This window comes from Pseudomonas sp. GW823-FHT02F05 (assembly GCF_058797315.1).
This window is the reverse complement of the sequence record NZ_JBXAJM010000021.1, coordinates 1-55,934: the sequence shown is the minus strand read 5'-3', so window position 1 is coordinate 55,934 and position 55,934 is coordinate 1. Positions and strand designations below refer to the sequence as shown.

General features: G+C 60.1%; 55 protein-coding genes and 3 tRNA genes (1 of these 58 running past the window's edge). 28 read left to right on the top strand and 30 right to left on the bottom strand.

The features are described 5' to 3' along the window. The 9 genes from AC1RAC_RS22805 to AC1RAC_RS22765 all read right to left on the bottom strand — a co-directional run. Positions 1-193, bottom strand: the start of a protein-coding gene (locus AC1RAC_RS22805) for a sigma 54-interacting transcriptional regulator (protein WP_054897133.1). The gene continues 725 nt to the left of window position 1, outside the view; the window shows 193 of its 918 coding nt (coding positions 1-193); the start codon lies at positions 191-193; the stop codon falls past the left edge of the window. Between the two features lie 370 nt (positions 194-563). Continuing rightward, positions 564-1,664, bottom strand: coding sequence for a redox-regulated ATPase YchF (gene ychF / locus AC1RAC_RS22800; RefSeq protein ID WP_014716830.1), 1,101 nt, complete (start codon positions 1,662-1,664; stop codon positions 564-566). 22 nt (positions 1,665-1,686) lie between these two features. Continuing rightward, entirely contained in the window at positions 1,687-2,271 is a 585-nt protein-coding gene (gene pth / locus AC1RAC_RS22795) for an aminoacyl-tRNA hydrolase (protein ID WP_054921813.1), read from the bottom strand. Positions 2,272-2,438: 167 nt separating this feature from the next. After that, positions 2,439-3,038, bottom strand: a complete 600-nt coding sequence (locus tag AC1RAC_RS22790) for a 50S ribosomal protein L25/general stress protein Ctc (protein WP_492617009.1) — start codon at positions 3,036-3,038, stop codon at positions 2,439-2,441. 137 nt (positions 3,039-3,175) lie between these two features. After that, positions 3,176-4,117, bottom strand: a complete 942-nt coding sequence (locus AC1RAC_RS22785) for a ribose-phosphate pyrophosphokinase (protein ID WP_003171603.1) — start codon at positions 4,115-4,117, stop codon at positions 3,176-3,178. Positions 4,118-4,163: 46 nt separating this feature from the next. Continuing rightward, positions 4,164-4,238: transfer RNA gene (locus AC1RAC_RS22780), tRNA-Gln, on the bottom strand. Positions 4,239-4,275: 37 nt separating this feature from the next. After that, positions 4,276-5,079, bottom strand: a complete 804-nt coding sequence (ispE, locus tag AC1RAC_RS22775) for a 4-(cytidine 5'-diphospho)-2-C-methyl-D-erythritol kinase (RefSeq protein WP_492617018.1) — start codon at positions 5,077-5,079, stop codon at positions 4,276-4,278. Between the two features lie 49 nt (positions 5,080-5,128). Next, a complete protein-coding gene (gene lolB / locus AC1RAC_RS22770; RefSeq protein WP_492617008.1) occupies positions 5,129-5,746 on the bottom strand; it encodes a lipoprotein insertase outer membrane protein LolB in 618 nt (205 codons plus the stop codon). A gap of 4 nt (positions 5,747-5,750) precedes the next feature. Continuing rightward, entirely contained in the window at positions 5,751-7,475 is a 1,725-nt protein-coding gene (locus AC1RAC_RS22765) for a tetratricopeptide repeat protein (RefSeq protein ID WP_003188355.1), read from the bottom strand. Between the two features lie 316 nt (positions 7,476-7,791). Here AC1RAC_RS22765 and hemA point away from each other — a divergent pair, with 316 nt between their 5' ends. The 6 genes from hemA to AC1RAC_RS22735 all read left to right on the top strand — a co-directional run bounded on the left by hemA (position 7,792) and on the right by AC1RAC_RS22735 (position 13,157). Then, positions 7,792-9,081: a glutamyl-tRNA reductase gene (gene hemA, locus AC1RAC_RS22760; protein ID WP_003188356.1), complete on the top strand. Its 1,290-nt coding sequence runs from the start codon at positions 7,792-7,794 to the stop codon at positions 9,079-9,081. Further along, positions 9,078-10,160, top strand: coding sequence for a peptide chain release factor 1 (gene prfA / locus AC1RAC_RS22755; protein WP_054896862.1), 1,083 nt, complete (start codon positions 9,078-9,080; stop codon positions 10,158-10,160). Before hemA ends, prfA begins: the two co-directional genes overlap by 4 nt. Next, the gene (prmC, locus tag AC1RAC_RS22750) at positions 10,161-10,991 is read left to right on the top strand and encodes a peptide chain release factor N(5)-glutamine methyltransferase (RefSeq protein ID WP_096144155.1); all 831 of its coding nucleotides are present in this window, start codon (positions 10,161-10,163) and stop codon (positions 10,989-10,991) included. It abuts the gene before it with no gap. Further along, positions 10,985-11,740, top strand: coding sequence for a molybdopterin-synthase adenylyltransferase MoeB (locus AC1RAC_RS22745; protein ID WP_034128079.1), 756 nt, complete (start codon positions 10,985-10,987; stop codon positions 11,738-11,740). Before prmC ends, AC1RAC_RS22745 begins: the two co-directional genes overlap by 7 nt. Continuing rightward, positions 11,733-12,527 carry a glutamate racemase gene (gene murI / locus AC1RAC_RS22740; protein ID WP_034128078.1) on the top strand — a complete coding sequence of 265 codons (795 nt, stop codon included), beginning with the start codon at positions 11,733-11,735 and terminating at the stop codon, positions 12,525-12,527. The genes AC1RAC_RS22745 and murI overlap by 8 nt, the downstream gene beginning before the upstream one ends. Before the next feature lie 111 nt (positions 12,528-12,638). Beyond that, positions 12,639-13,157, top strand: a complete 519-nt coding sequence (locus AC1RAC_RS22735) for an acyloxyacyl hydrolase (protein WP_014716838.1) — start codon at positions 12,639-12,641, stop codon at positions 13,155-13,157. Positions 13,158-13,271: 114 nt separating this feature from the next. Here AC1RAC_RS22735 and AC1RAC_RS22730 read toward each other — a convergent pair whose 3' ends face one another. The 12 genes from AC1RAC_RS22730 to AC1RAC_RS22675 all read right to left on the bottom strand — a co-directional run bounded on the left by AC1RAC_RS22730 (position 13,272) and on the right by AC1RAC_RS22675 (position 23,261). Further along, positions 13,272-13,574, bottom strand: coding sequence for a YkgJ family cysteine cluster protein (locus AC1RAC_RS22730; protein ID WP_054922553.1), 303 nt, complete (start codon positions 13,572-13,574; stop codon positions 13,272-13,274). Between the two features lie 54 nt (positions 13,575-13,628). After that, a complete protein-coding gene (locus AC1RAC_RS22725; RefSeq protein ID WP_057977391.1) occupies positions 13,629-14,120 on the bottom strand; it encodes a DUF2878 domain-containing protein in 492 nt (163 codons plus the stop codon). Continuing rightward, on the bottom strand, positions 14,113-15,384 hold the full coding sequence (locus tag AC1RAC_RS22720) for an SAM-dependent methyltransferase (protein WP_054896866.1): 1,272 nt from the start codon (positions 15,382-15,384) through the stop codon (positions 14,113-14,115). Before AC1RAC_RS22720 ends, AC1RAC_RS22725 begins: the two co-directional genes overlap by 8 nt. Further along, complete coding sequence (locus tag AC1RAC_RS22715; RefSeq protein ID WP_072446988.1) at positions 15,371-16,180, bottom strand: DUF1365 domain-containing protein; 810 nt, start codon at positions 16,178-16,180, stop codon at positions 15,371-15,373. Before AC1RAC_RS22715 ends, AC1RAC_RS22720 begins: the two co-directional genes overlap by 14 nt. Then, positions 16,177-17,424 (bottom strand): NAD(P)/FAD-dependent oxidoreductase, encoded by a 1,248-nt coding sequence (locus AC1RAC_RS22710; RefSeq protein WP_492617007.1) that lies wholly within the window; start codon positions 17,422-17,424, stop codon positions 16,177-16,179. Before AC1RAC_RS22710 ends, AC1RAC_RS22715 begins: the two co-directional genes overlap by 4 nt. Continuing rightward, complete coding sequence (locus AC1RAC_RS22705; RefSeq protein WP_054922540.1) at positions 17,421-18,203, bottom strand: SDR family NAD(P)-dependent oxidoreductase; 783 nt, start codon at positions 18,201-18,203, stop codon at positions 17,421-17,423. Before AC1RAC_RS22705 ends, AC1RAC_RS22710 begins: the two co-directional genes overlap by 4 nt. Further along, on the bottom strand, positions 18,200-18,622 hold the full coding sequence (locus tag AC1RAC_RS22700) for a nuclear transport factor 2 family protein (RefSeq protein ID WP_054896870.1): 423 nt from the start codon (positions 18,620-18,622) through the stop codon (positions 18,200-18,202). The genes AC1RAC_RS22705 and AC1RAC_RS22700 overlap by 4 nt, the downstream gene beginning before the upstream one ends. Beyond that, a complete protein-coding gene (gene phrB, locus AC1RAC_RS22695; protein WP_057977386.1) occupies positions 18,615-20,057 on the bottom strand; it encodes a deoxyribodipyrimidine photo-lyase in 1,443 nt (480 codons plus the stop codon). The genes AC1RAC_RS22700 and phrB overlap by 8 nt, the downstream gene beginning before the upstream one ends. Then, the gene (locus tag AC1RAC_RS22690) at positions 20,058-20,987 is read right to left on the bottom strand and encodes a MerR family transcriptional regulator (RefSeq protein WP_034128070.1); all 930 of its coding nucleotides are present in this window, start codon (positions 20,985-20,987) and stop codon (positions 20,058-20,060) included. Between the two features lie 3 nt (positions 20,988-20,990). Beyond that, positions 20,991-21,950 (bottom strand): YbgA family protein, encoded by a 960-nt coding sequence (locus AC1RAC_RS22685; protein ID WP_054896872.1) that lies wholly within the window; start codon positions 21,948-21,950, stop codon positions 20,991-20,993. 112 nt (positions 21,951-22,062) lie between these two features. Next, the gene (locus AC1RAC_RS22680; RefSeq protein ID WP_054896873.1) at positions 22,063-22,278 is read right to left on the bottom strand and encodes a TIGR02450 family Trp-rich protein; all 216 of its coding nucleotides are present in this window, start codon (positions 22,276-22,278) and stop codon (positions 22,063-22,065) included. After that, the gene (locus AC1RAC_RS22675) at positions 22,275-23,261 is read right to left on the bottom strand and encodes an NAD(P)/FAD-dependent oxidoreductase (RefSeq protein WP_034128068.1); all 987 of its coding nucleotides are present in this window, start codon (positions 23,259-23,261) and stop codon (positions 22,275-22,277) included. Before AC1RAC_RS22675 ends, AC1RAC_RS22680 begins: the two co-directional genes overlap by 4 nt. 212 nt (positions 23,262-23,473) lie before the next feature. On the opposite strand from AC1RAC_RS22675, the gene AC1RAC_RS22670 reads away from it, so the two are divergent. Next, a complete protein-coding gene (locus AC1RAC_RS22670) occupies positions 23,474-24,373 on the top strand; it encodes a TIGR01777 family oxidoreductase (RefSeq protein ID WP_492617006.1) in 900 nt (299 codons plus the stop codon). Positions 24,374-24,387: 14 nt separating this feature from the next. Then, positions 24,388-25,413 (top strand): ferrochelatase, encoded by a 1,026-nt coding sequence (hemH, locus tag AC1RAC_RS22665; protein ID WP_034128066.1) that lies wholly within the window; start codon positions 24,388-24,390, stop codon positions 25,411-25,413. A gap of 452 nt (positions 25,414-25,865) precedes the next feature. Here the strand turns inward: hemH and AC1RAC_RS22660 are convergent, their stop codons facing one another. Both AC1RAC_RS22660 and algW read right to left on the bottom strand, forming a co-directional pair. Continuing rightward, positions 25,866-27,959 carry a TonB-dependent siderophore receptor gene (locus AC1RAC_RS22660; protein WP_127881494.1) on the bottom strand — a complete coding sequence of 698 codons (2,094 nt, stop codon included), beginning with the start codon at positions 27,957-27,959 and terminating at the stop codon, positions 25,866-25,868. Positions 27,960-28,071: 112 nt separating this feature from the next. Then, a complete protein-coding gene (algW, locus tag AC1RAC_RS22655; RefSeq protein ID WP_057977380.1) occupies positions 28,072-29,232 on the bottom strand; it encodes a Do family serine endopeptidase AlgW in 1,161 nt (386 codons plus the stop codon). Positions 29,233-29,333: 101 nt separating this feature from the next. Here algW and AC1RAC_RS22650 point away from each other — a divergent pair, with 101 nt between their 5' ends. The 3 genes from AC1RAC_RS22650 (at position 29,334) to cysN (ending at position 33,171) form a co-directional block, all read left to right on the top strand. Further along, complete coding sequence (locus AC1RAC_RS22650) at positions 29,334-30,092, top strand: Nif3-like dinuclear metal center hexameric protein (RefSeq protein ID WP_492617005.1); 759 nt, start codon at positions 29,334-29,336, stop codon at positions 30,090-30,092. Between the two features lie 253 nt (positions 30,093-30,345). Continuing rightward, positions 30,346-31,263, top strand: a complete 918-nt coding sequence (cysD, locus tag AC1RAC_RS22645) for a sulfate adenylyltransferase subunit CysD (RefSeq protein ID WP_003171640.1) — start codon at positions 30,346-30,348, stop codon at positions 31,261-31,263. Between the two features lie 9 nt (positions 31,264-31,272). Further along, positions 31,273-33,171 (top strand): sulfate adenylyltransferase subunit CysN, encoded by a 1,899-nt coding sequence (gene cysN / locus AC1RAC_RS22640; RefSeq protein ID WP_003188392.1) that lies wholly within the window; start codon positions 31,273-31,275, stop codon positions 33,169-33,171. 193 nt (positions 33,172-33,364) lie between these two features. Here the strand turns inward: cysN and yihG are convergent, their stop codons facing one another. From yihG to AC1RAC_RS22625, 3 genes are all read right to left on the bottom strand, one after another. After that, positions 33,365-34,264 carry a 1-acylglycerol-3-phosphate O-acyltransferase, YihG family gene (gene yihG / locus AC1RAC_RS22635; RefSeq protein ID WP_492617004.1) on the bottom strand — a complete coding sequence of 300 codons (900 nt, stop codon included), beginning with the start codon at positions 34,262-34,264 and terminating at the stop codon, positions 33,365-33,367. Further along, positions 34,265-36,364: a phosphate acetyltransferase gene (gene pta, locus AC1RAC_RS22630; RefSeq protein WP_003188396.1), complete on the bottom strand. Its 2,100-nt coding sequence runs from the start codon at positions 36,362-36,364 to the stop codon at positions 34,265-34,267. Positions 36,365-36,443: 79 nt separating this feature from the next. Continuing rightward, entirely contained in the window at positions 36,444-36,731 is a 288-nt protein-coding gene (locus tag AC1RAC_RS22625; RefSeq protein ID WP_102666761.1) for a DUF3565 domain-containing protein, read from the bottom strand. Between AC1RAC_RS22625 and AC1RAC_RS22620 the strand changes: the two genes are divergently transcribed. Beyond that, positions 36,730-37,215, top strand: coding sequence for an FKBP-type peptidyl-prolyl cis-trans isomerase (locus tag AC1RAC_RS22620; protein WP_003188398.1), 486 nt, complete (start codon positions 36,730-36,732; stop codon positions 37,213-37,215). The two genes, AC1RAC_RS22625 and AC1RAC_RS22620, sit on opposite strands and share 2 nt — an antisense overlap. Before the next feature lie 263 nt (positions 37,216-37,478). Here AC1RAC_RS22620 and rpsT read toward each other — a convergent pair whose 3' ends face one another. Beyond that, positions 37,479-37,757 carry a 30S ribosomal protein S20 gene (gene rpsT, locus AC1RAC_RS22615; protein WP_003188401.1) on the bottom strand — a complete coding sequence of 93 codons (279 nt, stop codon included), beginning with the start codon at positions 37,755-37,757 and terminating at the stop codon, positions 37,479-37,481. 253 nt (positions 37,758-38,010) lie between these two features. On the opposite strand from rpsT, the gene murJ reads away from it, so the two are divergent. The 6 genes from murJ (at position 38,011) to ispH (ending at position 45,532) form a co-directional block, all read left to right on the top strand. Next, positions 38,011-39,549: a murein biosynthesis integral membrane protein MurJ gene (gene murJ / locus AC1RAC_RS22610; protein ID WP_054919406.1), complete on the top strand. Its 1,539-nt coding sequence runs from the start codon at positions 38,011-38,013 to the stop codon at positions 39,547-39,549. 119 nt (positions 39,550-39,668) lie between these two features. Then, positions 39,669-40,607 (top strand): bifunctional riboflavin kinase/FAD synthetase, encoded by a 939-nt coding sequence (gene ribF / locus AC1RAC_RS22605; RefSeq protein ID WP_003188404.1) that lies wholly within the window; start codon positions 39,669-39,671, stop codon positions 40,605-40,607. A 14-nt stretch (positions 40,608-40,621) separates the two neighbouring features. Continuing rightward, positions 40,622-43,453 carry an isoleucine--tRNA ligase gene (ileS, locus tag AC1RAC_RS22600; RefSeq protein WP_034128059.1) on the top strand — a complete coding sequence of 944 codons (2,832 nt, stop codon included), beginning with the start codon at positions 40,622-40,624 and terminating at the stop codon, positions 43,451-43,453. Next, on the top strand, positions 43,446-43,958 hold the full coding sequence (gene lspA, locus AC1RAC_RS22595; RefSeq protein ID WP_003188406.1) for a signal peptidase II: 513 nt from the start codon (positions 43,446-43,448) through the stop codon (positions 43,956-43,958). The genes ileS and lspA overlap by 8 nt, the downstream gene beginning before the upstream one ends. Before the next feature lie 7 nt (positions 43,959-43,965). Further along, on the top strand, positions 43,966-44,403 hold the full coding sequence (locus tag AC1RAC_RS22590) for an FKBP-type peptidyl-prolyl cis-trans isomerase (RefSeq protein ID WP_169918885.1): 438 nt from the start codon (positions 43,966-43,968) through the stop codon (positions 44,401-44,403). Between the two features lie 181 nt (positions 44,404-44,584). Continuing rightward, a complete protein-coding gene (gene ispH, locus AC1RAC_RS22585) occupies positions 44,585-45,532 on the top strand; it encodes a 4-hydroxy-3-methylbut-2-enyl diphosphate reductase (protein ID WP_492617003.1) in 948 nt (315 codons plus the stop codon). Here the strand turns inward: ispH and AC1RAC_RS22580 are convergent. Then, positions 45,486-46,067 (bottom strand): GspH/FimT family pseudopilin, encoded by a 582-nt coding sequence (locus AC1RAC_RS22580; RefSeq protein ID WP_054896883.1) that lies wholly within the window; start codon positions 46,065-46,067, stop codon positions 45,486-45,488. The genes ispH and AC1RAC_RS22580 overlap by 47 nt on opposite strands. 197 nt (positions 46,068-46,264) lie before the next feature. On the opposite strand from AC1RAC_RS22580, the gene pilV reads away from it, so the two are divergent. Genes pilV through thiO form a run of 5 tightly spaced genes read left to right on the top strand, consistent with a single transcriptional unit; the run spans position 46,265 to position 49,572 of the window. After that, the gene (gene pilV / locus AC1RAC_RS22575) at positions 46,265-46,747 is read left to right on the top strand and encodes a type IV pilus modification protein PilV (protein WP_034128056.1); all 483 of its coding nucleotides are present in this window, start codon (positions 46,265-46,267) and stop codon (positions 46,745-46,747) included. Then, on the top strand, positions 46,744-47,451 hold the full coding sequence (locus AC1RAC_RS22570) for a PilW family protein (protein WP_072447008.1): 708 nt from the start codon (positions 46,744-46,746) through the stop codon (positions 47,449-47,451). Before pilV ends, AC1RAC_RS22570 begins: the two co-directional genes overlap by 4 nt. A gap of 5 nt (positions 47,452-47,456) precedes the next feature. After that, on the top strand, positions 47,457-47,987 hold the full coding sequence (locus AC1RAC_RS22565) for a pilus assembly PilX family protein (RefSeq protein WP_034128054.1): 531 nt from the start codon (positions 47,457-47,459) through the stop codon (positions 47,985-47,987). 11 nt (positions 47,988-47,998) lie between these two features. Further along, positions 47,999-48,403 carry a type IV pilin protein gene (locus AC1RAC_RS22560; protein ID WP_034128053.1) on the top strand — a complete coding sequence of 135 codons (405 nt, stop codon included), beginning with the start codon at positions 47,999-48,001 and terminating at the stop codon, positions 48,401-48,403. Between the two features lie 59 nt (positions 48,404-48,462). After that, complete coding sequence (thiO, locus tag AC1RAC_RS22555; RefSeq protein ID WP_054896886.1) at positions 48,463-49,572, top strand: glycine oxidase ThiO; 1,110 nt, start codon at positions 48,463-48,465, stop codon at positions 49,570-49,572. Here the strand turns inward: thiO and AC1RAC_RS22550 are convergent. Beyond that, positions 49,559-49,792 carry a PP0621 family protein gene (locus tag AC1RAC_RS22550; RefSeq protein WP_034128051.1) on the bottom strand — a complete coding sequence of 78 codons (234 nt, stop codon included), beginning with the start codon at positions 49,790-49,792 and terminating at the stop codon, positions 49,559-49,561. The two genes, thiO and AC1RAC_RS22550, sit on opposite strands and share 14 nt — an antisense overlap. A 127-nt stretch (positions 49,793-49,919) precedes the next feature. After that, entirely contained in the window at positions 49,920-50,945 is a 1,026-nt protein-coding gene (locus AC1RAC_RS22545; protein ID WP_034128050.1) for an outer membrane protein assembly factor BamD, read from the bottom strand. Positions 50,946-51,094: 149 nt separating this feature from the next. Here AC1RAC_RS22545 and rluD point away from each other — a divergent pair, with 149 nt between their 5' ends. The 5 genes from rluD to AC1RAC_RS22520 all read left to right on the top strand — a co-directional run bounded on the left by rluD (position 51,095) and on the right by AC1RAC_RS22520 (position 55,933). Then, positions 51,095-52,057: a 23S rRNA pseudouridine(1911/1915/1917) synthase RluD gene (gene rluD, locus AC1RAC_RS22540; RefSeq protein ID WP_003188422.1), complete on the top strand. Its 963-nt coding sequence runs from the start codon at positions 51,095-51,097 to the stop codon at positions 52,055-52,057. After that, on the top strand, positions 52,054-52,779 hold the full coding sequence (gene pgeF / locus AC1RAC_RS22535) for a peptidoglycan editing factor PgeF (protein ID WP_034128049.1): 726 nt from the start codon (positions 52,054-52,056) through the stop codon (positions 52,777-52,779). Before rluD ends, pgeF begins: the two co-directional genes overlap by 4 nt. Before the next feature lie 135 nt (positions 52,780-52,914). Next, the gene (gene clpB, locus AC1RAC_RS22530) at positions 52,915-55,479 is read left to right on the top strand and encodes an ATP-dependent chaperone ClpB (protein ID WP_003188426.1); all 2,565 of its coding nucleotides are present in this window, start codon (positions 52,915-52,917) and stop codon (positions 55,477-55,479) included. Between the two features lie 295 nt (positions 55,480-55,774). After that, a tRNA-Asn gene (locus AC1RAC_RS22525) sits at positions 55,775-55,850 on the top strand. 9 nt (positions 55,851-55,859) lie between these two features. Beyond that, positions 55,860-55,933 (top strand) — tRNA-Pro (locus AC1RAC_RS22520). Position 55,934: the final 1 nt, after the last annotated feature.

The following is a 55,934-nucleotide window of genomic DNA, read 5'->3' as shown; positions in this document are numbered from 1 at the left end:
CTGCGACAAAATGACCTCGTCGCCCCGACAAACGATGGATTCGTTGGGCCAGGGTATCCTTGCCAGTACCCGTCTCCCCCAACAACAAAATATCGATATCGAGCGCTGCGGTACTCTTGAGCGTACGTTCGATATCCAAGGTTTCAACAGAAGGGAAGTATGTCTCATTTGTTGTCTTGTAAGAGGCTGACATAGTCAGGGTGCTCCACTATCGCTATCACTTCACTGTTGATAGAACGCTGTTGGCGTGCGGTCAGTAGAGCGCAAATAATCAAAAATGTCATCGTGCTTATTAGTATGAAAATACTGCGCGAGAGCGTGTCAAATATTAACTATGTCAGGGCGCTGTATTGTTCAAGTGCATTCTTGATGGTTGTTGAATCTTTAGTGTAGGAGAAGACTTAAGGCTTGAAGGATTCATCGTTTAAATCGATCAAGGGTTATGAGTGATTAAGTTTTCTAGGTGTGGGGCTTTTAGTTGGGTGGCAGGTAGAAACAGGAGGCAATAAAAAACCGACGCAATGCGTCGGTTTTTTTGTATCGGGCAGAGGTTCAGCTAACGCTTACACGTTGAAACGGAAGTGCATCACATCGCCATCTTTGACAATGTAATCCTTACCTTCCAGGCGCCACTTACCGGCTTCCTTGGCACCGGCTTCACCCTTGAACTGGATGAAGTCGTTGTAAGCGATCACCTCAGCGCGGATAAAGCCTTTCTCAAAGTCGGTGTGGATCACGCCAGCCGCCTGTGGCGCGGTAGCACCGACCTTGACGGTCCAGGCGCGGACTTCTTCGACACCGGCGGTGAAGTAGGTCTGCAGGTTGAGCATTTCGTAGCCGGCGCGGATTACGCGGTTCAGGCCAGGCTCTTCCAGGCCCAGGGCCTCGAGGAACATGTCCTTTTCTTCGCCGTCATCGAGCTCGGCGATTTCCGCTTCGATCTTGTTGCATACCGGAACAACGATGGCGCCTTCTTCGTCGGCAATGGCCTTGACCACGTCGAGCAGCGGGTTGTTCTCAAAGCCGTCTTCGGCAACGTTGGCGATGTACATCACAGGCTTGGTGGTCAGCAGGTGGAAGCCCTTGATCACGGCCTTCTCATCGGCCCCCATATTCTTCATCAGGCTGCGCGCCGGTTTGCCTTCGGTAAAGTGCGCGATCAACTGCTCCAGCAGGCCCTTCTGGACCACTGCATCCTTGTCGCCGCCCTTGGCGTTACGCGCGACTTTCTGCAGTTGCTTTTCGCAGCTGTCGAGGTCGGCGAAGATCAGTTCCAGGTCGATGATCTCGATGTCGCGCTTGGGGTCTACGCTGTTGGAGACGTGAATCACATTCTCGTCTTCAAAGCAGCGGACCACGTGGGCGATAGCATCGGTTTCGCGGATGTTGGCCAGGAACTTGTTGCCCAGGCCTTCACCTTTCGAGGCGCCGGCGACGAGGCCCGCGATGTCGACGAACTCCATGGTGGTCGGTAGGATGCGCTTGGGATTGACGATGGCCGCCAGTGCGTCAAGACGCGGGTCCGGCATTGGTACGATGCCGCTGTTGGGTTCGATGGTGCAGAAGGGGAAGTTCTCCGCCGCAATACCGGACTTGGTCAGGGCGTTGAACAGGGTGGACTTGCCGACGTTGGGCAGGCCGACGATGCCGCAATTGAATCCCATGGTGTTTCCCCTCGGATAAGAGTCAAGCCTTCTGGCTGTGCAGGTTTTTCATCGCACGGTTCCATTCACCGGCGAAGATATCCGGCAGCACGCCGAGGGCAAAATCGATGCTGGCATCGAGTTTTTCCTGTTCGGCGCGTGGCGCACGACCCAGGACGAAATTTGAAACCATACTGGCAACGCCTGGGTGGCCAATGCCGAGCCGCAGACGGTAAAAATTATTCTGATTGCCCAACTGCGCGATGATGTCACGCAGGCCATTGTGCCCACCATGCCCGCCGCCGAGCTTGAGCTTGGCTACGCCGGGTGGCAGGTCCAGTTCGTCATGGGCCACCAGGATTTCTTCGGGTTTGATCCGGAAGAAGCCCGCAAGCGCCGCGACAGCCTGGCCGCTGCGGTTCATGTAGGTGGTGGGAATCAACAGACGAACATCCTGACCCTGATGCGAGAAGCGCCCGGTCAGGCCAAAATATTTGCGATCGACCACCAGATTGATGCCTTGGGCGTGGGCGATACGCTCAACAAAAAGGGCCCCCGCGTTATGCCGGGTCTGTTCGTATTCGGCGCCTGGATTTCCCAGGCCAACGATCAGTTTAATGGCAGTCACGACAGGGGCCCTTCCTTTGGAGTTGTGGATAACATCGCCGTACCCAGATGCGGCGAAAGTGGACGACACTACATCATTTACTCAAGAGTAAACGCCGCGTTATCGCCCGCTTTCTCGCTACGTTTCGGTCCGCGATGTTTCCTCAAGCTCCGGCAATACAGAGTGAATTACTCTGCAGCGCCTTCTTCAGCTTCTTCTGGAGCAACGCGTGGAGCGTGAACGTTGGCAACAGCTTTGTCATCACCGTGAGCCAGTGCAACAAACTCAACGCCTTTAGGGGCCTTGAGGTCGGACAGGTGAACGATGGCGCCGATTTCCAGAGCCGACAGGTCGACTTCGATGAACTCAGGCAGGTCTTTCGGCAGGCAGGTCACTTCGATTTCGTTCAGGACGTGAGAGATCTCGCCGCCTTTCTTGACCGGAGCTTCTTCACCCACAAAGTGCACAGGCACGATGGCGGTCAGTTTCTGGCCAGCTACAACGCGAACGAAGTCAGCGTGCATGATGAACTGCTTGGAAGGGTGACGCTGCATTGCTTTAACGATGACGTGCTGCTTGGCGCCGTCGACGTTCAGCTCGATAACGTGGCTGTAGGCAGCTTCGTTTTCGAACAGCTTGGCGATTTCCTTGGCCAGGATGGTCACGGATTCAGCAGGCTTGTTACCACCGTAGACAACGGCTGGGATGTTGGCGGCGTGACGCAGGCGGCGGCTCGCACCTTTCCCCAGGTCAGTACGCGCTTGGGCGTTCAGAGTAAATTCGTTCATGTTGTATCTCCAAAATAGCCATCATCGAGGGGCGTTTGCGACCAGCGCCGAACTCGATATGGGCAAAAAAGCCCCGCCCCAGCGGAATGCTGGGGCGGGGCGCTTTTCGTCAGTGAGGTGATCCGTTGGTTTGACCCTTAACGGAACATCGCGCTGATCGATTCTTCATTGCTGATGCGGCGAACCGCTTCGGCAACGACCGGTGCAATATCCAGTTGGCGGATACGTGCACAGGCTTGAGCTGCGGCGGACAACGGGATGGTGTTGGTCACCACCAGTTCGTCCAGCACGGAGTTCTCGATGTTCTCGATCGCTCGGCCCGACAGCACAGGGTGTGTGCAGTAGGCGAAGACTTTTGCTGCACCGTGCTCTTTCAAGGCTTTCGCCGCGTGGCACAGGGTGCCGGCGGTGTCGACCATGTCATCAACCAGAATACAGGTGCGCCCTTCGACATCACCGATGATATGCATCACTTCAGAGTGATTGGCTTTCTCACGGCGTTTGTCGATGATCCCGAGGTCCACGCCCAGGGATTTGGCAACAGCCCGTGCACGCACGACGCCACCAATGTCCGGGGACACGATCATCAGGTTTTCAAAGCGCTGGTCTTCGATGTCATCCACCAGGACGGGGGAGCCGTAGATGTTATCTACTGGAATATCGAAGAACCCCTGGATTTGGTCAGCGTGCAGGTCAACCGTGAGCACACGGTCGATACCTACCACGGTCAGCATGTCAGCAACGACTTTCGCGCTGATAGCTACACGTGCGGAGCGCGGACGGCGATCCTGACGGGCATAACCAAAGTAAGGGATTACAGCTGTGATTCGAGTCGCTGAGGAGCGGCGGAAGGCATCAGCCATCACGACGAGTTCCATCAGGTTATCGTTGGTCGGAGCGCAGGTCGGCTGAATAATGAAGACGTCTTTACCGCGGACATTTTCATTGATCTCGGCTGTAATTTCGCCGTCGGAGAATTTACCGACAGAGATGTCACCGAGAGGGATATGCAGCTGACGTACGACACGTCGAGCCAGATCGGGGTTGGCATTCCCCGTAAAGACCATCATCTTGGACACGCGCAGTACCTAGAGGCTGAGGGTAACCTGGATGAGTATTAGAAAATGGCAGGGGCGGCTGGATTCGAACCAACGCATGGCAGGATCAAAACCTGCTGCCTTACCGCTTGGCGACGCCCCTGTATCTGTTGCAACGAGTGCCTAACACTCGGTTCCTTTTAGAGCAGACTTTGCAGCTTGCGATGCAACATCGAAACGTTGCTTCCTTTTGCTACAAACCCTGTAAGGGTCTCTGTAAGAAGGGCCGAGACTTTATCAGCTTCAGCTTTGCTTGGGAAGCCCCCAAACACACAACTTCCAGTTCCGGTTAATTTTGCTTTGGTAAATTTACCTAACAAATTCAAAGCGTTACGTACCTCTGGATAACGCCTTGCTACAACCGGTAAGCAGTCATTTCGACTGTTTCCCTTGGGAACGGGGCGCACTTTAATGGGAGAAGAGTTACGTGTCAACAACGGATCTGAAAAAATTTCTGCTGTACTTACAGATACTTGCGGCACCAGCACGACATACCAAGGTTCTTCGGGCTCTACAGGGGTGAGTTTTTCCCCGACGCCTTCAGCAAATGCGGCGTGCCCCCGCACGAAAACCGGGACGTCGGCGCCCAGCGTGAGGCCCAGCGCAGCAAGGCGATCGTGGTCCCAGCCCAGTTGCCATAAGTGATTGAGGCCCAACAAAGTGGTCGCGGCATTTGAGCTGCCGCCACCGATACCACCGCCCATGGGCAGGATTTTGTCGATCCAGATATCAATGCCAAGTGGGCAGCCGGATTGTTCCTGAAGTTTTTTGGCCGCCCGCACAATCAGATTGCTGTCGTGGGGCACACCGTCGAATTCGGTGTGCAACTGAACCACGCCATCGTCACGCACGGCAAAGGTGAGCTCATCGCCGTAGTCGAGAAACTGAAACAGCGTCTGCAACTCGTGGTAGCCATCTTCACGGCGACCGAGGATGTGCAGCATCAGGTTGAGCTTGGCCGGGGAGGGCAGGGTCAATTTTTGTGCGGACACGTTATTGCCCCAGTTTGCGCGGTTGCCAGTCCTTGATCACCAGCGTGACATCAAGGTCGGTGCCATGCAGCTTGATACGTTCGGGAAGCCAATGACCGCTTTGCTCCACGTAGCTCAAATATTCGACCTGCCAGCCATCCTGCTCCAGGGTGGCGAGGCGGCTGTCGCCATTGAGGCTCAGACGGCTCTTGCTGTCCGGCGCCGGCAGACCGCGCACCCACCAGACCAGATGCGAGACGGGCAACTTCCAGCCAATTTGCTGCTCCAGCAATTCTTCCGGGGAGGTTGCCTCGTAGCGGCCCTGGTTGGCCACTTCCAGGCTCACTTGCCCTGGCCGGCCAGTCAGGCGGGCCGCGCCACGGCCCAGGGGGCCCGAGAGGCGAATGTCGTAATAGTCCTGGCGCTGCAGCCAGAACAGCGTGCCGCTGCCAGAGTCTTTCGGCGCACGTACTCCGACCTTGCCCTCGATCTGCCAGCCATCGATGCTGCTGAGCTGATCCTTGTGTTGTTTCCATTGGGCCGGGTTGCCCTGGCCTTCAACGGATTCACGGCTGCCGATGCCCGCGCAACCGGCGAGCAGGGCGATGAAGCTGAAAACGATAACGTGGCGCAAGAACATAAATTTAAAGGGTCTCGGATCCGGTCAGGCGCTTGATGGTGCTGCGCAGGATAGGGCTGTCGGGTTGTTCCTTGAGGAATTTTTCCCAGATTTGTCGGGCTTCGCGCTGCTTGCCATTGGCCCAGAGCACTTCGCCCAAGTGTGCGGCAACTTCCTGGTCCGGAAAACGCTCCAGTGCCTGGCGCAGCAAGCGTTCGGCCTCGTCGAGGTTGCCCAGGCGGTAATTCACCCAGCCCAGGCTGTCGAGTACGGCCGGGTCTTCCGGGTTGAGCGCATGAGCCTGTTCGATCAGCACCTTGGCTTCGGCGTAGCGCGTGGTGCGGTCGGACAAGGTGTAGCCCAGGGCGTTAAGGGCCATGGCGTTGTCCGGGTCACGCTTGATGATCAGGCGCAGGTCTTTTTCCAGCTGTGCCAGGTCATTGCGTTTTTCCGCCTGCATGGCGCGGGTGTACAGCAGGTTCAAGTCGTCGGGGTATTGCAGCAACGCTTGTTGCAATAGTTTCCAGGCGCGTTCGCCCTGTTTGTTGGCCGATAAGGTCTCGGCCTGGATCAGGTACAGCTGGATGGCGTAGTCCGGTTCGGCATCGCGGGCCGCGGCCAGGCGTTTTTCCGCTTCGTCGGTGCGGCCGTTGCTCATCAGGATATCGGCCTGGCGCAACTGCGCTGGCAGATAATCATTGCCGGGGCCGACCTGGGCGTATTCAAGCAGGGCCGCTTGAGGGTCGTTGCGCTCTTCAGCGATGCGGCCCAGGTTCAGGTGCGCCGAGTCCACGTGGCTGTCACGTTCGATCAGCTCTTGCAGGTAGCCCTTGGCCTCGTCCCAGGCTTTGGCTTCCAGGCACACCAATGCCAGGGAATAACGCAGTTCGTCGTCGTCCGGGTATTGCTGGACCAGGTTGGCGAACTGCACTTTGGCGTCTTCCATACGGTCCTGCTCAACCAGCATACGTGCATAGGTCAGGAGCAGGCGCTTGTCGCCGGGGTATTTCTTGATGCTTTTTTCCAGCAGCGGAATCGCTTCCTTGCCGCGGTTAAGGCTTTGCAGCAGGCGTGCACGCAACAGGATGGGCGCGATTTCACCTTCTTCCGGCGGGTTCTGCTCCAGCAGCTTGAGCGCGGCGTCGGCTTCATCGTCCTGTTGCAGCAGCAGGGCCTTGCCGAAAATCAACTGGCTGTTCTTCGGGTGCTTTTGCAGCAGGCGATCGAAACTCTTCATCAGGCCGTTGCGCGTGTCCTGGTCGGTGTCGGCGGCCGACAGCGCAAGAAAGTCAAAATGTGTGTCGCCTTTGCCCTGCAGGACCTTCTCCATATAAACCATGGAGTCGTCATAGCGCCCGGCACGCGCCAGTTGCACGGCTGCGGCGCGCTGGGCTTCCAGATCATCCGGGGCATTTTTGGCCCAGATCAGCGAGGTGTCCAGCGCTGCCTGGTCGGCGCCCAGGTATTCGGCGATGCGAAACGCTCGCTCGGAAATCCCCGGGTCCTGGGTGTTGATGGCCTGGGTCACGTAATTATCCAGCGCAATATCAAAGCGATTGCGTTGGCCGGCCAGCTCAGCTGTCAGCAGGCTGTAGATCGTTTCTTCACTGAACGAGGAATAAACCTTGGGTTTTTCAGGGGCGGGAGTGCTGTCTTCCACCGGCGACGTAGCGTCCGGCGACACGGGTGCCATGGCCTGGCAGCCGCTGAGGAAGACAAAAGCGAGGAGCAACGCGGAAGATCTATTCATATAGGAAGAGGACGACTAACCTGCGGTCGGATCATCATGACACAAGCCTTCGGCCAAACATAACCGGGGCACTCGGAATACGACTATTGCTGCCTTTTGCCTTTCCTTTGTAGGAGCGAGCTTGCTGGCGAAAAACCTGAGAGCGCCGCTGGGCGCCCGGCTTGCCGCGTTATCGTTGACGATTTTCGCGAGCAAGCTCGCTCCTGCAAAAGTGCATTGATAGGCATAAGGTATAGGGACAATAGACGACGGTGGTTGTTCTGAATCTTTCGAAGTAGGACAATTGTCGGCTTCCCGACATCATCAGCGATATTGAATGGCCTTCCTCGCACTCGGTATTAACCACAAGACTGCCTCCGTAGACGTGCGCGAGCGCGTGGCGTTTACGCCAGAGCAGTTGGTTGAGGCCTTGCAGCAGCTCTGCCGGCTTACCGACAGCCGCGAAGCTGCGATCCTTTCGACCTGCAATCGCAGCGAGCTCTATATAGAGCAGGAACATCTCTCGGCGGATGTGGTGCTGCGCTGGCTGGCCGATTATCACCATTTGAGCCTCGATGACCTGCGTGCCAGCGCTTATGTGCATGAAGAGGATGCGGCAGTTCGTCACATGATGCGCGTGGCGGCCGGTCTCGACTCGCTGGTGTTGGGTGAACCGCAGATTCTCGGCCAGATGAAGTCTGCCTACGCCGTGGCGCGTGAGGCCGGCACCGTCGGCCCATTGCTGGGCCGCCTGTTCCAGGCCACCTTTAATTCCGCCAAGCAAGTGCGTACCGATACGGCCATCGGCGAAAACCCGGTGTCCGTGGCCTTTGCCGCAGTGAGCCTGGCCAAGCAGATTTTCAGCGACTTGCAGCGCAGCCAGGCCCTGCTGATCGGCGCTGGTGAAACCATCACCCTGGTGGCCCGTCACCTGCACGATCTTGGCGTGAAGCGCATCGTGGTCGCCAACCGCACCTTGGAGCGCGCCAGCATTCTGGCCGAGCAGTTCGGTGCCCATGCGGTGCTGCTGTCGGACATTCCCGCTGAACTGGTGCGCAGTGATATCGTCATCAGTTCCACCGCCAGCCAATTGCCGATTCTGGGCAAGGGCGCGGTCGAGAGCGCGTTGAAGCTGCGCAAGCACAAGCCGATCTTCATGGTAGATATCGCCGTTCCACGGGATATCGAGCCCGAAGTCGGCGAGTTGGACGACGTTTACCTTTATAGCGTCGATGATCTGCATGAAGTGGTCGCTGAAAACCTCAAGAGTCGTCAGGGTGCCGCCCAGGCCGCCGAGGAAATGGTCAGCACCGGCGCTGAAGATTTCATGGTGCGCCTGCGTGAACTGGCGGCAGTGGATGTGCTCAAGGCGTATCGTCAGCAGGGCGAACGCCTGCGTGATGAAGAGTTGCTCAAGGCCCAGCGCATGCTGGCCAACGGCAGCGGCGCCGAAGAAGTGCTGATGCAATTGGCCCGTGGCCTGACCAATAAACTGCTCCACGCTCCTAGTGTCCAGTTGAAAAAGCTTACCGCCGAAGGCCGCCTCGATGCGCTGGCCATGGCCCAGGAACTCTTTGCCCTCGGTGAGGGCGCGTCAGACAGCTCTTCGGATAAAAAACCGCAATGAAAGCGTCACTGCTCAATAAACTGGACGTGCTCCAGGACCGTTTCGAAGAACTGACCGCCTTGCTCGGCGATGGCGAGGTCATTTCCGATCAAACCAAATTCCGTGCTTATTCCAAGGAATACGCCGAAGTTGAGCCCATTGTGGCCACTTATAAACACCTGCTGAAAGTCCAGGCCGACCTCGAAGGCGCCCAGGCCCTGCTCAAGGACAGCGACCCGGACATGCGCGAAATGGCCGTGGAAGAAGTCCGCGAAGCCAAGGAAAAACTCGCTGAGCTTGAGGGTGACCTGCAACGCATGTTGCTGCCCAAGGACCCTAACGACGGACGCAACGTTTTCCTCGAAATCCGCGCTGGTACCGGTGGCGACGAGGCGGCGATTTTTTCCGGTGACCTGTTCCGCATGTATTCGCGCTATGCCGAGCGTCGCGGCTGGCGCGTGGAGATCCTCTCCGAGAACGAGGGCGAGCACGGCGGTTATAAAGAAGTCATCGCCCGGGTTGAAGGTGACAATGTCTACGGCAAGCTGAAGTTCGAATCCGGTGCGCACCGCGTACAGCGGGTGCCTGCGACGGAATCCCAGGGCCGCATCCACACCTCGGCGTGCACCGTCGCCGTGTTGCCTGAGCCGGACGAACAGGAAGCCATCGAGATCAACCCGGCGGATTTGCGTGTCGACACTTACCGCTCATCCGGCGCGGGTGGCCAGCACGTTAACAAGACCGACTCGGCGATCCGTATCACACACTTGCCGTCGGGCATTGTGGTGGAGTGCCAGGAAGAACGTTCCCAGCACAAGAACCGTGCGCGGGCCATGTCCTGGTTGTCGGCCAAGTTGAACGACCAGCAGACCAGCGCCGCGGCCAACGCAATTGCCAGCGAACGCAAGCTGCTGGTGGGCTCCGGCGACCGCTCCGAGCGTATCCGTACCTACAACTTTGCCCAGGGCCGCGTCACGGACCATCGGGTCAACCTCACCCTGTATTCCCTCGACGAAATTCTCGCCGGGGGCGTGGATGCGGTGATCGAGCCGTTGCTCGCCGAATACCAGGCCGACCAACTGGCGGCGATAGGTGACTAAATGACCATCATCGCCAGCCTGCTGCGCGCCGCTGACCTGCCCGACTCGCCGACGGCGCGCCTGGACGTGGAGTTGCTGCTGGCCGCTGCCCTGGGCAAATCACGCAGCTATCTGCATACCTGGCCGGAAAAGATCGTCAGCAGCGAAGACGCGCTGACCTTTTCCGGCTACCTGCAGCGCCGCCGCAGCGGCGAGCCGGTGGCCTATATCCTCGGCCAGCAAGGCTTCTGGAAACTCGACCTGGAAGTAGCACCGCACACTTTGATCCCCCGCCCGGAAACTGAGTTGCTGGTGGAAGCTGCCCTGGAATTGCTGCCCGCCACGCCCGCCCAGGTCCTGGACCTGGGCACCGGTAGCGGCGCCATCGCCTTGGCCTTGGCCAGCGAACGTCCGGCCTGGCAGGTCACGGCGGTCGACCGTGTGCTGGAGGCCGTGGCCCTGGCCGAGCGCAATCGTCAACGCCTGCACCTCACTAACGCCACGGTGCTCAACAGTCACTGGTTCAGCGCCCTGCAAGGCCAGCGCTTCGACCTGATCATCAGCAACCCGCCCTACATTGCCGACAATGACCCGCACCTGGTGGCCGGCGATGTGCGCTTCGAACCGGCCAGTGCGCTGGTGGCGGGGCACGATGGCCTGGACGATTTGCGCCTGATCATTGCAAAGTCTCCTGCTCACCTGAACGACGGCGGCTGGCTGTTGCTCGAACACGGTTACGACCAGGCCCAGGCCGTGCGCGACTTGTTGCTGAACCAGGGCTTTGACGGCGTACACAGCCGCATCGACCTTGGCGGTCACGAACGCATCACCTTGGGGCGCCGCCCGTGCTGACCGACCAGGAGCTGTTGCGCTATAGCCGGCAGATTCTGTTGCAGCATGTCGACATTGATGGCCAATTACGCCTGAAACAGAGCCGCGCGTTGATCGTCGGCCTGGGTGGCCTGGGCGCTCCGGTGGCGCTTTACTTGGCCGCTGCTGGGGTGGGCGAATTGCACCTGGCTGATTTCGATACGGTCGATTTGACCAACCTGCAACGCCAGATCATCCATGACACTAACAGCGTGGGGCAGACCAAGGTCGATTCGGCCATGGGGCGCCTGAGAGCGATCAACCCTGAAGTCGCCCTGGTCGCCCATCGTGCTGCGCTGGATGCCGACTCGCTGGCTGCTGCGGTCAACGCAGTGGATCTGGTGCTCGATTGCAGCGATAACTTCTCTACCCGCGAGGCGGTCAACGTAGCCTGCGTTGCCGCCGGCAAACCGTTGGTCAGTGGCGCGGCCATTCGCCTTGAGGGGCAATTGTCGGTATTCGACCCCCGCCGCGCTGACAGTCCCTGCTACCACTGTTTGTATGGGCACGGCAGCGACACTGAACTGACCTGCAGCGAAGCCGGCGTTGTCGGGCCGTTGGTCGGTGTGGTTGGCAGCCTGCAAGCGCTGGAAGCCTTGAAGCTGCTGGCCGGTTTTGGTGAGTCGTTGGTAGGGCGCCTGTTGTTGATCGATGCGCTGACCACGCGTTTTCGCGAGTTGCGCGTCAAGCGTGACCCAGGCTGCAGCGTCTGCGGGGCAAAGCATGGTTAAGGGCGCGCCTGTTGGTGTGTTCGATTCCGGTATCGGCGGCCTGACGGTGCTGGAAGAAATCCAGCAGTTGTTGCCCCACGAGTCACTGCTGTACGTGGCGGACTGCGGGCACATTCCCTATGGTGAGAAAACGCCGGCGTTCATTCTTGAACGTTCTCGCTCGGTCGCTGAGTTTTTCCGCGAGCGGGGCGCCAAGGCCTTTGTGATTGCCTGCAACACGGCGACGGTCGCCGCGGTGGCCGATTTGCGCCAGGACTACCCCGACTGGCCGCTGGTAGGCATGGAGCCTGCGGTCAAACCTGCTGCCGCGGCCACGCGCAGTGGTGTGGTGGGTGTGCTCGCCACTACGGGCACACTGCAAAGCGCCAAGTTCGCCGCCTTGCTCGACCGTTTTGCCACCGATGTGCGGGTGATTACCCAGCCGTGCCCGGGCCTAGTGGAGCTGATTGAAGCCGGCGACCTCAACAGCCCCGCCTTGCACTCCCTGCTGCAAGGCTATATTGAGCCGCTGCTTAGCGCCGGTTGCGACACCATCATCCTGGGTTGCACTCATTATCCCTTCCTCAAGCCACTCCTGGCGCAGATGCTGCCCCCCAGCATCATCCTCATTGATACCGGCGCCGCCGTGGCGCGCCAGCTCAAGCGCTTGCTGGGTGAGCGCGACCTGCTGGCCATTGGCGAACCTGAACCTGCACAGTTCTGGACCAGCGGCGATCTGTGTCACCTAAGAAACATCCTACCGACACTTTGGAAACATCCTGGAGTTGTGCGAAGCTTTGGCTCGTGAAAATTTCGTGAAATCAGCCTGAAAAAAGCTGAACTTCTGGCTATGCGTCGGCTTCTATAGCCCGTTAGCCTGTACACAACCCAATTATTCCGTTTGCAAAGGATGTTTCACATGAAGCGCTTGTTCTGTTTGGCTGCGATTGCGGCCGCTATGTTGGGACACTCTGTTTCAGCCCAGGCCGCCGGCCTGGAGTTCGGCTTGGGGAGCACCAGCGATTCGACGCTGACCTACCGCCTGGGCCTGACCTCCGATTGGGACAAGAGCTGGATGCAGAGCAATGTCGGCCGACTGACCGGCTACTGGAGCGGCGCCTATACCTATTGGGAAGGGGATGATCGTGCGGGCGCCAGCAGCCTGTCGTTCTCGCCGGTGTTTGTGTATGAGTTTGCCGGCGAGTCGGTCAAACCCTACATCGAAGCCGGTATCGGCGTGGCGTTGTTCTCTCGCACTCGGCTGGAAGACAACAACATCGGCCAGTCCTTCCAGTTCGAAGACCGCCTGGGTTTCGGCCTGCGGTTCAACGGCGGGCATGAAGTGGGCATTCGTGCCACGCATTATTCCAACGCCGGCATTAGCAGCAATAACGATGGTGTAGAGAGTTACTCGCTGCACTACACCATGCCGCTGTAATGCACTGTAGGAGCGAGCTTGCTCGCGAAGAACCTCAACGATAACGATAACGCAGCGAATCAGGTTTAACGCGGCGTTCTCAGGTTTTTCGCGAGCAAGCTCGCTCCTACAGAATCAGCGGTAGGCCGTGGTAATGCCTTCACGCTCTTCAAGGCATTCCGGCGCCCCCATCTCGAACTCCCGGCAAATCAACGGCCGAAGCTCATAGATCGTGCACATCATCGTGTCGCGGTCCAGCGCTGCGCACCAGCCGTCGTCCAGGCGCATCATCACCTCACCCCCCCAATCGTCGGTATCGATAAAGCGTTGTGGCACGCCGGTGTCGGTGATCAGCATGACTTCCAGCTGGCAGCAACAAGCCGCGCACGTCGAGCACGTGACGGGTTCGGTGATTTGAATGTGAGGGATGTTGGTCATAGGCGCGCAGTGTAAGGCAAGTGCGTCAGATGCGTATGAATGCTCGGACGGGCGTCAGTGTTCCAGCCTCTGCGCAACCCCGTGTAACAGCGGAAAGAGCATGGCCCATAACAGCGCCAGGCCGATCAGTGTTGGGGCGGTGCCGTACGCAAAACTCACGCCTGCCAATTGACTGCCGGCGTAATAAGACAACGGCCCGCCCACCGCGCCTAGCAGGCTGGCGAGCCACCAGGGCCGTGCGCTCCAGGCCAGGCAATGGCGCAAGGTGGTGGCCAGCAAGGCCCATAACAGTATCAGCCACAGCGGAATCAGTGGCCCCGGCGTATTGAACTCAAACACGCCGAGCCCACGCAGTGCCGTATCGACCAGTGTTCCCAGCACCGTCACGGCCAGAATCACTTGCCCCTCTCTTGCCCAAGAGCTTATCCACAGCAAGTGTGCGCCCAGTACCGCGATGCCGATCAGCAGCCAACGGCTATCGCCGCCGAGCACGCAGGCAAACCAGCCGCACTGAAACAGCACGGTGTTGGCCAGGGATTTAAGCACTGAAACGCCCAAGCAGCGGCGGATTGATGGCCGCCGGTTTGGCCAGCAGCAACTGCGCGGTGCCGATGGTGCGCTCCATAAAGCCACCTTCGCAGTAGCACAGGTAAAACTCCCACAGGCGCAGGAAGTATTCGTCATAACCGAGTTCGGCAAGACGGCCATGGGCGCGGCGAAAGTTTTCATGCCACAGGCGCAGGGTGCGGGCGTAGTGCAGGCCGAAGTCTTCCATGTGCAGCAGGTTCATGTCGGTGTCACGGCTGACGATCTGCAGCATGTTTTGTACACAGGGCAGCGCGCCACCAGGGAAGATGTAGCGCTGGATAAAGTCGACGCTGCGTTTGGCCTGCTCAAAGCGTTGTTCACGAATAGTGATGGCTTGCAGCAGCATCAGGCCGTCGGGCTTGAGCAACTGGGCACATTGTTTGAAATAGGTGGGCAGGAAACGATGGCCCACCGCTTCAATCATTTCGATCGACACCAGCTTGTCGTACTCACCGGTGAGGTCGCGGTAATCGCTCAGCAGCACGGTCACACGATCTTGCAGGCCCGCCGCCTGGATACGTTGCGCGGTGTAGGCGAACTGTTCCTTGGACAGGGTCGTGGTGGTGACCCGACAACCGTAATGCTGCGCCGCATACAACGCCATGCTGCCCCAGCCGGTACCGATTTCCAGCAGATGGTCGCTGGGCTTGAGCGCCAGTTTCTGGCAGATGCGCGCTAATTTGTTCAGTTGTGCCTGTTCCAGGGTGTCATCGGGGGTCAGGAACTGCGCGGCCGAGTACATCATGGTGGGGTCGAGAAATTCTTCGAACAGGTCGTTGCCCAGGTCGTAATGGGCGGCGATGTTTTTTTGCGAGCCTTTGCGTGTGTTGCGGTTGAGCCAGTGCAGGCCCTGAGTGAACGGCCGCGCCAGGCGTGCCAGGCCACCTTCCATGGCGTCGAGCACCTCCAGGTTGCTGACCATCACCCGCACGACGGCGGTGAGGTCGGGGCTGGTCCAGTAACCATGGATAAACGCTTCGCCAGCGCCGATCGAGCCATTGGCCGCCACCAGCCCCCATACCGCCGCGTCGAGAATCTGGATCTCGCCCAGCAGGTGCGCTTCCCGTGCGCCGAAGACTTGCCGCTCGCCATCCTCGATGATGACCAACTGGCCATGGCGCAATTGGCTTAGCTGGCGCAACACGCCTTTGCGCAATAGCGCAGCGGTCATGCCGTTGACGTTCAGGCGGTTAGCCTTGACCGATAAGCTAGGGGATTTCATGGTGGCGATCCTTGGTATACCCGACTGCGGTGCGAGAAGCGCCATCGGCGGCCTGGTGGGAAAAAATCGGAGTGCGTTTGAGCAGCAGGCGCAAGGCTTGCCAGTAGATCGCAAGGCCGGTCTTGGCGGTCATCCAGGGAAAGCGCCACAAATAGCGATGCAGGCTGGCGCGGTTCAGTGCCTGTTTTTCCAGGCTCAAGGTGGCGTCGAAGACTTTTTGCGTGCCCTGCCAATCGGCCATATGCACGCCGAGCCTGGCGGCGGGCTGGCTGAAACTCATGCGGTATTCCAGCTCGCGAGGCAAAAACGGCGACACATGGAAGGCCTTGGCCACGGCGAAATGCTGGTGCTCATCGGCGCCCAGTGCCTGGGCGGGCAGCACGTAGTGATAGCGCTCGCGCCATGGGGTGTTGGTCACTTCACACAGGATCGCGGCCAGTTGCCCGTCAGCCTCGAAGCAGTAGAAGAAACTCACCGGGTTAAAAGCCAGGCCCCAACTGCGGGCCTGGGTCAGCAGGCAGATAGCGCCCTGGGGTGTTTGCCCCAGGGCCTTGCCGACTTCCTGGCGCACGGCATCGCTCAGGCTCATGCCGTGGCGCGTGAATTCACGCAGGTAATCCTGCTGGCGGAAACCGAAAGGCGCCAGGCGACCCGTGCCGGCCAGCGGCGAGAGCCCCAGTACTTCATCCTCTTCACTGAGGTCCAGGTACAACAGGCCGATGCGGTAGCGAAAGGCGTGGGCTTTGGGCGTAAACCGGCGATGGGCGATCCAGCCGCTGTACAAGGCGCTGTTCACAGGGTTTCCCCAAACGCCTGGGCCACGCGCAGAGCGCTGACCACGCCGTCTTCGTGAAAGCCGTTGGCCCAGTAGGCCCCGCAGTAAAAGGTATTGCGCACGCCGTTCAATTCTTCCCAGCGTGCCTGTGCGGCGACTGCGGCCAGGCTGTATTGCGGATGGGCGTAGGTGTAGCGCGCCAGGATCTTCAGCGGGTTGATCATCGGCGTCTGATTGAGGCTGACGCAAAAGGTAGTGGCGCTGTCGATGCCTTGCAGGATGTTCATGTCATAGGTGACGGCGGCCTGTTGTTGCACGTTGCCCGTCAGCCGATAGTTCCAGCTGGCCCAGGCCAGTTTGCGGTCGGGCAGCAGGCGTGTGTCGGTGTGCAGCACCACGTCGTTTTCGGCGTAGGGCAGGGCGCCGAGGATCTGCTGTTCGGCCTGGCTGGGGTCATCGAGCAAGGCCAGGGCCTGATCGCTGTGGCAGGCGAATACCACGCGGTCGAAGGTTTCGCTGCCGGCCGGGCTGTGGATAACCACACCCTCGTCGTTGCGTTGCACCTTATGCACAGGGCAGTTGAGCCGTATCTGTTCGCGAAAGCTGCGGGTCAGCGGCTCGATATAACAGCTGGAGCCGCCCTCGATCACACACCATTGCGGGCGGTTGCTCACCGAGAGCAAGCCGTGATTCTTGAAGAAGCGCACAAAAAACTGCAGCGGAAACTTGAGCATATCGGCCAGGGACATCGACCAGATGGCAGCGCCCATCGGCACGATGTAATGCCGGATAAACCTGGGGCCATAGCCGCCAGCGGTGAGGTAATCGCCCAGGGTCATGTCGGCGCTGATGCGCTGCTCTTGCAAGTCCAGGGGCGCCTGGCGATTGAAGCGCAGGATATCGCGCAACATGCCCCAGAATCCCGGCGACAGAATATTGCGGCGCTGGGCAAACAGGCTGTTGAGGTTGTTGCCGTTGTACTCGAAGCCTGTGCTTTGGTCGCACACCGAAAAACTCATCTCGGTGGGTTTGAGCCTGACCCCGATCTGCTCCAGCAGACGGATGAAGTTCGGGTAGGTCCAGTCGTTGAACACAATGAAGCCCGTGTCCACCGCATAGTTTTTGCCGTCGACCGTCACGTTGGCCGTGTGTGTATGCCCGCCAATGCAGTCATTGGCCTCGAACAGCGTAATGTCGTGGCGACGGCTGAGCAGGTAGGCGCTGGTCAGCCCGGCGATGCCGCTGCCGATAATGGCGATCTTCACAGGTCGTCCTTCTTCGGTGGCGGGCTGCGCAGCATGCGTTTGCCGATGATCAGTTGCGCGCGGTTGGGCAGCTTCGACAGCGGCCACAAGGTGGCAATGAACAGGGCCGGAAAGGCGATTTCCAGCGGGCGTTTTTCCAGCTTGGCGAAAATGTGTTTCGCGGCTTTGTCGGCCGGCCAGCTCAGGGGCATCGGGAAATCATTGCGCTCGGTCAGCGGCGTGTCGACGAAGCCTGGGCTGATCACCGTGACATCGATGTTTTCCGGCGATAGGCCGATACGCAAGGATTCGAACAAGTAACGCAGGCCGGCCTTGGACGCGCCGTAGGCTTCGGCGCGGGGCATGGGCAGGTAGGTCACGGCACTGGCCACGCCCACCAGGTGCGGGGTGCGCCCTGCGCGCAACAGTGGCAGCGCGGCCTCGATGCAATAACTGCTGGCCAGCAGATTGGTACGCACCACGTGCTCGATGATCGAGGCGTCAAATTGCCGGGCGTCGACGTATTCACAAGTGCCGGCGTTGAGGATCACCGTGTCCAGCGAACCCCAGACCTCGCTGATACGCTCGCCGATCTCGCGCACGGTCTGGCTGTTGGTCAGGTCGCCGGCCACCACCAGAACCTGGCCTGGATATCGAAGGGCGAGGGCATCCAGCGGGCCTTGGGTGCGGGAACTCAGGGCCACTTGGGCGCCGCTCTCGAGCAACTCCACGGCCAGCGCCGCACCGATACCACTGCTGGCGCCGGTCAGCCAATAACGACGGGGCGGTGTAAGGCTCATCCCATTCTCCTCTTCAGCCAACGAATAACGCGACCCAGTAGGGGGACATGTTCATAGAGCAGGGCGCCGGCATCGAAATAGTCGCGATGGCGGTAAACCTTGTCGTGCCACATCAAATGAGAACAGCCTGGCACCTCGATCACCTGGCCGCTGGCCAAGCGTGGGTGACGAAAACGCATAGTCCAGCGCAGGTAGCCCTCGCCTTCGGCCACGGTATCGAAGCCGTGGAAGTCAAAATGCAGCTCGCTGACGTTGCTGTACAAGTCGGCAAAGTAACGCCGCAACGCTGGCAGACCCTGGACTTCATGCAGGGGGTCGGCAAAGGCGGTGTCCTCGCTGTACAGGCGGCCGAGCAGGTGCAGGTTGTGCTTGTCCAGCGTGGCGAAGGTGTGGGCAAACTGGTGCAGGAAGTCACTCATGTTCGGCCATCTCCTGACGCGAAGGCAGCCGGCGAAATGCGGCCAAGGCGCGCTCGCGAGACTGTTTCAAATCGACGATGGCACGCGGGTAATCCGCCACGCCGAACAGGCCCCCAGCCGCTTCGGGGTTGTGCACTTGTTTTTTATTCAGCGCGGCCAGTTCCGGGAGCCAGCGTTTGATGAACACGCCGTCACCGTCGAATTTTTCCGATTGGCTCAGCGGGCTGAATATCCGGAAATACGGCGCCGAGTCGGTGCCCGTGGACGAACTCCATTGCCAGCCGCCGTTGTTGGCCGCCAGATCACCGTCGATCAGGTGGCGCATAAAGAAGCGCTCGCCCTCGCGCCAGTCGATCAGCAGGTTCTTCGTCAGGAACATCGCCACCACCATGCGCAGGCGGTTGTGCATCCAGCCGGTTTCCAGCAGTTGGCGCATGGCCGCGTCGATGATCGGCAAGCCGGTGCGCGCCTGTTGCCAGGCGGCCAGGTCTTCGGGCGCCTTGCGCCAGGCCAGCGCTTCGGTTTCCGGGCGAAACGCGCGGTGGCGGGAAACCCGTGGGTAGCCGACCAGGATGTGCTTGTAGAACTCGCGCCACAGCAGCTCGTTGATCCAGGTGATGGCGCCGATGTCGCCGCTTTCGAACTCGCCCTGGTTGGTTTGCAGCGCGGCGTGCAAGCACTGGCGCGGCGAAACCACTCCGGCGGCCAGGTAGGCAGAAAGCTGACTGGTGCCGGGCTTGGCCGGGAAGTCGCGTTCGTCCTTGTAATAGCTGATCTGCTGATCAGCGAAGGCATCGAGGCGACGGCGCGCCTCGTCTTCGCCAGCGGGCCAGAGGGCACGCAAGGTTTCGCTGGGTGTCGGGAACCCTTCGACTGCCGTTGGCACAGGGTCGCTTTTCACGCCAGGCTCGGCCTGGGCCTTTGGCGTCGGCACCACGCGGGGCAGGGCGCTGTGCAGGCGGCTGTAGCAGACCTTGCGGAACTGGCTGAACACCTGGAAGTAGGTGCCGGTCTTGGTCAGCACACTACCCGGCTGGAAAAACAGTTGGTCCAGGTAGCTGTGGAAGGTCACGCCGTCAGCTTCCAGGGCCTGGGCCACGGCGCGGTCGCGGCGGCTCTCGTGAACGCCATATTCCTCGTTGACGTGTACCGACTCCACCGACAGCTCGCGGCACAGTTGGCTCAGTACCGTCGGCGCCTGGTCCCAGGTCGCGGCGTGGCGGATTAACAGCGGAATGTTGAGGTTGCCCAGTGCCTGGCTCAGGTGCTGCAAGTTGCGCAGCCAGAAATCGACTTTGCACGGCGCGTCATCATGCGCCTGCCATTGCTCGGGCGTGATCAGGTAAACAGCCGCGACGGGGCCGCGCTGGCACGCGGCCGCCAGGGCAGTGTTGTCGTGCAGGCGCAAGTCGGTGCGCAGCCAGATCAGATGCATTTAGACAATTCCACGCTGGATCAATAATTGATGGGCCGCCAACAGGTCCTCGGCCACGAACAACTCAGGGATGTCCTGGGTTAATACGCCCAACTCGGCGTGGTGGATGCACACCGTTGGTCCGGCAATCACCGTTGGGCAATGGATGCCGCCCAGCAGTTTGCTGAGTGCCGACACTTGCAACGCCTTGCTTGAGTACAGCAGCACCGCACGGGGTTGCAGGTGTTCCACCGCCAGGGCCAGTTCGCCGACAGGCAGTGGCCAATCGAATACTTCCACCGGGCAATCGGCACTGCTGGCCAGCCAGGCGCTGAGCCACAGGTGCGGTTCCAGGGGCAGGTCGGAATGATTGACCAGCAACAGGGGCGCGCCGTGGAGTTGACGATTGTTGTGATAGATCCGTGCGCCAAACTTGCTGCGCAGCCAGGACAGGAAGAACACCCGCTCCATCTGCGCGCCGAACTGGCCCTGCCAGCGTTGTTCCAGCTCGTTGAGCAGCGGTAGCATCAATTGCTCGCACAAGGTGCGTGGCGGGTAAAGCGCCATGGCCTGGTTGAAGGCGTCATCGACCCGGCGCTCGGCCAGTTCACTGATGGCACTCACCAAATGCTGGCGCAGGCTCTGCCACTCGTTTTCCATCGGCTCCGGGCTACCTTGGGCGGAGTCGATCAGCCCTTTGACCTGGCTGACCGGCACGCCGCGATTGAGCCAGGTGAGGATGGCCTGGATGCGTTGCACATGTTCGGCGCTGAACAACCGATGCCCTTTGGGCGTGCGCTGGGGCACGATGAGGCCGTAGCGGCGCTCCCACGCGCGCAGCGTCACCGCATTCACGCCGGTCTGGCGCGCCACCTCGCGGATCGGCAGCCAGCCGTTTTCCAGGGCCAGGGCGAGGTCTTCGCCGGGTTCGTCGAGCAGGGCAGGTTTCATGGGTTAGATCGCATTACGCAGGCTGAGGTTTTCCGGGTGCGGTTGCAGGTAGGCCTGCTGCGCGATGTAGCGGTCCGGATGTTGGCGAAAGTGGTGTTTGAGCAGGGTCAGCGGCACCACCAGTGGCACGATGCCGTGGCGGTATTGGCCGATGACGGTCTGCATTTCCTGTTTGTCATCGGCACTGATGGCTTGCTTGAGATAGCCACTGATGTGTTGCAGCACATTGGTATGGGTAGCGCGAGTCGCGCATTTTTTCAGGCCCGCCATCAGTTCGCTGAAATAGCCGTCGGCCAAAGCTTGCAGGTCAATGCCCTTGCCCATGCTGCCGAGCAAGTGGCCCAGGCTTTTGTAATGCGCCGGGCTGTGGGCCATCAGCAGGTACTTGTAGCGCGAGTGAAACGTCAGCAAGCGGTGACGGGTAAGGCCGTCGGCCAACAGTTGCTGCCAACTGGCGTACACGAATACGCGGGTGAGGAAGTTTTCCCGCAGCACCGGGTCGTTCAGGCGACCGTCTTCCTCCACCGGCAGGTTGGGGTGTCGAGCACAAAACGCCTGGGCGTAAATGCCGCGCCCGCCACCGTCGACGGGCGTGCCGTTGTCGCGGTACACCTTGACCCGCTCCAGGCCGCAGGACGGTGACTTTTGCATGAAGATGTAGCCGCACAGGTCGGTATGTTCCCGGGCCATTTGCTGGCCGTAATCATCCAGTGGCTGAGTGACATTGAGCGCAGGGTTTACGCTGCCCACGGCCTGCGGGTGGTTGGGGTCCCCGACCAGGCGGATCGCTTGCCGAGGAATGCCCAGGCCGATGGCAACTTCAGGGCACAACGGGACGAAATCGAAATAGTCACTGAGGGTCTGACTGCATAGCAGGGACTGTTTATGACCGCCATTGAAGCGCACGTTCTCACCCAGAAGGCAGGCGCTGATGGCGATCTTCGGTTTCACACGGCTGGACATAAGCAAACCTCTGCAAGAATCCTGTACAAGCTACAAATCTTGTACAACTAAATCTCATCATAGGCTCGATGTTGTACAAGTCAAATATTTTGTACAGGGTTGTGCCGCCGCTTTATTTCCAGCCGATTGTCCAGTCCTCAGCGTTTTTCAGGGTCTGCCAGGGCAGGCGTTCGGCGCGCCGAGTAAGGATGGCCTGCAGTTCGATGTCCAGCACCGTGCCCTCGTCGTCACGGAACAATTCGGTGACCAGGAAGTGTTTTTCCTTGTGGCGGGGATGAGCTGCCGTCCATTTTGACAGCAGCAGTTTGGCGGGGTTGATGCGGTTCATTGCAAGTGCTCGATCAAGCGTCGCGCCGCTTCCTGGCCACTCAACCAGGCACCTTCCACCCGGCCGGAGAGGCACCAGTCACCACAGACGAACAGGCCCAGGTCGGCGTCGGCCAGCACGCCGAATTCATGGCTGCTCGATGGGCGCGCGTAGAGCCAACGGTGCGCCAGGCTGAACGACGGCGCAGGCATGGCGCTGTGCAGCAATTCGGCAAAGGCGCCGTGCAGGTGTTCGATCACCGCTTCCTTGGGCAGGTCCAGGTGGGCCTTGCTCCAGGCGCTGGTGGCGTGCAGCACCCAGGTGTCGAGGGTGGTATCGCGCCCGGGCTTGCTGCGGTTGCGCGCCAGCCAGTCGAGGGGGCTGTCTTGCACGAAGCAGCCCTCCATCGGCGTATCCAGGGGCTTGTCGAACGCCAGGGCGATGGCCCAGGTCGGGTCCATTTTTACCCCGGCGGCGGCGCTCGCCAGCTTGGGCGCGGCGGCCAGCAGGGCGGTGGCTTGGGGCGCCGGCGTGGCAATGATCACGTGACTGAAAGGGCCGTGATTGCCGCCGTCCGCGTCGAGCAGGTTCCAGTGCTGCGTGCCCTGGAAGACTTCGGTGATGCGGCAACCGAACTCCACCGGCAAGTCGTCGAGCAGGGCGCGAGTGATGGCGCTCATGCGCGGCGTGCCCACCCAGCGGATCTGCTCATCGGGGGAGGGCGTCAATTGCCCGGACTTGAAGTTATACAACTGGGGCTTCCACTGCTCGGCCCAGCCGTTGCTTTGCCAGCGCTGCACTTCGTTGACGAAGCGCCGGTCGCGAGCGGTGAAGTATTGCGCGCCCATATCCAGCGCGCCGGCGTCGCTGCGCTTGCTGGACATGCGGCCACCGCTGCCGCGGCTTTTATCGAAGAGATGCACTGCATGCCCAGCGTCTTGTAACGCTCGGGCGGCGGAGAGACCGGCGATGCCGGTACCAATGATCGCGATGGGAACAGTCATGGGAGGCCTCGTTTTACCGTTGGGTACAGACTACGCCGACACCAATAGCTGTACAATATTGTTTTTTGGTATAAGTTTTGGCGTGCCTGATTGTGTGGCGTGACCTATGGTTAAGCTAAGGCTTGAACCCCCGTCACGCTCAATTATCAAATTGATCCCTGCTTATAAAATAGACCAGTGAGCGGCGGCGAACGTTACATGAGGAGAGTCCCATGCATATTTTGCTGACCGGCGGTACCGGCTTGATCGGCCGTCAACTCTGCAAGCACTGGCTCGCGCAAGGCCACCGCCTGACGGTGTGGAGCCGGCAACCGGAAACGGTCGCCCGGGTGTGCGGTGCGCAGGTGCTCGGAGTGGCTCGCCTACAAGAGGTGATTGGCACGGTGGACGCGGTGGTCAACCTGGCAGGCGCGCCTATCGCGGACCGGCCTTGGACCCATAAGCGCAAGGCATTGCTGTGGAACAGTCGCATTCACCTCACCGAAACCTTGCTGGCCTGGATGGAAAGCCTGGAACAAAAACCGGCGGTGCTGATCTCCGGCTCTGCGGTGGGTTGGTACGGCGACGGCGGCGAGCGCGAACTGACCGAAGCCAGCGGCCCGGTGCTGGATGACTTCCCCAGCCAGTTGTGTATCGCCTGGGAGGAAACCGCCCAGCGTGCCGAAGCCTTGGGCATTCGCGTGGTGCTGGTGCGTACGGGGTTGGTGCTGTCTGCCGAGGGCGGCTTTTTGTCGCGCCTGCTGCTGCCGTTCAAACTGGCGCTGGGCGGGCCGATTGGCAATGGACGGCAGTGGATGCCCTGGGTGCATATCAAGGATCAAATCGCCCTGATTGATTTTCTTCTGCACAAGCAAGACGCCAACGGTCCTTATAATGCCTGCGCGCCGCACCCGGTGCGCAACCGCGAATTTGCCAAGACCTTGGGCCAGTCGCTGCACCGCCCGGCGTTCATGCCGATGCCGGCATTTGCGTTGAAGGTTGGCCTGGGTGAGTTGTCCGGCTTGTTGCTGGGCGGGCAAAAGGCTTTGCCTGAACGGCTGCAGGCCGCAGGTTTCACTTTCCAGTTCACTGAGTTGCGTGCGGCTCTGGACGACTTGTCCAGCCGCCTCTAAAGATAGGATGTTGCATGACCGATCACGCGTTGTTACTGGTCAACCTGGGTTCGCCAAAGTCCACTTCAGTGGCCGATGTGCGCAGCTACCTCAATCAGTTCCTGATGGACCCTTATGTGATCGACTTGCCGTGGCCGGTGCGGCGCTTGCTGGTATCGCTGATCCTGATCAAGCGCCCCGAGCAATCGGCCCATGCCTATGCGTCGATCTGGTGGGATGAGGGTTCGCCGTTGGTGGTGCTGAGCCGCCGCCTGCAGCAGCAGATGACCGCGCAGTGGACCCAGGGCCCGGTGGAACTGGCGATGCGTTATGGCGAGCCGTCCCTGGAAACGGTCCTGACACGCCTGGCCGCCCAGGGTATTCAAAAAATCACACTGGCGCCGTTGTACCCGCAGTTTGCCGACAGCACCGTCACCACGGTGATAGAGGAAGCCAAGCGAGTGGTGCGCGACAAGCAACTGAATGTGCAGTTTTCGATCCTGCAACCGTTCTACGATCAGCCTGAGTACCTCGATGCGCTGGCGGCGAGTGTGCGCTCTTATGTGGAGCAGGATTACGATCACTTGCTGCTCAGTTTCCATGGCTTGCCTGAGCGTCATCTGACCAAGCTCGACCCCACGGGCCAGCACTGCTTCAAGGATGCCGACTGCTGCAAGAACGCATCCCCTGAAGTGCTTGCCACCTGTTACCGCGCGCAGTGCTTCAGCGTGGCGCGGGATGTGGCCGAGCGGCTGGGTTTGCCGGAGGGCAAATGGTCGGTGGCGTTCCAGTCCCGCCTGGGCCGGGCCAAGTGGATCGAACCCTACACCGAGGCACGCCTTGAGGCATTGGCCCAGCAAGGCGTGAAGAAGCTGCTGGTGATGTGCCCGGCGTTCGTCGCCGACTGTATTGAGACGTTGGAGGAAATTGGCGATCGCGGTCGCGAGCAATTTCGTGAAGCGGGGGGCGAGGAGTTGGTGTTGGTGCCTTGCCTGAATGACGAGCCGCAGTGGGCGGCAGCGCTTAATACCCTGTGCGAACGAGCGCCGGTTGCCTTGTAATCGAGCCCTGCGGTGATCCAATTGTGGGAGCGGGCTTGCTCGCGAAGGCGGCATGGCAGTCAACACAGTTGGATTGTGTACATATCCATTCCTGCGGTAACGGCTGCTTAGGGTTCCGCTTTTACAGCGGGTCACTTTGGAAAAGAGCCGGAATGCCGGCCCAGCCCAAAGTAACCAAAGGGCTCTTGCCCCACCACTCGGCACCTCGCCTAGGCTCGGTGTGCCCGAACACAGGCTTGAATCCGTGGGCCGCCGCCACGCGCCATCCATGGCGCGGGGCGGCTAACCCGGCGTCCTGCCGGGTTACCCACGAATTCAAGCCTGCGTTCGGCCAGCGTGGTTTAACGGGGCGCCTGAGATCAAGATCACAAGCAGATCAAGATCAAGAGCGGCTCGCTTCGCATCGTGATTACCTATGGTCATCGCAGGCAAGCCACACATTTTGACTGTATCTACAGATTAAGGGTCAGGCTAACTGTGAAGTTGCGCGGCTCACCCGGGTTGACCCAATAGTTGCTGTAGGACCGCTCGTAGTACTTTTCATTGAACAGGTTGTTGAGGTTCAGCCCCACCGTCACATTCTGCGTAGCCTTGTAATGTGCCAGCAAATCCACGGTGTGGTAGGCGGGCAGTTCGAAGCCCGTGCCGGCTTCGCCTGAGCGGTCACCTACATAGGTGAACGCTGCGCCCAGGTCTGAGCCACGCAACGCGCCTTCCTGGAACTCATACACGCCCAACACACTGCCACTGCGCTTGGCCACGCCCAGAATGCGGCTGCCCGTAGGAATGGTTTTGTCGCCCTTGGTCACTTCAGCGTCGATGTAGGCCAAGGCGCCGATCACGCGGACTGCGTCGGTCACTTGCCCGGTTACTTGCAGATCGAACCCCTGGCTGCGGGCCTTGCCCATGGCGCGGTTGAGGTTGGTCGCCGGGTCCAGGGTCAGCACGTTTTCCTTTTCGATATGAAAGGCCGCCAGGGTAGCGCTGAGGCGGTCGTCAAACAGCTCGCTCTTGACCCCCACCTCATAACCCACGCCTTCTTCGGGCTTGAAGGACTTGCCAGCGGCATCCAGGCCGCTATTGGGCTTGAACGACGTGGAGGCGTTGGCAAACACGCCGACTTCTGGCGTGAGCTGGTAGAGCAGGCCGGCGCGCTGAGTGAAGGCGTCGTGGGTTTGGCGGCCCTTGGCGTGGTTGCGGGTGAAGTCGTCGGTGCTTTGTTCGAAGTGTTCGAAGCGCGCACCGATCATACCGCGCAGGCGGTCGGTGAAGATGATCTGGTCTTGCAGGTTGAGTGCGTGGCTTTTGGTCTGTTCGAAGAAGTCGGTACCGGAGCGTTTGCCGTTGGGTTTGGGCTGGCCGTACACCGGCTTGTAGATGTCGATGGGATAGTCGCCAGCGATCGCCGTCACACGCTCTTTCTTACGGTAATCCTCGTACTCGGTACCGATCAACAGTTCATGTTGCCAACTGCCCATATCGAACACCCCACGCAGTTCCAGCTGGGTGATGCTGTCATGCCAACCGGTGGAGCGTTCACGGTAGCGGCGATTGACGCTGTGGCCGTCTGCGTTCAACGCTCGGCTTTCCGAAGCATCGCCCCACAGGCTGCCTTGCTTGTAATGGCTGGCCAGGCGCAGTTTCCAGGCGTCGTTGAGGTGGTGTTCCAACGCCGCCTGAATGCGGTTGTTGTGGTTGCGGATATTGCCGTCGTTGGGCTCGCCGAGGAAGGTGGAATGGGACATGCCGGTATTGGCGACGATGCCTCGGTCGAAGGTGGAGCTGTGGCGCACGAACTCACTTTCCACCAGCAGGGTGGTGTCCGGGTCCAGTTGCCAACTGAAGGAGGGCGCGACAAACACACGCTTGGCGTCCACGTGATCGCGAAAGCTGTGGTTGTCTTCAACGGCCAGGTTCACTCGCGTCAGCACGCGCCCCTCGCTGTCCAGCGGCGTATTCACATCCAGCGCCGTGCGGTAGCGGTCCCAACTGCCTGCGCTGGTTTGCAGCGTGGTGAAGGCCTCGGGCTGGGGTTTCTTGGTGACGATATTTACCGTGCCGCCGGGATCGCCACGCCCATACAGGCTGGCGGCGGGGCCCTTGAGCACTTCAATGCGCTCGATATTCGCCGCGTCCGGGGTACTGGGGTAACCACGGTTGGCGCTGAAACCATCCTGGTAGAACTCGGACGTGGTGAAGCCGCGCACGCTGTATTCGTAGAGGGTCAGGCCGCCGAAGTTGTTTTGCTTGGATACGCCGCCAGCGAATTCCAGGGCGCGCTCCACGCTGGTACTGCCCAGGTCTTTGAGTACCGTGGCAGGAATCACGCTGATCGATTGCGGGATGTCGCGCAAGGCCGTGTCGGTCTTGGTCGCACTGGCAGAGCGGGTGGCGCGGTAGCCGTCGACCGGGCCGGTGGCGGATTCATAGGCGTCGGAAGTGACGCTGATGGTGTCCAGTTCCAGGGTGTTTTCTTCGGCGTAGGCAGGGTCGAGCAGCAAACCCAGGGCCAGGCCGGCCAAGGGCACAAACTTTCGAGACGGCATGATAGAGCGTTCCAATAGCGATATTGAAACAATATAACATGCCTAATGAGAATGAATCGCTAAGAAATGTAGCCTTACCAGCGCCCGCGAACGGGCGCTAGGATCGCGACGGTTATTGCTCTTCTTTCACTGGCGCGGTCGCCGGTGGTGGGCGCAGTCCGATTTCCGCCGACAGTTTGATCTCCTTGCCGTTGCGCATCACCAGGATCGCCACCTTGTCGGTCGGCTTGATCCGCGCCACTTGGTTCATCGACTTGCGGCCATCACCCGCCGGGGCGCCGTCGATGCTGAGGATCACATCGCCCAGTTGCAGGCCGGCTTTCTGCGCCGGGCCGTCGCGGAAGATCCCCGCTACCACGATGCCTGGACGCCCGGTCAGGCCAAATGACTCGGCCAGTTCCTTGGTCAAGGGCTGTACCTCAATGCCCAGCCAGCCGCGAATCACCTGGCCGTGCTCGATGATCGACTTCATCACTTCCATCGCCAGCTTCACCGGGATCGCAAACCCAATGCCCTGTGAGCCGCCGGACTTGGAAAAAATCGCGGTGTTGATGCCAGTCAGGTTGCCATTGGCGTCCACCAGCGCACCGCCCGAGTTGCCGGGGTTGATCGCGGCGTCGGTCTGGATGAAATCTTCGTAGCTGTTAAGGCCCAACTGGTTACGCCCGGTGGCGCTGATGATGCCCATGGTCACCGTTTGCCCCACCCCGAACGGGTTGCCGATGGCCAGCGCCACATCGCCCACGCGCAAACCGTCGGAGCGGCCGAGGGTGATGGCCGGCAGGTTCTTCAGATCAATTTTGAGTACCGCAAGATCAGTTTCCGGGTCGCTGCCCACCACGCGGGCCAGGGTTTCGCGGCCGTCACGCAGGGCCACCACGATCTGGTCGGCGCCCGTGGTCACATGGTTGTTGGTGAGGATGTAGCCCTCGGGGCTCATGATCACGCCGGAGCCGAGGCTGGATTCCATGCGGCGCTGCTTGGGGCCGTTGTCACCGAAGTAGCGGCGAAATTGCGGGTCTTCAAACAACGGATGCGCGGGCTTGTTGATGACCTTGGTGGTGTACAGGTTGACCACCGCAGGGGCCGCGATGGTGACCGCGTCGGCATAGGTGACCGGGCCCTGGACCACCGTGTTGGTCTGCGGCGCCTGTTGCAGGTTCACATCCAGTGTGGGCAGGCCCACCCACTGGGGATAACGCTGGATAATCAGCATCGCGATCAGCACGCCAGCCAACAATGGCCATCCAAAAAAACGCAGTGCCTTGAGCATCAAGTAAGTCCTGACAGGTTGCAGGGGGCGGGAGAGCGCCCATAATGTCGCGCATTATACGAGGCTGTGACGCCTGCGAACGGGATATTTAGGAGTCTTTTATGGCCGTGCCCCTTACTACCCTCGTCGAGGAAGCCGACCGCTACCTCGGCAGCGCCAAAATTGCCGATTACTGCCCCAATGGCCTGCAGGTCGAGGGCCGGCCCCAAGTGATGCGCATCGTCAGCGGCGTGACCGCCAGCCAAGCCCTGCTGGACGCCGCCGTCGAAGCCAAGGCCGACCTGGTGCTGGTGCACCACGGTTACTTCTGGAAGGGCGAAAACCCGTGCATCACCGGCATGAAGCAGCGCCGTCTCAAAACCCTGCTCAAGCATGACATCAGCCTTCTGGCCTACCACTTGCCCCTGGACCTGCACGCCGATGTCGGCAACAACGTGCAACTGGCTCGCCACCTGGATATCAACGTCGAAGGCCCGCTGGACCCCGGCAACCCAAAAATCGTCGGCCTGGTCGGCTCCCTGGCCGAGCCCTTGTCACCTCGTGACTTCGCCCGTCGCGTGCAGGACGTGATGGGTCGCGAACCGCTGCTGATCGAAGGCAGCGAGATGATTCGCCGCGTCGGCTGGTGTACCGGTGGCGGCCAGGGCTACATCGACCAGGCGATTGCCGCGGGTGTCGATTTGTACCTGAGCGGTGAAGCGTCCGAACAGACCTTCCACAGCGCCCGGGAAAACGACATCAGCTTCATCGCCGCCGGCCATCACGCCACCGAACGCTACGGCGTGCAGGCCTTGGGCGACTACCTGGCGCGGCGCTTTGCCCTGGAGCATCTGTTCATCGACTGCCCCAATCCGATCTAAAGCACAGCATTGAACACTGTGGGAGCTGGCTTGCCTGCGATACAGGCACCGCAGCCATTCAGGCTCACCGAGGTGAGGCCATCGCAGGCAAGCCAGCTCCCACACTTACAGTGTTAAAGCCCAAACTGGCCGGCATATTCATATATCGTTTCGGTCTAGCTGGCGCCCTAAATAGAAGAAGTTGCTGTGCTAGCATGCCTCGCTCGAACACGGCCCGCTGGCCGTCCATAAGATCGTTTTTCCGTGAGTAACCATGGTCGACAAACTGACGCATCTGAAACAGCTGGAGGCGGAAAGCATCCACATCATCCGCGAGGTCGCCGCCGAGTTCGATAACCCGGTGATGCTCTACTCGATCGGTAAAGACTCCGCCGTGATGCTGCACCTGGCACGCAAGGCCTTCTTCCCGGGCAAACTGCCATTTCCGGTGATGCACGTCGACACTCGCTGGAAATTCCAGGAGATGTACAAGTTCCGCGACAAGATGGTCGAGGAGCTGGGCCTGGACCTGATTACCCACATCAACCCCGATGGCGTGGCGCAGAACATCAACCCGTTCACCCACGGCAGTGCCAAGCACACCGATATCATGAAGACCGAGGGCCTCAAGCAGGCGCTGGACAAGCATGGTTTCGACGCAGCATTCGGCGGTGCCCGTCGCGATGAAGAGAAATCCCGTGCCAAAGAGCGCGTGTATTCGTTCCGCGACAGCAAGCACCGTTGGGACCCGAAGAACCAACGCCCGGAGCTGTGGAACGTCTACAACGGCAACGTCAACAAGGGCGAGTCGATCCGCGTGTTCCCGCTGTCCAACTGGACCGAGCTGGACATCTGGCAGTACATCTACCTGGAAGGCATCCCGATCGTGCCGCTGTACTTCGCCGCCGAGCGCGACGTGATCGAGAAGAACGGCACGTTGATCATGATCGACGACGACCGCATCCTTGAGCACCTGTCCGACGAAGACAAAGCCCGCATCGTCAAAAAGAAAGTACGTTTCCGCACCCTTGGCTGCTACCCGTTGACGGGCGCGGTGGAGTCCGAAGCCGAGACGCTGACGGACATCATTCAGGAAATGCTCCTGACGCGAACTTCCGAGCGCCAGGGCCGTGTCATCGACCACGATGGTGCAGGCTCGATGGAAGATAAAAAACGTCAAGGCTATTTCTAAGGGGCTGTCATGTCGCATCAATCTGATTTGATCAGCGAGGACATCCTCGCCTACCTGGGCCAGCACGAGCGCAAAGAAATGTTGCGCTTCCTGACCTGCGGCAACGTCGACGACGGCAAGAGCACCCTGATCGGGCGCCTGCTGCACGACTCCAAGATGATCTACGAGGATCACCTGGAAGCCATTACCCGCGACTCGAAAAAGTCCGGCACCACCGGTGACGATATCGACCTGGCGTTGCTGGTCGATGGCCTGCAGGCCGAGCGTGAGCAGGGCATCACTATTGATGTTGCCTATCGCTATTTCTCCACCGCCAAGCGCAAATTCATCATCGCCGACACACCCGGCCATGAGCAGTACACCCGCAACATGGCCACTGGTGCGTCCACCTGTGACCTGGCGATCATCCTGATCGACGCCCGCTATGGCGTGCAGACCCAGACCCGTCGCCACAGCTATATCGCCTCGTTGCTGGGTATCAAACACATCGTGGTGGCCATCAACAAGATGGACATCAACGGCTTTGACCAAAGCGTATTCGAGTCGATCAAAGCCGATTACCTGAAGTTCGCCGAAGGTATCGCATTCAAGCCAAGCACCCTGGCCTTCGTGCCGATGTCGGCGCTCAAGGGCGACAACGTGGTGAACAAGAGCGAGCGTTCGCCCTGGTACACCGGGCAGTCGCTGATGGAGATCTTGGAGACTGTCGAGATCGCCAATGATCGCAACTACACCGACCTGCGTTTCCCGGTGCAGTACGTCAACCGCCCGAACCTGAACTTCCGTGGGTTTGCCGGCACCCTGGCGAGTGGCATCGTGCACAAGGGCGACGAAGTGGTGGTATTGCCGTCGGGCAAGAGCAGCCGCGTCAAATCCATCGTCACCTTTGAAGGTGAGCTGGAACACGCAGGCCCAGGCCAGGCTGTGACCTTGACCATGGAAGACGAGATCGACATCTCCCGTGGCGACCTGTTGGTGCATGCCGACAACGTGCCGCAAGTGACCGACGCCTTCGACGCCATGCTGGTGTGGATGGCCGAAGAACCGATGCTGCCGGGCAAAAAATACGACATCAAACGCGCCACCAGCTACGTGCCGGGTTCCATCACCAGCATCGTGCACCGCGTGGACGTAAACACCCTGGCCGAAGGCCCGGCGAGTTCGCTGCAGCTCAACGAAATTGGCCGGGTCAAGGTCAGCCTGGACGCCGCCATCGCCCTGGACGGTTACGACAGCAACCGCACCACCGGCGCGTTCATCGTGATCGATCGTTTGACCAACGGCACGGTCGCCGCGGGCATGATCATCGCGCCACCGGTGGGTCATGGCGGCGCTGCGCAGCACGGCAGCCTGGCGCATGTCGCCACCGAAGAGCGCGCCCTGCGTTTCGGCCAGCAGCCGGCCACGGTGTTGTTCAGCGGCTTGTCGGGCGCTGGCAAGAGCACTCTGGCCTATGCGGTCGAGCGCAAGCTGTTCGACATGGGCCGTGCGGTGTTCGTACTGGACGGCCAGAACCTGCGTCACGACCTGAACAAAGGGTTGCCGCAGGACCGTGCCGGGCGTACCGAGAACTGGCGTCGTGCGGCTCATGTGGCGCGTCAGTTCAACGAAGCCGGCCTGCTGACCCTGGCAGCCTTCGTTGCGCCGGATGCCGAAGGCCGTGAACAGGCCAAGGCGCTGATTGGTGCGGACCGACTGCTGACCGTCTACGTGCAGGCATCGCCGTTGGTGTGCGCCGAGCGTGACCCGCAAGGTTTGTACGCGGCTGGTGGGGATAACATCCCTGGCGAATCCTTCCCGTATGACGTGCCGTTGAATGCCGACCTTGTGATCGACACCCAGGCGTTGTCGCTGGAAGACAGCGTCAAGCAAGTGCTGGAACTGTTGCGTCAGCGCGGCGCGATCTAAGCTTTATTGCCGCACAAAAAAGCCCGCCACCGGTTACCCGGTGGCGGGCTTTTTACATATTCTCAAATGTGGACTCGGTCAATGTGGGAGCTGGCTTGCCTGCGATAGCAGACTGTCAGTTTATTGAAACTTAGCTGATCCACCGCTATCGCAGGCAAGCCAGCCCCCACATTAAATTGCATCCACATGTTGATCAGCGGCTGGCCGGAAAGTCTTTGTGCAGCTGTTCCAACAATGCATCCTTGTCTTGCCACAACTGGTTGATCCAGCCCTGGAACGCCAGTCGATATTCCCCATCCTGCTCATAATTCTTGCCGATGAATTCGGCCGGTATCTGCACCTCTTCAAAGTGCACCACCACGTCCTTCACGTTACCGCACAGCAAATCCCAATAACCTGGGCGCCCGGCGGGGTAGTGGATGGTCACATTGATCAGTGACTTGAGCTGCTCGCCCATGGCATCCAGCACAAACGCAATGCCGCCCGCCTTGGGTTTAAGCAGGTAGCGAAACGGTGACTGCTGCTGCGCATGCTTGCTCGGCGTAAAGCGTGTGCCTTCAGCAAAGTTGAAAATCCCCACGGGGTTGTCGCGAAACTTCGCACAGGTCTTGCGCGTGGTTTCCAGGTCTTTGCCTTTCTTCTCCGGGTGCTTCTCCAAATATGCCTTGCTGTAGCGCTTCATGAAGGGAAAGCCCAGTGCCCACCACGCCAGGCCAATCACCGGGACCCAGATCAGCTCTTGCTTGAGGAAGAACTTCAGGGGGCGAATGCGCCGATTGAGCACGTACTGCAACACCATGATGTCGACCCAGCTCTGATGGTTGCTGGTCACCAGGTACGAGTGTTGGTAGTCCAGGCCCTCAAGGCCAGTCAGGTGCCAGCGCGTACGGCGCACCAGGTTCATCCAGCCCTTGTTGTTGGTAACCCAGGCTTCGTGGGTGTGGTTCATCAGCCATTCGCTCAGGCGCTTGGCGAACGGCAGCGCCTTGAACAGCGCCACGATAAACAGGAACGAACACAGCAGGATCGTGTTCAGCGCCAGCAACAGCGAAGCGATCACCCCGCGCACGGCGGCAGGTAGAAAATCCAGCATTTAGATATCCATGGGTCGGTTGGCGGCTTGGATCGCCGTCAGGGCGATGGTGTACACGATGTCGTCCACCTGGGCGCCACGTGGCAGGTCATTGACCGGTTTGCGCAGGCCCTGAAGCATCGGCCCCAGGCTCACGCAATCGGCGCTGCGTTGTACGGCTTTGTGGGTGGTGTTGCCGGTGTTCAGGTCCGGGAATACAAAGACGGTGGCCTTGCCCGCCACCTGGCTGTTGGGCGCCAGTTGTCGGGCGACGTTTTCGTTGGCGGCGGCGTCGTATTGCAACGGGCCGTCGATCAGCAACGAACTTTGTTGTTCGTGGGCGAGCAGGGTGGCTTCGCGGACTTTTTCCACCTCCTCGCCGCTGGCCGAGTCACCGCTGGAGTAGCTGATCATCGCCACCCGTGGCGTGATGCCGAACGCCGCCGCCGAGTCGGCGCTTTGCAGGGCGATTTCCGCCAGTTCCGCAGCGCTTGGGTGCGGGTTCATCACGCAGTCGCCGTACACCAGCACCTGCTCGGGGAACAGCATGAAGAACACCGACGACACGAGGGTGCAGCCCGGCGCGGTCTTGATCAGCTGCAGCGCCGGGCGAATGGTGTTGGCGGTGGAGTGAATCACGCCGGAGACCAGGCCATCCACTTCGTCGAGGGCGAGCATCATGGTGGCGATCACCACGGTGTCTTCCAGTTGCTGCTCGGCCATGGGCGCGTTGAGGCTTTTGCTCTTGCGCAAGGCGACCATTGGCTCCACGTAGCGTTGGCGAATCAGGTCGGGGTCGAGAATCTCCAGGCCTTCGGGCAGGTCGATACCCTGGGCGCGGGCGACTGCCTCCACATCCGCAGGCTTGGCCAACAGCACGCAACGGGCAATGCCGCGGGCCTGGCAGATCGCGGCGGCCTGTACGGTCAGCGGCTCGCTACCTTCGGGCAACACGATGCGTTTGTTGGCGGCCTGGGCGCGTTGGATCAACTGGTAACGGAACACTGCCGGCGACAGGCGCATCTCCCTTGGCGTGCCGCAGCGCTGGTGCAGCCAGCGCGCATCGAGGTGGCTGGCGACGAAGTCGGTGATGATTTCCGCACGCTCGCGGTCATCGATAGGGATTTCCTTGTTGAGGCTATTGAGCTGGTTGGCGGTGTCATAGGAGCCGGTGCTCACCGACAACACCGGCAACCCGGCCTGGAAGGCGCCTCGGCACAGATCCATGATGCGTGGGTCGGGCAGGGTGTCGCTGGTCAGCAGCAGCCCGGCCAGCGGCACGCCATTGATGGCGGCCAGGCTGACGGCGAGGATGATGTCATCGCGATCTCCCGGGGTTACCACCAACACACCGGGTTTGAGCAGCTCGACAGTGTTACGCATGGTGCGCGCGCAAATGATGATCTTGGTCATGCGCCGGCTTTCGTAGTCGCCGGCGTTGAGGATCTGCGCGCCCATCAGGTCGGCCACGTCGCGGGTGCGCGGGGCATTCAGCTCGGGTTGGTAGGGGATGCAGCCGAGCAGCCGGAAATCACCGCTGCGCAACAGCGGCGAATGCTCTTTGAGGCGCGCCGAGAAGGCTTCCATGCTTTCGTCGGTGCGTACCTTGTTGAGAATTACGCCCAGCACTTTCGGGTCTTTGGGGCCGCCAAACAGTTGGGCCTGCAATTCCACACGGCCGGAAAGCTCGGTGAGCACTTCATTTTCCGGCGCCGAGACCAGGATCACTTCCGCGTCCAGGCTCTTGGCCAGGTGCAGGTTGACCCGTGCCGCGTAGCTGGCGCTGCGGGTCGGCACCATCCCTTCGACGATCAGCACGTCTTTGCCTACGGCTGCCTGTTGGTAAAGGGTGATGATCTCTTCGAGCAACTCATCGAGCTGGCCGTCGCCGAGCATGCGCTCTACGTGAGCCAGGCCCAGGGGCTGCGGCGGTTTCAGGCCGTGGGTGCGCGCCACCAGCTCGGTAGAGCGTTCCGGCCCGGTATCGCCAGGGTGTGGCTGGGCAATGGGTTTGAAAAAGCCGACTTTCAGGCCGGCCCGTTCCAGTGTGCGCACCAGCCCAAGGCTGATGGAGGTCAGACCCACACCAAAATCGGTGGGCGCGATAAAAAAAGTCTGCATGCGAATTCTCTGGAGGTGCATGGCTTGGGTGGCGCTCTATGGGTGAGTGCCTACCGCGAATCAGGCGCCAAGGTTATCGTTATTCGTGCCCTTGCGCACACCAGCCGCACGCAAAGGCCTGGCCTATTTTTTCAAGGCGTTGCGCGGGGTCGAGCACCCAGGCGCGTGACTGCCAGGGCGGCTGGTGGCGCAGGTGCTGGGTGTGGCCGCAAGACAGCTCGGCCACCCAGTGCCCATCGTCGTCCTGATGAAAACCTGTGATCGTGACCGTTGATCGGCCCCGTCCGTCCGGGTTCCGTTCGCTTTCGGGCAAATCCTTGTTTAGACTTGTCCGTTCTTCATTCTTATGCAAAAGGTCTCGCCCCATGACGATCGCCGCTAACAAGGCTGTCTCCATCGACTATACCCTGACCAACGACGCTGGTGAGGTCATCGACAGCTCCGCCGGCGGCGCGCCGCTGGTTTACCTGCAAGGCGCAGGCAACATCATCCCGGGCCTGGAAAAGGCTCTGGAAGGCAAGAACGTCGGTGACGAACTGACTGTCGCCGTAGAACCTGAAGATGCCTACGGCGAATACTCCGCCGAACTGGTCAGCACCTTGAGCCGCAGCATGTTCGAAGGCGTTGACGAGCTGGAAGTGGGCATGCAGTTCCACGCTTCCGCGCCGGACGGCCAAATGCAGATCGTCACCATCCGCGACCTGGACGGCGACGACGTTACCGTTGACGGCAACCACCCTCTGGCTGGCCAGCGCCTGAACTTCCAAGTGAAGATCGTGGCCATCCGCGACGCTTCCCAGGAAGAAGTGGCTCACGGCCACGTCCACGGTGAAGGCGGTCACCACCATTGATTGTGGTTTGATCAATCGGTAGCAAAAACGCCCCGACTGGTTCGGGGCGTTTTTTTTTGCCTGAGCCCATTGTAGGAGCGAGCTTGCTCGCGAAAAACCTGAGAGCCCCGCTGGACGCCAGGCTTCCCGCGTCATCGTTAACGATCTTCGCGAGCAAGCTCGCTCCTACAGTTTTCAGGGGCAAACAAAAATGCCCCGGACCTTTCGGTACGGGGCATTTCTTAACTGTTACACAGCCTGGGCTGCGTTGCAGTTGTTACCACTTAGGCTGCAGCAGGAACGCTCAGAGCCTTGATGTGGCCATTCAGGCGGCTCTTATGGCGAGCGGCCTTGTTCTTGTGGATGATGCCTTTATCGGCCATACGGTCGATAACAGGCACAGCCAGAACGTAAGCTGCTTGAGCTTTTTCAGCGTCTTTGGTGTCGATGGCTTTGACTACATTCTTGATGTAGGTGCGAACCATGGAACGCAGGCTGGCGTTGTGGCTGCGACGCTTCTCAGCCTGTTTTGCACGTTTTTTGGCGGAAGGTGTGTTGGCCACCGTCGAGCTCCTCGAAAGACTTTTTAGGAAATAGCAAACAAAATAGGCCGCGAATCATGCCGATGACTTGACGGGTTGTCAAGGGCGGCTGATGCGAACTGCTGAGTGGTCGATCTGAAGAGGCGGGTGATTTATTTCCGGCGCTTGACCTGTAAACTCGCGAGCTTTGGCTCTGTGCTGTTGCAGGCGCGCAGTATCGCATAAGTGGGCGCGTAGTTCGCCTGCTCTTTATCTATAGGCGCAAACTCTTTCAATGAATCTGCTCAAATCGTTGGCTGCGGTCAGCTCTATCACGATGATTTCCCGGGTATTGGGGTTCGTGCGCGACACCCTGCTGGCCCGCATCTTTGGCGCCAGCATGGCCACCGATGCCTTCTTTATTGCCTTTAAACTGCCCAACCTGTTGCGGCGGATCTTTGCCGAAGGCGCGTTTTCCCAGGCGTTCGTGCCGATTCTGGCCGAATACAAGACCCAGCATGGCGAGGAGGCGACTCGTACGTTCATCGCCTACGTCTCGGGTTTGCTGACGCTGGTGCTGATGCTGGTAACCATCGTCGGGATGCTCGCCGCGCCCTGGGTGATCTGGGCCACGGCGCCCGGTTTTGCCAACACGCCGGAAAAGTTCGCGCTGACCACTGATCTGCTGCGGGTGACCTTTCCTTATATATTGCTGATTTCCCTGTCTTCGCTCGCCGGGGCGATCCTCAATACCTGGAATCGTTTCTCGGTACCGGCCTTTGTGCCGACCTTGCTGAACGTCAGCATGATTATTTTTGCGCTGTTCCTTACCCCGTATTTCGATCCACCCGTCATGGCCCTGGGATGGGCGGTGCTGGCCGGCGGGCTGGCACAGTTGCTGTACCAACTGCCACACCTGAAGAAAATCGGCATGCTTGTACTGCCGCGCTTGAACCTCAAGGATTCCGGCGTCTGGCGCGTGATGCGCAACATGCTGCCGGCGATCCTCGGGGTGTCGGTCAGTCAGATTTCCCTGATCATCAACACCGCGTTCGCCTCGTTGCTGGTGTCCGGCTCGGTGTCGTGGATGTACTACGCCGACCGCCTGATGGAATTGCCATCCGGTGTGCTGGGCGTGGCGTTGGGCACGATCCTGCTGCCGACCCTGGCGCGTACATACGCCAGCAAGGATCGCCAGGAATACTCACGCATACTCGATTGGGGCCTGCGCCTGTGCTTTCTGCTGGTGTTGCCGTGCGCCCTGGCCCTGGGCATCCTCGCCGAGCCGCTGACGGTCTCGCTGTTTCAATACGGGCAGTTCGACGCCCATGACGCCTTGATGACCCAGCATGCGTTGGTCGCCTACTCTGTCGGCCTGCTCGGCATTATCGTGATCAAGGTGCTGGCGCCCGGCTTCTATGCCCAGCAAAACATCCGCACGCCGGTGAAAATCGCGATTTTTACCCTGGTTGTCACGCAACTGCTCAACCTGGTGTTTATCGGCCCGTTGGCCCACGCCGGCCTGGCCTTGGCGATCAGCGCGGGGGCATGCATAAACGCAGGTCTGCTGTTTTACCAATTGCGCAAAAAACAGATGTACCAGCCGCAGCCAGGCTGGGGGGTGTTTGCGCTCAAGTTGCTGGTGGCGGTAGCAGCGATGTCGGTTGTGCTGTTTGGCCTGATGCACATCATGCCGGCCTGGGGCCAAGGCAATATGCTGGAGCGCTTCATGCGCCTGGGCGCATTGGTAGTGGCGGGCGTGGTGGTGTACTTCGGGATGTTGCTGTTGCAGGGTTTCCGCCTGCGTGATTTCAATCGCAAGTCGTTGGGATAGAGAGTTTGCCGCGATAAAACGGTTGTTTTATCGATTCGATCCATTTGGCCTGCGCTGTTGCCTGTCGTCCGGGGCTGGGTGTGGTTATAATCGACCACTTTATGAGCAAGAAGCGCGTTATGCAGCTGGTTCGAGGTCTCCACAACCTGCGCCCCGAGCATCGGGGCTGCGTCGCCACTATTGGCAACTTTGACGGTGTTCACCGTGGCCACCAGGCTATCCTGGCTCGGCTGCGCGAGCGTGCGGTCGAGTTGGGCGTGCCCAGCTGCGTGGTGATTTTTGAGCCACAACCGCGGGAGTTCTTTACCCCGGAAACGGCGCCGGCACGCTTGGCGCGCTTGCGGGACAAGTTGCAGCTGTTGGCGGAGGAGGGCGTGGACCGTGTCCTCTGCCTGGCATTCAACCAGCGTTTGCGCAGCCTCAGCGCCGCCGAGTTCGTCGACCGCATCCTGGTGGACGGCTTGGGTGTGCAGCACCTGGAGGTCGGCGACGACTTCCATTTCGGTTGTGACCGGGTCGGGGATTTCGATTTCCTGCAACATGCCGGTGTGAATCAGGGTTTCACTGTCGAGGCCGCGCAAACCGTCGAACTGGACGGCCTGCGCGTGAGCAGCACCCAGGTGCGTAACGCCCTGGCCGCCGCCGACTTCGACCTGGCCGAGCGTTTGCTCGGCCGCCCGTTCCGCATTGCCGGACGGGTATTGCACGGCCAGAAGCTGGCGCGCCAATTGGGCACGCCAACCGCCAACGTGCAACTCAAGCGCCGTCGTGTGCCGCTGACCGGGGTTTACCTGGTAAGCGTCGACATCGATGGCCAATCGTGGCCGGGAGTCGCCAATATAGGCGTCAGACCCACGGTTGCAGGTGATGGCAAGGCCCACCTGGAAGTTCACCTTTTGGATTTTGCCGGTGATTTATACGACCGGCGTTTGACGGTGGTTTTCCACCAGAAGCTGCGTGAAGAGCAGCGTTTCGCCTCCCTGGAGGCGTTGAAAACGGCGATCAATGCGGATGTCGCCGCCGCCCGTGCACTAGCCGCACCTAGCGCCCATCGCTAACCGAAGAGCCTTAAATGACCGACTATAAAGCCACGCTAAACCTTCCGGACACCGCCTTCCCAATGAAGGCCGGCCTGCCACAGCGCGAACCGCAGATCCTGCAGCGCTGGGACAGTATTGGCCTGTACGGAAAGTTGCGCGAAATTGGCAAGGATCGTCCGAAGTTCGTCCTGCACGACGGCCCTCCTTATGCCAACGGCACGATTCACATCGGTCACGCGCTGAACAAGATTCTCAAGGACATGATCCTGCGCTCCAAGACCCTGTCGGGCTTCGACGCGCCGTATGTCCCGGGTTGGGACTGCCACGGCCTCCCGATCGAGCACAAAGTCGAAGTGACTTACGGCAAGAACCTGGGCGCGGACAAGACCCGCGAACTGTGCCGTGCCTACGCCGCCGAGCAGATCGAAGGGCAGAAGTCTGAATTCATCCGCCTGGGTGTGCTCGGCGAGTGGGACAACCCCTACAAGACCATGAACTTCAAGAACGAGGCCGGTGAAATCCGCGCCTTGGCCGAAATCGTCAAAGGCGGTTTCGTGTTCAAGGGCCTCAAGCCCGTGAACTGGTGCTTCGACTGCGGTTCGGCCCTGGCCGAAGCGGAAGTGGAGTACGAAGACAAGAAGTCCTCGACCATCGACGTGGCCTTCCCGATCGCCGACGACGCCAAGCTGGCCGAGGCCTTTGGCCTGGCAAGCCTGAGCAAGCCAGCGGCCATCGTGATCTGGACCACCACCCCATGGACCATCCCGGCCAACCAGGCGCTGAACGTGCACCCGGAATTCACCTACGCCCTGGTGGACGTTGGTGATCGCCTGCTGGTGCTGGCCGAGGAAATGGTCGAGTCGTGCCTGGCGCGTTACGAGCTGCAAGGTTCGGTGATCGCTACCACCACGGGTTCCGCGCTGGAGCTGATCAACTTCCGTCACCCGTTCTATGACCGTCTGTCGCCGGTGTACCTGGCGGACTACGTGGAGCTGGGCGCCGGCACTGGCATCGTTCACTCTGCGCCCGCCTATGGCGTAGACGACTTCGTGACCTGCAAAGCCTATGGCATGGTCAACGACGACATTCTGAATCCAGTGCAAAGCAATGGCGTGTACGCGCCGTCCCTGGAGTTCTTCGGCGGCCAGTTCATCTTCAAGGCCAACCAGCCGATCATCGACAAGCTCTCGGAAGTCGGCGCGCTGTTGCACACCGAAACCATCAAGCACAGCTACATGCACTGCTGGCGCCACAAGACCCCGCTGATCTACCGCGCCACTGCGCAGTGGTTTATCGGTATGGACAAAGAGCCGACCAGCGGCGATACCCTGCGTAACCGCGCGATCAAGGCCATCGAAGACACCACGTTCGTTCCGGCCTGGGGCCAGGCGCGCCTGCATTCGATGATCGCCAATCGTCCGGACTGGTGCATCTCCCGCCAACGTAACTGGGGCGTGCCGATTCCGTTTTTCCTGAACAAGGAAAGCGGCGAGCTGCATCCTCGCACCGTCGAACTGATGGAGCTTGTGGCCCAGCGCGTTGAGCAGGAAGGTATCGAAGCCTGGTTCAAGCTGGACGCCGCCGAGCTGTTGGGCGATGAAGCGCCGCTGTACGACAAGATCAGCGACACCCTCGACGTGTGGTTCGATTCGGGCACCACTCACTGGCACGTGCTGCGTGGCTCGCATCCGATGGGTCACGAGGCCGGCCCGCGCGCCGACCTGTACCTGGAAGGTTCGGACCAACACCGTGGCTGGTTCCACTCGTCGCTGCTGACCGGTTGCGCCATCGACGACCACGCACCGTACCGCGAACTGCTGACCCACGGTTTCACCGTCGACGAGAACGGCCGCAAGATGTCCAAATCCCTGGGCAACGTGATTGCGCCGCAAAAGGTCAATGACACCCTGGGCGCCGACATCATGCGTCTGTGGGTGGCCTCGACTGACTATTCGGGTGAGATGGCTGTTTCGGAGCAGATCCTGCAACGCAGCGCCGACGCCTATCGTCGTATCCGCAATACCGCGCGCTTCATGCTGTCGAACCTGACCGGTTTCAACCCGGCCACCGACCTGCTGCCGGCCGAAGACATGCTCGCGCTGGACCGTTGGGCCGTGGACCGTACCCTGTTGCTGCAGCGTGAGTTGCAAGAGCACTACGGCGAATACCGCTTCTGGAATGTCTACTCCAAGATCCACAACTTCTGCGTGCAGGAGCTGGGCGGTTTCTACCTCGACATCATCAAGGACCGCCAGTACACCACCGGCGCCAACAGCAAAGCTCGCCGTTCGGCGCAGACCGCGCTGTACCACATCAGCGAAGCGCTGGTGCGCTGGATCGCACCGATCCTGGCGTTCACCGCCGACGAACTGTGGGAATACCTGCCGGGCGAGCGTAACGAGTCCGTCATGCTCAACACCTGGTACGAAGGCTTGACCGAACTGCCGGCCGACTTCGAACTGGGCCGCGAGTACTGGGCGGGCGTCATGGCCGTCAAGGTTGCGGTGAACAAGGAACTGGAAGTCCAGCGTGCGGCCAAGGCCGTGGGTGGCAACCTGCAAGCCGAAGTCACCCTGTTTGCCGAGGATGGCCTGACTGCTGACCTGGCCAAGCTGAGCAACGAACTGCGCTTCGTACTGATCACCTCCACCGCGAGCCTGGCACCTTTCGCCCAGGCCCCGGCAGATGCCGTGGTCACCGAGGTACCGGGCCTGAAGCTCAAGGTGGTGAAATCGGCCTTCCCTAAATGCGCCCGTTGCTGGCACTGCCGTGAAGATGTCGGTGTGAACCCTGAGCACCCGGAAATCTGCGGTCGTTGTGTCGATAACATCAGCGGTGAAGGCGAGGTTCGCCACTATGCCTAATGCAGCCAGTCGTTTCGGACGTCTGGGCTGGCTCGTACTGAGCCTGCTGGTGCTGGTTATTGACCAGGTCAGCAAGGCTCACTTCGAGGGCTCCCTGGAAATGTTCCAGCAAATCGTGGTGATTCCGGATTACTTCAGCTGGACCCTGGCCTACAACACTGGCGCCGCCTTCAGCTTCCTCGCTGACGGCGGCGGCTGGCAGCGCTGGCTGTTCGCGGTGATCGCCGTGGTGGTCAGTGCCGTGCTGGTGGTGTGGCTAAAGCGCCTGGGTCGCGACGACACCTGGCTGGCTATCGCGCTGGCCCTGGTGTTGGGCGGCGCGCTGGGTAACCTGTATGACCGCATCGCCCTGGGCCATGTGATCGACTTCATCCTGGTGCACTGGCAGAACCGCCACTACTTCCCGGCGTTCAACTTTGCCGACAGCGCCATCACCGTTGGTGCAATCATGCTGGCGCTGGATATGTTCAAGAGCAAGAAAACCGGAGAAACCGTCAATGACTGATCAGGTATTGGCTGAGCAACGCATCGGCCAGAACACGGAAGTCACTTTGCATTTCGCATTGCGCCTGGAGAATGGCGACACGGTAGACAGCACCTTCGACAAAGCCCCGGCGACCTTCAAGGTTGGTGACGGTAACCTGCTGCCTGGTTTTGAAGCGGCATTGTTCGGGTTCAAGGCGGGCGACAAGCGCAACCTGCAGATCCTGCCGGAAAACGCCTTCGGCCAACCCAACCCGCAAAACGTGCAGATCATCCCGCGTTCGCAGTTCGAGGGTATGGACCTGTCGGAAGGTTTGCTGGTGATCTTCAATGATGCGGCGAATACTGAACTGCCCGGCGTGGTAAAAGCTTTCGATGACACGCAAGTGACCATCGACTTCAACCATCCGTTGGCCGGTAAAACCTTGACGTTTGATGTTGAAATCATCGACGTTAAAGCGCTCTAACTGACGAAACCGGTTCCTGTGGGGCTGGCTTGTGTGGGAGCTGGCTTGCCTGCGATAGCATCACCTCGGTGTACCTGATACATCGAGACGTTTGCATCGCGGGCAAGCCCGCTCACACAGACGCTTATTCTATAGAGCTGAGTTGATCCAATTTCTTGGCCTGCAAGGCACGAGGCACAGCATGCAAATCAAACTCGCCAACCCCCGTGGCTTCTGCGCTGGCGTGGACCGGGCGATCGAAATCGTCAACCGCGCCTTGGAAGTCTTCGGGCCGCCGATTTATGTGCGCCACGAAGTCGTGCATAACAAGTTCGTGGTCGAAGACCTGCGCGCACGCGGTGCGATCTTTGTCGAAGAACTCGACCAGGTACCCGACGACGTTATCGTCATCTTCAGTGCCCATGGCGTGTCCCAGGCCGTACGTACCGAAGCGGCCGGCCGTGGCCTAAAAGTGTTCGATGCCACTTGCCCGCTGGTAACCAAGGTGCACATCGAAGTGGCGCGTTATAGCCGCGACGGTCGCGAATGCATCCTGATCGGCCATGCCGGTCACCCGGAAGTCGAAGGCACCATGGGCCAGTACGACGCCAGCAACGGCGGCGCCATCTACCTGGTTGAAGACGAAAAAGACGTCGCCAACTTGCAGGTGCACAATCCCGACCGCCTGGCTTTCGTTACCCAGACCACCTTGTCCATGGACGATACCAGCCGCGTCATCGATGCCCTGCGCACGCGTTTCCCGGCCATTGGCGGCCCACGCAAGGATGACATCTGCTACGCCACGCAAAACCGTCAGGATGCGGTCAAGCAACTGGCGAATGAGTGTGATGTTGTGCTGGTGGTCGGCAGCCCTAACAGTTCCAACTCCAACCGCTTGCGTGAGCTGGCCGAACGCATGGCCACGCCGGCGTACTTGATCGACGGTGCCGAAGACATGCAGCGCAACTGGTTCGATGGCGTTGAGCGTATCGGCATCACGGCGGGTGCCTCCGCTCCGGAAGTGCTGGTGCGCGGTGTGATCCAACAGTTGCAAGCCTGGGGTGCTACCGGCGCCGATGAGCTGGCGGGTCGTGAAGAAAACATCACGTTCTCGATGCCCAAGGAACTGCGGGTCCGCTCGTTGCTCTGACGGCCAGGGTGCTGGAATAGCCTCGGCATAATGCCTGTTCGGTCTTGTCATTGCGCAGGCTGACGCGCCCGCTGGGGGCCAGCACGATCTGATACAGGCTTTGTGCCTGGTCCTTGCCACACACATGCACGGTGCCGGCACGAAATCCCCCGCCGGCGAACACTGGCTCCCCCAGGCCGCTGAAGCGCACCTGGCTCGTAACCGGGCCATTACCGGCGACCGGCACGCGCCCATTGCTCTCGCGCTCCAGCAATACCGGATTGTCGTCATCCAGGTGGCCGCGCCCACTCACATCCAGTATCACGCGCCATCCCAGGCTCCAGTCCTCGTCCTTTGCATGAATGACCACCGCCCGGTTACGCGCGATGGCCTCGGTGCGTGCGTAGCGCAGCCCGGAGGCAAGTGCTTGGGCCGCGCTTTGTCGTTGCTGCGATTCAAGCAAACCCTTGAAACCGGGTACGGCCAGTTGCGCGAGAAAACTGGTGACGATCAGCCCCAGCAACATCTCAATCAGGGTGAAACCTTGTTGTTTCATGTGCGTTCCCTCCTTGGGCACGAGTAGGTTTTCTAGGTATAGCGCTTGGTCGTTGGCGCTGGATGATGGCCTTTATGTCCAAAGTATTTCCCTTTGTTCCGGGAGCAGCGCCGCTCGAAAACCGACGCTAGTCTTGGGTCGCACAGCAGGTCTTGCCTGCTTTTTTTCACCGGCCTTCGACATGGATGACGACGGAAATGCCAGCCTGCCAGAACCGATTCCTGCGCGTTGCGCACTCGCGCCAATCCGGCATGACGCTGGTCGAGGTGCTGGTAGCGCTGTTGATTTTGGCGATCGGCCTGATGGGCGCTGCGGTGCTGCAACTCAACGCGCTCAAGTACACCAACAGCGCCAGGATGACCAGCCAAGCCAGTTTTATTGCCTATGACATGCTCGACCGCATTCGCACCAATGCTGGCGCCGATTACACATGGGGCAGGGCGGAGCTGGCGCCGCCCAACACTGCCACCGCCAGCGTGCGTGACCTCGACCTGCACGATTTCGAGGCCAATATCACGGGTTTTGCCGGCGAGGATGCCAAAGGTTCAGTGGTGGTGAACGGGCAAGAGGTCACCATCAGCATCAGTTGGGCGGATGCCCGAGCAGCAAACCGCCCAGGGGCGCGGGAAACCTTCACCCTGACCAGTCGAATCAGTAATGAACAGGGAGTGTCGCAATGAAGCGTCTTGGGCGAGGTTTCAGTCTGGTGGAAGTGTTGCTGGCGCTTGCCATCGGGTTGATCTTGATACTGGGGGCGAGCCAGATACTGATCAGTTCGCGGTTGACCCATGCCAGCCAGCAGGCCGCCATGCTGCTGCAGGATGATGCGCGGTTTGTGCTGAGCAAGATCACCCAGGATATTCGCCAGGCAGGCATGCTGGGGTGTTTGGCCGTGGCCGCTATCGACAATGCTCCGGCTGCCTTTGATCGGCCGATAAGCTGGGAAGCTGCGGGGAGTGCGAAGTCACTGACGCTGGTGACCGCGAATGTCGGCGATGGCGTCGGCAAGACTGACTGGACAGTGTTGTCCGACTGCAAGGAGGCGGCCAGGGCTTATGCAGGCACACCACCCGGAGCCGAACCCGGCCAACTTCGCTTTGGCATACGCCAACTTACCTACACCTACGAATCGGGTCAGTTGAAGATCAGTACCCCGGCAGCACCGGCCAAGGCAGTATTGATGGATAACGTGCGGGCATTCGACGTCAGCTTCGGCATGGCGGCCACCTCGGTATCGACAGTTGTGGTGCGCTATGACAGCCATCCGGCCGATGAGTCGCTGATACGCAGCGTGCGCATTCTCATGACCCTTCAAGATCCCTCTGGGCGGGTGAAGGACCAGACCTACAGTGTCGTGGCGGCACTGCGAAATCGGCTGGGGTAGGGGCAATGACCATGCAGGGCGGTATCCAAATGCGGCAGGCCGGGACGGTGCTGCTGATCAGTCTGGTGTTCCTGTTGGTGCTGTCGCAGGTGGGGCTGTCCTCGATACAGGCTGCGGTCTCCCAGCAAAAAGTCGCGAGCAGCCTCTGGCATCGCAATCAATCGTTTCAATCTGCCGAAAGCGGCCTGAGGTTGGGGGAATCGGCCGTGCAAAAGGTTGGCCAGGCGATGCCTGTCTGCCACTCGATCACCCGTTGTGCGCCGCCTGCTGAAGCGTTTTCCTTGACGGCGGCCGGGACGAACCCTGTCTCGGCGATCACCTGGCTTGCCTTGAAGAATGGGTTTTATGGCATTCAATCCCTCGGCGAGGGTGAAGGGCTGGCTCATTTGCCGTCCCATTCCCTGGCCACGCTTTTTCGAGTCACTTCGGTCGGTCTCGCGGGGCAATCGCGCACGGTGCTGGAGACGGTCTATGCCCGTGTAGAGGAGGGCGGCCGCGTCAGGTTTCGACGGGTCTTATGGCGGCAACTTCAATAAGGAGCAATCGGATGGGCAAGGAGAGCCAGGGTTTTACCCTGATTGAGTTACTGATCGTCGTGGCGATCATCGCGTTGCTGGCCGGGATTGCGTATCCCGGGTACCTCAGCCAGGTGAAGAAGGCGTATCGGGCGCAGATCGTCGCGTTGTTGAGCGAACAGGCCCAGCAACTGGAGCGTTCTTATACGAGGAATGGCACTTTTATTGATGCAGGCGACGTCAGCGCGGGCAATGATCATTATAGAATCAGTGCCGTCCTCAACCCTCAGGATTTTGACCTGCTCGCCACACCCGCTGCGGACTCGGTCATGGCGAACGACGAGTGCGCAGCATTCAGCTTGACCAGCACCGGTATGCGCGGCAACCCGGGAGCAGGGCCTGAAATGTCGCCCAAGGTCTGCTGGGGGCAAGGATGAGCGTACTTGAAGCGTGGGCGCCGGGCGCGCCTTTCCCTGTTTATCGGCTGGATCAAATGATGGCTAAGCAACAGCAAGTAGTGATTGTCGGCGGCGGAGTAATCGGTCTGTTGACGGCGTACAACCTCGCCAGTGAGGGCCAGGCGGTCACGCTGCTGGAGCGCGGTGGGCTTGGGCAAGAGGCTTCCTGGGCGGGCGGTGGGATTGTCTCGCCGTTGTACCCGTGGCGCTATAGCCAGGCGGTCACTGCCTTGGCCCATTGGTCCCAGGATTTTTACCCTCAACTGGCGCAACGGCTATTTGCTGCTACCGGCGTCGATCCGGAGGTACATACCACGGGTTTGTATTGGCTCGACCTGGATGACGAAGCGCAAGCACTGGCCTGGGCTGCCCGTGAAGGGCGACCGTTGAGCAAGGTGGATGTATCGGCGGCCCATGACGCGGTGCCGGTGCTGGGGGGTGGCTACTCCCAGGCGATCTACATGGCCAACGTGGCCAATATTCGCAACCCGCGCCTGGTCAAATCATTGAAGGCGGCGCTGCTGGCGTTGCCGAACGTGACGATTCGCGAGCAATGCGATGTGTCGGGCTTTGTACTCGGCGGCGGCAGGGTGGTGGGTGTGAATACCGCTACGGGCCACGTTTTGGGGGATCACGTGGTGCTCGCGGCCGGCGCCTGGAGCGGGCAACTGCTGGATACGCTGGGCTTGGGGCTACCCGTGGAGCCGGTTAAAGGCCAGATGATCCTGTACAAATGCGCGTCCGATTTTTTATCCAGCATGGTCCTGGCCAAGGGGCGTTATGCGATCCCGCGGCGGGATGGGCACATCCTGATCGGCAGCACGTTGGAGTATGAGGGATTCGACAAGACGCCGACCGACACCGCGCTTGAAAGCCTCAAGGCATCTGCGCAGGAACTGATTCCCGCCTTGACGGACGCCGAAGTGGTCGGGCATTGGGCCGGTTTGCGGCCTGGCTCACCCGAAGGTATACCGTTTATCGGTGAGGTCCCTGGCTTCAGGGGGCTGTGGCTCAATTGTGGGCATTACCGCAATGGTCTGGTACTCGCACCGGCATCTTGCCAGTTGTTCACCGATTTGCTGCTGGCGCGGGCTCCGATCATCGATCCAGCGCCTTACGCCCCCGCAGGTCGCCTCAACGCTGGATAGACTTTGGCCCTTGTTCCAGGTGCGCCTGGGTGCAGTACCATTCCTGACGTGAGCTCAGTGCGCGGTCCTGCGGCAGGTGCACGCCACAGTGAGCGCAACGCACCATCAGGGCTGCATCCGGCTCGGCAGGCCGTTGCTGACGGGAGGCAGGGTTTTTGAATTTGCGCCAGAACCATACCGCGGCAGCAATGACGGCAATCCAGAACAGTAGACGAAGCATGATGGGCAGTTTCTCGACAAGGAATGCGCCAGTTTAGCCAAGGTGGTCACGGGCGCACAGGGCAATAAATACTCGCTCATAAAAAAGGGAGCTCCTTCAGAGCTCCCTTTTGCGTTGCGTCGAACAATCAGTCGAACACACCGAAGGTCATGTAGCTGAACCACGAACGGTCCTGGTTGTCGCCCAGGGCTTGCGGCTCTTCTTCTTCGATCACATCGCCGTTCTCGTCGTGCGGCTTGAGCTCCGAAGGAATGGCGTCCTTGGCGTCCTGGTACTGCTTGATCACGTCCTGGTTGGCGCGGGTTTCACCCGGCGGCAGCGGTGGACGGGACTCGATCAGGCCTAGGGTGTACTTGCTCAGCCACGAACGGTTGTCCGCTTCGTCAACCTGAGGCACGAACTGGCCGTCTTTCAGGCTAGGGTGGTCAGGGTAGTTGAGCTTCAGGGTTTCCAGGCTGGTAGTCGCGAGGGTGTCCAGGTGCAGACGCTGGTAAGCCTCGGTCATCACGGCCAGGCCGTCACCCACGGACGGGGTTTCCTGGAAGTTTTCCACCACGTAGCGGCCACGGTTGGCTGCGGCCACATAAGCCTGACGGGTCAGGTAGTAGTGGGCCACGTGGATCTCGTACGAAGCCAGCAGGTTGCGCAGGTAGATCATGCGCTGCTTGGCGTCCGGCGCATAGCGGCTGTTGGGGTAGCGGCTGGTCAACTGGGCGAACTCGTTATAGGAGTCGCGGGCAGCACCCGGGTCGCGCTTGGTCATGTCCAGCGGCAGGAAGCGCGCCAGCAGGCCAACATCCTGGTCGAACGAGGTCAGGCCCTTCATGTAGTAGGCGTAGTCCACGTTCGGGTGCTGCGGGTGCAGGCGGATGAAACGCTCGGCAGCGGACTTGGCAGCTTCCGGCTCGGCGTTCTTGTAGTTGGCGTAGATCAGCTCAAGCTGGGCCTGGTCGGCATAGCGGCCGAACGGGTAACGCGACTCCAATGCCTTCAGCTTCGCTGTGGCGCTGGTGAAGCTATTATTGTCCAAGTCTGTCTGAGCTTGCTGGTACAGCTCGACTTCGCTCAGGTTTTCGTCGACGACGTCCTTTGTTGACGAGCAAGCAGCAGTCATGGCGAGGATGGCGATCAGCAGCAGGTGTTTCACTTGCATGGCGGCTTGCGTCCCTATGACGGCCGCTGTCTTGGGCGGGGCCGTCCTGTTATGATGAGCGCCCCGTTGGAAGCCTCGGGGCAAAAGACGCCGTATTTAACCACAAGCGCGCAGCCGAAACCAAAGGCTACGCCACGCCTAGTCTGAGCATGTCCGATAAAATTGAACTTCGCGCAGAGGTGCCGTCCGAATTGGGCGGCCAACGCCTCGATCAAGTCGCCGCACAATTATTCGCTGAGCACTCGCGCTCGCGCCTTTCCGCCTGGATCAAAGACGGCCGCCTGACTGTGGATGGAGCGGTTATCCGCCCGCGAGACATAGTCCATGGCGGTGCGATTCTTGAGCTGACTGCCGAGCAGGAAGCCCAGGGAGAATGGGTTGCCCAGGACATCGAGCTGGATATCGTCTATGAAGACGACGACATCCTGGTCATCAACAAACCCGCGGGCCTGGTGGTTCACCCGGCCGCCGGGCACGCTGATGGCACCTTGCTCAATGCCCTGTTGCACCACGTGCCGGACATCATCAATGTGCCGCGCTGCGGCATCGTGCACCGTCTGGACAAGGACACCACCGGCCTTATGGTGGTAGCCAAGACCATTCAGGCGCAGACGCAACTGGTTACGCAATTGCAGAGCCGTAGCGTCAGCCGCATCTATGAGTGCATTGTGATCGGCGTCGTTGTGGCCGGTGGCAAAATCAACGCGCCCATTGGTCGTCACGGCCAGCAGCGCCAGCGTATGGCGGTGATGGAGGGCGGCAAGCAGGCCGTCAGCCACTACCGTGTGCTGGAGCGTTTCCGCTCCCACACCCATGTGCGGGTCAAGCTGGAAACCGGGCGTACCCACCAGATTCGCGTGCACATGGCGCACATCAACTTTCCGTTGGTCGGCGACCCAGCCTACGGTGGCCGCTTCCGTATTCCGCCGGCGGCCAGCCAGACCATGGTTGAGTCGCTCAAGACGTTCCCGCGCCAGGCACTGCATGCACGCTTCCTGGAACTGGATCATCCGACGAGCGGTAAGCGCATGAGCTGGGAATCGCCACTTCCAGACGATCTGGTCTGGCTGCTTTCGCTGCTCAAGCAGGATCGCGAGGCGTTTGTCGGATGAATGACTGGCTGATACCTGACTGGCCCGCGCCGGCTCGGGTAAAAGCCTGCGTCACCACCCGTGCGGGCGGCGTCAGCCTGGCGCCGTTCGACAGCCTCAACCTGGGCGATCATGTCGAGGACAGCCTTGAGGCCGTCCTTGAAAATCGTCGTCGCCTGAGTGACGCCTTCGATATCCAGCCTGCCTGGTTGCGTCAAGTCCATGGCACTCAGGTGGTTGAGGCCGATCCGGGCCGTACTGTCGAGGCAGACGGCAGTTGGACCAGCACCGCTGGCATCGCCTGCACATCCATGACCGCCGATTGCCTGCCTGCGCTGTTCTGTAATCGAGCGGGCACCCGCGTTGCTGCAGCCCATGCCGGTTGGCGTGGCTTGGCCGCTGGGGTGCTGGAGGCCGCGTTCGAAAGCCTGGATAGCGCTCCCGCAGACGTTCTGGTCTGGCTCGGCCCTGCCATTGGCCCGCAAGCCTTCGAAGTTGGCCCGGAGGTGCGTGAAGTGTTCATGCAGCAACTGCCGGCCACCGCTGAAGCCTTTGTTCCCAGCCACAACGCTGGCAAGTTCATGGCCGACATCTACCAGCTGGCGCGTCTGCGTCTGGGAGTGCGCGGTGTTTCCGCTGTGTATGGTGGCGGTTTGTGCACTGTGACCGACCCGCGTTTCTTTTCTTATCGCCGCAGCCCGCGTACAGGCCGATTCGCCTCCCTTATCTGGCTTGAACGCTAGACTGTCCTGACCTGTATCAACCGTCCGCCGCTTGAAACGCCCAGAATCCACCCCATCTATAAGGGTATCTGGCAGGTTTCTTCATTCAGGATGTGTTTGTTCATAGCTCCGGCCTGCTCAAAAGGAAGGTGACTAATGCGTATTGATCGTTTAACCAGCAAATTACAGTTGGCCTTGTCCGACTCTCAATCCTTGGCGGTGGGCCTCGACCACCCGGCCATTGAACCTGCGCACTTGATGCAGGCACTCCTGGAACAGCAGGGTGGTTCTATCAAACCCTTGCTGATGCAGGTGGGCTTTGACGTTAACAGCCTGCGCAAGGAGTTGAGCAAAGAGCTCGACCAACTGCCGAAAATCCAGAATCCCACCGGTGACGTGAATATGTCCCAGGATCTGGCGCGCCTGCTCAACCAGGCCGACCGCCTGGCCCAGCAGAAAGGTGACCAGTTCATCTCCAGCGAACTGGTGCTGCTCGCCGCCATGGACGACAACAGCAAGCTCGGCAAATTGTTGCTGGGCCAGGGCGTGAGCAAGAAAGCCCTGGAAAACGCCATCAACAACCTGCGTGGCGGCGAGGCGGTGAACGACCCTAACCATGAGGAGTCGCGCCAGGCCTTGGACAAATACACCGTAGACCTGACCAAGCGTGCCGAAGAAGGCAAGCTGGACCCGGTGATCGGCCGTGACGACGAGATTCGTCGCACCATCCAGGTGTTGCAACGTCGCACCAAGAACAACCCGGTGTTGATCGGTGAACCTGGCGTGGGTAAAACCGCGATTGCCGAGGGCCTGGCCCAGCGCATCATTAATGGTGAAGTGCCAGACGGCCTCAAAGGCAAGCGCCTGCTGTCTCTGGATATGGGCTCGCTGATTGCCGGTGCCAAGTTCCGGGGTGAGTTCGAAGAGCGCCTCAAATCCTTGCTTAACGAATTGTCGAAGCAGGAAGGGCAGATCATTCTGTTTATCGACGAATTGCACACCATGGTCGGTGCCGGTAAGGGCGAAGGCTCCATGGACGCCGGCAATATGCTCAAGCCTGCCTTGGCGCGGGGTGAGTTGCACTGCGTCGGTGCAACTACGCTTAACGAATACCGTCAGTACATCGAAAAGGACGCAGCCCTTGAGCGTCGCTTCCAGAAAGTTCTGGTGGAAGAACCCAGCGAAGAAGACACCATCGCGATCCTGCGTGGCCTGAAAGAGCGCTATGAGGTCCACCATAAGGTGGCTATTACCGACGGCGCGATCATCGCGGCGGCCAAGTTGAGCCATCGCTATATCACTGATCGTCAGTTGCCGGACAAGGCTATCGACCTGATCGACGAAGCGGCCAGCCGCATCCGTATGGAGATCGATTCCAAGCCGGAAGTGCTTGATCGCCTGGATCGGCGCCTGATTCAACTGAAAGTCGAATCCCAGGCGTTGAAGAAAGAAGAAGACGAAGCGGCCAAGAAGCGTCTGGAAAAACTCCAGGAAGAAATTGTTCGCCTGGAACGCGAGTATTCGGACCTCGAAGAAATCTGGACCTCGGAAAAAGCCGAAGTACAGGGTTCGGCGCAGATCCAGCAAAAGATCGAGCAGTCCCGTCAGGAACTGGAAGCGGCGCGCCGTAAAGGCGACCTGAACCGCATGGCCGAGTTGCAGTACGGGGTGATCCCGGACCTGGAGCGCAGCCTGCAGATGGTCGATCAGCACGGCAAGCCTGAGAACCAGTTGCTGCGCAGCAAGGTGACCGAGGAAGAAATTGCCGAAGTGGTCTCCAAGTGGACCGGTATTCCTGTGTCGAAGATGCTCGAAGGCGAGCGCGACAAGTTGCTGAAGATGGAAAGCCTGTTGCATCAGCGCGTCATCGGCCAGGAAGAGGCAGTGGTGGCGGTGTCCAACGCGGTACGGCGTTCCCGGGCAGGTTTGTCCGACCCGAACCGTCCAAGCGGCTCGTTCATGTTCCTCGGCCCAACCGGTGTGGGTAAGACCGAGTTGTGCAAGGCCCTGGCCGAGTTCCTCTTTGATACTGAAGAGGCCATGGTGCGGATCGATATGTCCGAATTCATGGAGAAACACTCGGTGGCTCGCCTTATCGGTGCACCGCCAGGCTATGTAGGCTATGAAGAGGGCGGTTATCTGACCGAAGCCGTGCGGCGCAAGCCTTACTCGGTGATCCTGCTGGATGAGGTCGAGAAGGCGCACCCGGATGTGTTCAACATCTTGCTGCAGGTGCTGGAGGATGGTCGCTTGACGGACAGCCACGGGCGTACGGTGGACTTCCGCAATACGGTGATCGTGATGACTTCCAACCTGGGCTCGGCACAGATCCAGGAATTGGTGGGTGATCGTGAAGCTCAGCGTGCGGCGGTGATGGACGCGTTGACCACGCACTTCCGTCCGGAATTCATCAACCGGGTCGATGAAGTGGTGATCTTCGAGCCTCTGGCGCGGGATCAGATCGCGGGCATCACCGAGATCCAGTTGGGCCGCCTGCGTAGCCGTCTGGCTGAGCGCGAGCTGGACCTTGAGCTGAGCGGCGAAGCGTTGGACAAGCTGATCGCGGTCGGTTACGACCCGGTGTATGGCGCACGGCCACTCAAACGTGCGATCCAGCGCTGGATCGAGAACCCACTGGCGCAGCTGATTCTGTCGGGCAGCTTTATGCCTGGCACCCGCGTCACGGCGACGGTGAAAGACGACGAAATCGTCTTCCATTAAGCCCTGCGCTTGGCGCAACCATAGAAGGCCCCGCATTGCGGGGCCTTTTTTTTCGATAGGGCGTTGAACTGTAAGGCAAAGGCTTGTAAAGTGCGCCCCGCAGCAACGTCAGCCCACGGGTTTCTTCTCCCCAAGAAGAAATCAGAAAGAAGCGCAAATCATTGTCTTAAAAGCAATTTAAAGGGTTGACAGGGGTTTTTAAGATTGTAGAATAGCGCGCCTCAGAGACGCTAACGTAGCGATACGGACAGGGTCGAAGAGGAAGCAACACAGCAGTAACTTTGAAATATGTAGTTCCGTGATAGCTCAGTCGGTAGAGCAAATGACTGTTAATCATTGGGTCCCAGGTTCGAGTCCTGGTCACGGAGCCAATTTCAAACCGGGGTATAGCGCAGTCCGGTAGCGCGCCTGCTTTGGGAGCAGGATGTCGGGAGTTCGAATCCCCCTACCCCGAC

Excerpts from the sequence above, each read along its gene's own strand:
- lolB (WP_492617008.1), bottom strand. The coding sequence starts at position 5,746 with ATGTTCTTGCGCCACGTTATCGTTTTCAGCTTCATCGCCCTGCTCGCC.
- AC1RAC_RS22580 (WP_054896883.1), bottom strand. The coding sequence starts at position 46,067 with ATGAAACAACAAGGTTTCACCCTGATTGAGATGTTGCTGGGGCTGATC.
- AC1RAC_RS22700 (WP_054896870.1), bottom strand. The coding sequence starts at position 18,622 with ATGAGTGACTTCCTGCACCAGTTTGCCCACACCTTCGCCACGCTGGAC.
- AC1RAC_RS22735 (WP_014716838.1), top strand. The coding sequence starts at position 12,639 with ATGAAGCGCTTGTTCTGTTTGGCTGCGATTGCGGCCGCTATGTTGGGA.
- cysN (WP_003188392.1), top strand. The coding sequence starts at position 31,273 with ATGTCGCATCAATCTGATTTGATCAGCGAGGACATCCTCGCCTACCTG.
- AC1RAC_RS22545 (WP_034128050.1), bottom strand. The coding sequence starts at position 50,945 with ATGCAAGTGAAACACCTGCTGCTGATCGCCATCCTCGCCATGACTGCT.
- phrB (WP_057977386.1), bottom strand. The coding sequence starts at position 20,057 with ATGCATCTGATCTGGCTGCGCACCGACTTGCGCCTGCACGACAACACT.
- AC1RAC_RS22560 (WP_034128053.1), top strand. The coding sequence starts at position 47,999 with ATGGGCAAGGAGAGCCAGGGTTTTACCCTGATTGAGTTACTGATCGTC.
- prfA (WP_054896862.1), top strand. The coding sequence starts at position 9,078 with ATGAAAGCGTCACTGCTCAATAAACTGGACGTGCTCCAGGACCGTTTC.
- lspA (WP_003188406.1), top strand. The coding sequence starts at position 43,446 with ATGCCTAATGCAGCCAGTCGTTTCGGACGTCTGGGCTGGCTCGTACTG.
- rluD (WP_003188422.1), top strand. The coding sequence starts at position 51,095 with ATGTCCGATAAAATTGAACTTCGCGCAGAGGTGCCGTCCGAATTGGGC.
- ispE (WP_492617018.1), bottom strand. The coding sequence starts at position 5,079 with ATGCTGCACATCCTCGGTCGCCGTGAAGATGGCTACCACGAGTTGCAG.
- AC1RAC_RS22625 (WP_102666761.1), bottom strand. The coding sequence starts at position 36,731 with ATGGGGCGAGACCTTTTGCATAAGAATGAAGAACGGACAAGTCTAAAC.
- pilV (WP_034128056.1), top strand. The coding sequence starts at position 46,265 with ATGCCAGCCTGCCAGAACCGATTCCTGCGCGTTGCGCACTCGCGCCAA.
- thiO (WP_054896886.1), top strand. The coding sequence starts at position 48,463 with ATGGCTAAGCAACAGCAAGTAGTGATTGTCGGCGGCGGAGTAATCGGT.
- pta (WP_003188396.1), bottom strand. The coding sequence starts at position 36,364 with ATGCAGACTTTTTTTATCGCGCCCACCGATTTTGGTGTGGGTCTGACC.
- prmC (WP_096144155.1), top strand. The coding sequence starts at position 10,161 with ATGACCATCATCGCCAGCCTGCTGCGCGCCGCTGACCTGCCCGACTCG.
- AC1RAC_RS22670 (WP_492617006.1), top strand. The coding sequence starts at position 23,474 with ATGCATATTTTGCTGACCGGCGGTACCGGCTTGATCGGCCGTCAACTC.
- AC1RAC_RS22550 (WP_034128051.1), bottom strand. The coding sequence starts at position 49,792 with ATGCTTCGTCTACTGTTCTGGATTGCCGTCATTGCTGCCGCGGTATGG.
- AC1RAC_RS22565 (WP_034128054.1), top strand. The coding sequence starts at position 47,457 with ATGACCATGCAGGGCGGTATCCAAATGCGGCAGGCCGGGACGGTGCTG.
- AC1RAC_RS22685 (WP_054896872.1), bottom strand. The coding sequence starts at position 21,950 with ATGTCCAGCCGTGTGAAACCGAAGATCGCCATCAGCGCCTGCCTTCTG.
- ribF (WP_003188404.1), top strand. The coding sequence starts at position 39,669 with ATGCAGCTGGTTCGAGGTCTCCACAACCTGCGCCCCGAGCATCGGGGC.
- hemH (WP_034128066.1), top strand. The coding sequence starts at position 24,388 with ATGACCGATCACGCGTTGTTACTGGTCAACCTGGGTTCGCCAAAGTCC.
- AC1RAC_RS22680 (WP_054896873.1), bottom strand. The coding sequence starts at position 22,278 with ATGAACCGCATCAACCCCGCCAAACTGCTGCTGTCAAAATGGACGGCA.
- pgeF (WP_034128049.1), top strand. The coding sequence starts at position 52,054 with ATGAATGACTGGCTGATACCTGACTGGCCCGCGCCGGCTCGGGTAAAA.
- AC1RAC_RS22765 (WP_003188355.1), bottom strand. The coding sequence starts at position 7,475 with ATGAATAGATCTTCCGCGTTGCTCCTCGCTTTTGTCTTCCTCAGCGGC.
- AC1RAC_RS22790 (WP_492617009.1), bottom strand. The coding sequence starts at position 3,038 with ATGAACGAATTTACTCTGAACGCCCAAGCGCGTACTGACCTGGGGAAA.
- AC1RAC_RS22660 (WP_127881494.1), bottom strand. The coding sequence starts at position 27,959 with ATGCCGTCTCGAAAGTTTGTGCCCTTGGCCGGCCTGGCCCTGGGTTTG.
- yihG (WP_492617004.1), bottom strand. The coding sequence starts at position 34,264 with ATGCTGGATTTTCTACCTGCCGCCGTGCGCGGGGTGATCGCTTCGCTG.
- AC1RAC_RS22720 (WP_054896866.1), bottom strand. The coding sequence starts at position 15,384 with ATGAAATCCCCTAGCTTATCGGTCAAGGCTAACCGCCTGAACGTCAAC.
- AC1RAC_RS22690 (WP_034128070.1), bottom strand. The coding sequence starts at position 20,987 with ATGAAACCTGCCCTGCTCGACGAACCCGGCGAAGACCTCGCCCTGGCC.
- hemA (WP_003188356.1), top strand. The coding sequence starts at position 7,792 with ATGGCCTTCCTCGCACTCGGTATTAACCACAAGACTGCCTCCGTAGAC.
- murJ (WP_054919406.1), top strand. The coding sequence starts at position 38,011 with ATGAATCTGCTCAAATCGTTGGCTGCGGTCAGCTCTATCACGATGATT.
- AC1RAC_RS22675 (WP_034128068.1), bottom strand. The coding sequence starts at position 23,261 with ATGACTGTTCCCATCGCGATCATTGGTACCGGCATCGCCGGTCTCTCC.
- ileS (WP_034128059.1), top strand. The coding sequence starts at position 40,622 with ATGACCGACTATAAAGCCACGCTAAACCTTCCGGACACCGCCTTCCCA.
- AC1RAC_RS22620 (WP_003188398.1), top strand. The coding sequence starts at position 36,730 with ATGACGATCGCCGCTAACAAGGCTGTCTCCATCGACTATACCCTGACC.
- AC1RAC_RS22570 (WP_072447008.1), top strand. The coding sequence starts at position 46,744 with ATGAAGCGTCTTGGGCGAGGTTTCAGTCTGGTGGAAGTGTTGCTGGCG.
- algW (WP_057977380.1), bottom strand. The coding sequence starts at position 29,232 with ATGCTCAAGGCACTGCGTTTTTTTGGATGGCCATTGTTGGCTGGCGTG.
- murI (WP_034128078.1), top strand. The coding sequence starts at position 11,733 with ATGGTTAAGGGCGCGCCTGTTGGTGTGTTCGATTCCGGTATCGGCGGC.
- ispH (WP_492617003.1), top strand. The coding sequence starts at position 44,585 with ATGCAAATCAAACTCGCCAACCCCCGTGGCTTCTGCGCTGGCGTGGAC.
- AC1RAC_RS22705 (WP_054922540.1), bottom strand. The coding sequence starts at position 18,203 with ATGAGCCTTACACCGCCCCGTCGTTATTGGCTGACCGGCGCCAGCAGT.
- AC1RAC_RS22650 (WP_492617005.1), top strand. The coding sequence starts at position 29,334 with ATGGCCGTGCCCCTTACTACCCTCGTCGAGGAAGCCGACCGCTACCTC.
- ychF (WP_014716830.1), bottom strand. The coding sequence starts at position 1,664 with ATGGGATTCAATTGCGGCATCGTCGGCCTGCCCAACGTCGGCAAGTCC.
- clpB (WP_003188426.1), top strand. The coding sequence starts at position 52,915 with ATGCGTATTGATCGTTTAACCAGCAAATTACAGTTGGCCTTGTCCGAC.
- cysD (WP_003171640.1), top strand. The coding sequence starts at position 30,346 with ATGGTCGACAAACTGACGCATCTGAAACAGCTGGAGGCGGAAAGCATC.
- AC1RAC_RS22730 (WP_054922553.1), bottom strand. The coding sequence starts at position 13,574 with ATGACCAACATCCCTCACATTCAAATCACCGAACCCGTCACGTGCTCG.